This window comes from Prevotella sp. AM23-5 (assembly GCF_003473645.1).
GTDB classification, from domain to species: Bacteria; Bacteroidota; Bacteroidia; order Bacteroidales; family Bacteroidaceae; genus Prevotella; species Prevotella copri_A.
Genome location: NZ_QUCG01000009.1, coordinates 1 through 57671 on the forward strand (window position 1 = coordinate 1; position 57671 = coordinate 57671).

The 57671-nt window shown below is 46.9% G+C and carries 43 protein-coding genes (1 of these 43 running past the window's edge); 31 read left to right on the top strand and 12 right to left on the bottom strand.

What is annotated here, in order from left to right:
- The first annotated feature begins 276 nt into the window (after positions 1 to 276).
- The 13 genes from DW657_RS03590 to pdxT all read left to right on the top strand — a co-directional run bounded on the left by DW657_RS03590 (position 277) and on the right by pdxT (position 19969).
- On the top strand, positions 277 to 1353 hold the full coding sequence (locus DW657_RS03590) for a transposase (RefSeq protein ID WP_220429029.1): 1077 nt from the start codon (positions 277 to 279) through the stop codon (positions 1351 to 1353).
- 42 nt (positions 1354 to 1395) lie between these two features.
- Complete coding sequence (locus DW657_RS03595) at positions 1396 to 4332, top strand: TonB-dependent receptor (protein WP_118311436.1); 2937 nt, start codon at positions 1396 to 1398, stop codon at positions 4330 to 4332.
- 20 nt (positions 4333 to 4352) lie between these two features.
- The gene (locus tag DW657_RS03600) at positions 4353 to 5879 is read left to right on the top strand and encodes a RagB/SusD family nutrient uptake outer membrane protein (RefSeq protein WP_118311437.1); all 1527 of its coding nucleotides are present in this window, start codon (positions 4353 to 4355) and stop codon (positions 5877 to 5879) included.
- A gap of 15 nt (positions 5880 to 5894) precedes the next feature.
- Positions 5895 to 6797 carry a DUF4984 domain-containing protein gene (locus DW657_RS03605; protein WP_118311438.1) on the top strand — a complete coding sequence of 301 codons (903 nt, stop codon included), beginning with the start codon at positions 5895 to 5897 and terminating at the stop codon, positions 6795 to 6797.
- Positions 6798 to 6814: 17 nt separating this feature from the next.
- On the top strand, positions 6815 to 8380 hold the full coding sequence (locus DW657_RS03610; protein ID WP_118311439.1) for a DUF5003 domain-containing protein: 1566 nt from the start codon (positions 6815 to 6817) through the stop codon (positions 8378 to 8380).
- The gene (locus DW657_RS03615; RefSeq protein ID WP_118311440.1) at positions 8380 to 11055 is read left to right on the top strand and encodes a DUF4458 domain-containing protein; all 2676 of its coding nucleotides are present in this window, start codon (positions 8380 to 8382) and stop codon (positions 11053 to 11055) included. Before DW657_RS03610 ends, DW657_RS03615 begins: the two co-directional genes overlap by 1 nt.
- A 21-nt stretch (positions 11056 to 11076) precedes the next feature.
- The gene (locus tag DW657_RS03620) at positions 11077 to 13131 is read left to right on the top strand and encodes a BACON domain-containing protein (protein ID WP_118311441.1); all 2055 of its coding nucleotides are present in this window, start codon (positions 11077 to 11079) and stop codon (positions 13129 to 13131) included.
- 18 nt (positions 13132 to 13149) lie between these two features.
- Positions 13150 to 15237 (top strand): subtilase family N-terminal domain-containing protein, encoded by a 2088-nt coding sequence (locus DW657_RS18300; RefSeq protein WP_118311442.1) that lies wholly within the window; start codon positions 13150 to 13152, stop codon positions 15235 to 15237.
- A 52-nt stretch (positions 15238 to 15289) separates the two neighbouring features.
- Positions 15290 to 16063 (top strand): DUF1573 domain-containing protein, encoded by a 774-nt coding sequence (locus DW657_RS03630; protein WP_233546600.1) that lies wholly within the window; start codon positions 15290 to 15292, stop codon positions 16061 to 16063.
- 34 nt (positions 16064 to 16097) lie between these two features.
- Positions 16098 to 16589 (top strand): lipocalin family protein, encoded by a 492-nt coding sequence (locus DW657_RS03635; protein ID WP_118311443.1) that lies wholly within the window; start codon positions 16098 to 16100, stop codon positions 16587 to 16589.
- Positions 16590 to 16861: 272 nt separating this feature from the next.
- On the top strand, positions 16862 to 17821 hold the full coding sequence (locus DW657_RS03640) for a hydroxymethylpyrimidine/phosphomethylpyrimidine kinase (protein WP_118311444.1): 960 nt from the start codon (positions 16862 to 16864) through the stop codon (positions 17819 to 17821).
- 633 nt (positions 17822 to 18454) lie between these two features.
- Positions 18455 to 19330 carry a pyridoxal 5'-phosphate synthase lyase subunit PdxS gene (pdxS, locus tag DW657_RS03645; RefSeq protein WP_117587530.1) on the top strand — a complete coding sequence of 292 codons (876 nt, stop codon included), beginning with the start codon at positions 18455 to 18457 and terminating at the stop codon, positions 19328 to 19330.
- 69 nt (positions 19331 to 19399) lie between these two features.
- Positions 19400 to 19969, top strand: a complete 570-nt coding sequence (pdxT, locus tag DW657_RS03650; protein ID WP_118311445.1) for a pyridoxal 5'-phosphate synthase glutaminase subunit PdxT — start codon at positions 19400 to 19402, stop codon at positions 19967 to 19969.
- A 209-nt stretch (positions 19970 to 20178) separates the two neighbouring features.
- Here pdxT and murF read toward each other — a convergent pair whose 3' ends face one another.
- On the bottom strand, positions 20179 to 21480 hold the full coding sequence (murF, locus tag DW657_RS03655; RefSeq protein ID WP_118311446.1) for a UDP-N-acetylmuramoyl-tripeptide--D-alanyl-D-alanine ligase: 1302 nt from the start codon (positions 21478 to 21480) through the stop codon (positions 20179 to 20181).
- Positions 21481 to 21552: 72 nt separating this feature from the next.
- Between murF and DW657_RS03660 the strand changes: the two genes are divergently transcribed.
- From DW657_RS03660 to DW657_RS03685, 6 genes are all read left to right on the top strand, one after another.
- Positions 21553 to 21843 carry a hypothetical protein gene (locus tag DW657_RS03660; protein WP_147381875.1) on the top strand — a complete coding sequence of 97 codons (291 nt, stop codon included), beginning with the start codon at positions 21553 to 21555 and terminating at the stop codon, positions 21841 to 21843.
- A 219-nt stretch (positions 21844 to 22062) separates the two neighbouring features.
- Complete coding sequence (gene folP / locus DW657_RS03665) at positions 22063 to 22908, top strand: dihydropteroate synthase (protein ID WP_118311447.1); 846 nt, start codon at positions 22063 to 22065, stop codon at positions 22906 to 22908.
- On the top strand, positions 22905 to 23675 hold the full coding sequence (cdaA, locus tag DW657_RS03670) for a diadenylate cyclase CdaA (RefSeq protein WP_089544488.1): 771 nt from the start codon (positions 22905 to 22907) through the stop codon (positions 23673 to 23675). The genes folP and cdaA overlap by 4 nt, the downstream gene beginning before the upstream one ends.
- 262 nt (positions 23676 to 23937) lie before the next feature.
- The gene (pta, locus tag DW657_RS03675; RefSeq protein WP_118311448.1) at positions 23938 to 24984 is read left to right on the top strand and encodes a phosphate acetyltransferase; all 1047 of its coding nucleotides are present in this window, start codon (positions 23938 to 23940) and stop codon (positions 24982 to 24984) included.
- Between the two features lie 38 nt (positions 24985 to 25022).
- On the top strand, positions 25023 to 26225 hold the full coding sequence (locus DW657_RS03680; protein WP_118311449.1) for an acetate kinase: 1203 nt from the start codon (positions 25023 to 25025) through the stop codon (positions 26223 to 26225).
- Positions 26226 to 26368: 143 nt separating this feature from the next.
- Positions 26369 to 27415, top strand: a complete 1047-nt coding sequence (locus DW657_RS03685) for a sugar kinase (RefSeq protein WP_117662168.1) — start codon at positions 26369 to 26371, stop codon at positions 27413 to 27415.
- A 98-nt stretch (positions 27416 to 27513) separates the two neighbouring features.
- Here DW657_RS03685 and DW657_RS03690 read toward each other — a convergent pair whose 3' ends face one another.
- The 5 genes from DW657_RS03690 to efp all read right to left on the bottom strand — a co-directional run bounded on the left by DW657_RS03690 (position 27514) and on the right by efp (position 31145).
- Positions 27514 to 28278, bottom strand: coding sequence for a UDP-2,3-diacylglucosamine diphosphatase (locus DW657_RS03690; RefSeq protein WP_117662169.1), 765 nt, complete (start codon positions 28276 to 28278; stop codon positions 27514 to 27516).
- Between the two features lie 59 nt (positions 28279 to 28337).
- Positions 28338 to 28658, bottom strand: a complete 321-nt coding sequence (locus DW657_RS03695) for a metal-sulfur cluster assembly factor (protein WP_089544483.1) — start codon at positions 28656 to 28658, stop codon at positions 28338 to 28340.
- 102 nt (positions 28659 to 28760) lie between these two features.
- Positions 28761 to 29450 carry a DNA repair protein RadC gene (radC, locus tag DW657_RS03700; RefSeq protein WP_117662170.1) on the bottom strand — a complete coding sequence of 230 codons (690 nt, stop codon included), beginning with the start codon at positions 29448 to 29450 and terminating at the stop codon, positions 28761 to 28763.
- Between the two features lie 6 nt (positions 29451 to 29456).
- Positions 29457 to 30515 (bottom strand): glycosyltransferase family 2 protein, encoded by a 1059-nt coding sequence (locus DW657_RS03705; RefSeq protein ID WP_118311450.1) that lies wholly within the window; start codon positions 30513 to 30515, stop codon positions 29457 to 29459.
- 63 nt (positions 30516 to 30578) lie between these two features.
- Entirely contained in the window at positions 30579 to 31145 is a 567-nt protein-coding gene (efp, locus tag DW657_RS03710; RefSeq protein WP_089544480.1) for an elongation factor P, read from the bottom strand.
- A 220-nt stretch (positions 31146 to 31365) separates the two neighbouring features.
- Here efp and rpmH point away from each other — a divergent pair, with 220 nt between their 5' ends.
- The 11 genes from rpmH (at position 31366) to DW657_RS03765 (ending at position 47102) form a co-directional block, all read left to right on the top strand.
- Entirely contained in the window at positions 31366 to 31521 is a 156-nt protein-coding gene (gene rpmH / locus DW657_RS03715; RefSeq protein WP_004351099.1) for a 50S ribosomal protein L34, read from the top strand.
- Positions 31522 to 31692: 171 nt separating this feature from the next.
- Entirely contained in the window at positions 31693 to 32427 is a 735-nt protein-coding gene (locus DW657_RS03720) for a PASTA domain-containing protein (protein WP_118311451.1), read from the top strand.
- A 50-nt stretch (positions 32428 to 32477) separates the two neighbouring features.
- Entirely contained in the window at positions 32478 to 33569 is a 1092-nt protein-coding gene (locus tag DW657_RS03725; protein ID WP_118311452.1) for an RluA family pseudouridine synthase, read from the top strand.
- Positions 33570 to 33574: 5 nt separating this feature from the next.
- Positions 33575 to 34570, top strand: a complete 996-nt coding sequence (locus DW657_RS03730; protein ID WP_089544477.1) for a D-alanine--D-alanine ligase — start codon at positions 33575 to 33577, stop codon at positions 34568 to 34570.
- Positions 34571 to 34652: 82 nt separating this feature from the next.
- Positions 34653 to 35801, top strand: a complete 1149-nt coding sequence (locus DW657_RS03735) for a 1-acyl-sn-glycerol-3-phosphate acyltransferase (protein ID WP_118311453.1) — start codon at positions 34653 to 34655, stop codon at positions 35799 to 35801.
- A 451-nt stretch (positions 35802 to 36252) separates the two neighbouring features.
- Positions 36253 to 39495 carry a TonB-dependent receptor gene (locus DW657_RS03740; protein ID WP_118311454.1) on the top strand — a complete coding sequence of 1081 codons (3243 nt, stop codon included), beginning with the start codon at positions 36253 to 36255 and terminating at the stop codon, positions 39493 to 39495.
- Positions 39496 to 39513: 18 nt separating this feature from the next.
- Positions 39514 to 41271, top strand: coding sequence for a RagB/SusD family nutrient uptake outer membrane protein (locus tag DW657_RS03745; RefSeq protein WP_118311455.1), 1758 nt, complete (start codon positions 39514 to 39516; stop codon positions 41269 to 41271).
- A gap of 32 nt (positions 41272 to 41303) precedes the next feature.
- A complete protein-coding gene (locus tag DW657_RS03750; protein ID WP_147381876.1) occupies positions 41304 to 42542 on the top strand; it encodes a hypothetical protein in 1239 nt (412 codons plus the stop codon).
- Between the two features lie 426 nt (positions 42543 to 42968).
- Entirely contained in the window at positions 42969 to 43628 is a 660-nt protein-coding gene (locus DW657_RS03755) for an HU family DNA-binding protein (RefSeq protein ID WP_118311457.1), read from the top strand.
- A 62-nt stretch (positions 43629 to 43690) separates the two neighbouring features.
- Entirely contained in the window at positions 43691 to 45526 is a 1836-nt protein-coding gene (locus DW657_RS03760; protein WP_118311458.1) for a DUF6057 family protein, read from the top strand.
- A 118-nt stretch (positions 45527 to 45644) separates the two neighbouring features.
- A complete protein-coding gene (locus tag DW657_RS03765) occupies positions 45645 to 47102 on the top strand; it encodes a TolB family protein (RefSeq protein ID WP_369973462.1) in 1458 nt (485 codons plus the stop codon).
- 18 nt (positions 47103 to 47120) lie between these two features.
- Here the strand turns inward: DW657_RS03765 and DW657_RS03770 are convergent, their stop codons facing one another.
- From DW657_RS03770 to DW657_RS03790, 5 genes are all read right to left on the bottom strand, one after another.
- The gene (locus DW657_RS03770) at positions 47121 to 48188 is read right to left on the bottom strand and encodes a Rid family hydrolase (protein ID WP_118311459.1); all 1068 of its coding nucleotides are present in this window, start codon (positions 48186 to 48188) and stop codon (positions 47121 to 47123) included.
- 180 nt (positions 48189 to 48368) lie between these two features.
- Complete coding sequence (locus DW657_RS03775; protein ID WP_117694653.1) at positions 48369 to 49331, bottom strand: acetylornithine carbamoyltransferase; 963 nt, start codon at positions 49329 to 49331, stop codon at positions 48369 to 48371.
- A 160-nt stretch (positions 49332 to 49491) separates the two neighbouring features.
- Positions 49492 to 50778 carry a glutamate-5-semialdehyde dehydrogenase gene (locus tag DW657_RS03780; RefSeq protein WP_118311460.1) on the bottom strand — a complete coding sequence of 429 codons (1287 nt, stop codon included), beginning with the start codon at positions 50776 to 50778 and terminating at the stop codon, positions 49492 to 49494.
- A gap of 927 nt (positions 50779 to 51705) precedes the next feature.
- Positions 51706 to 53124, bottom strand: a complete 1419-nt coding sequence (locus DW657_RS03785; protein WP_118311461.1) for an ATP-binding protein — start codon at positions 53122 to 53124, stop codon at positions 51706 to 51708.
- Positions 53125 to 53578: 454 nt separating this feature from the next.
- Positions 53579 to 54052 carry a lipocalin family protein gene (locus DW657_RS03790; protein WP_118311462.1) on the bottom strand — a complete coding sequence of 158 codons (474 nt, stop codon included), beginning with the start codon at positions 54050 to 54052 and terminating at the stop codon, positions 53579 to 53581.
- Positions 54053 to 54902: 850 nt separating this feature from the next.
- On the opposite strand from DW657_RS03790, the gene DW657_RS03795 reads away from it, so the two are divergent.
- Positions 54903 to 56030: a lactonase family protein gene (locus tag DW657_RS03795; RefSeq protein WP_118311463.1), complete on the top strand. Its 1128-nt coding sequence runs from the start codon at positions 54903 to 54905 to the stop codon at positions 56028 to 56030.
- A 33-nt stretch (positions 56031 to 56063) separates the two neighbouring features.
- On the opposite strand, the gene DW657_RS03800 is transcribed toward DW657_RS03795, so the two are convergent.
- On the bottom strand, positions 56064 to 57671 hold the 3' portion of the coding sequence (locus DW657_RS03800) for a DUF6377 domain-containing protein (protein WP_118311464.1). The gene runs 9 nt beyond the window's last position; 1608 of the gene's 1617 nt are visible here — the last part of the coding sequence; its start codon lies beyond the right edge, outside the window — the gene reads right to left on this strand; its stop codon occupies positions 56064 to 56066.

Consider the following 57671-nt stretch of genomic DNA (forward strand, 5'->3'; position numbering starts at 1 on the left):
CAATACTCTGTTAATTCTTATGTAATCGATTGAAAATGAGAGAGTTAATTAACGTAATATAACTAATAAAATTTGGTTAAGTGGCTGATTATCAGTAACTTTATAGTTCTCTAAGCTCAAAGTTATATGACATCAGAACCACTCAACCAATATACGGAAATATGCAGAGATGCTATCAAAAGTTCATCTGCAAAGTTAAGCAAAACTTTCGAGAGTCTACTCTTGGAAATACTTTTATTGTACATGACGATACAAAGAAAGATAAATTTCACTCAAATGGAGCGTTACGGCACCCATTGTGAGCAGACCTACAGAACGAACTTCAACCGTGGTCGTGCTAAATGCATAGACTGGGTGAAGTTCAACCTTGCCCTATGCCGACGTTACTTGAATATGGATGGTCTATTGGCTATAGCCATCGATCCGAGCTACATCAGCAAGTCGGGTAAGAAGACTCCGCATATCGGTACTTTCTGGTCCGGTTGTGCAAGTTCCATGAAGCATGGGCTTGAAATCATGGGGCTTGCACTTGTCGATGTCCATGCCAACAGTTGCATGATGCTGCGCGCCCATCAGACTCCATCTACTGGAGAATTGAAAATGCGTAACATGACTCTCGTGCAACATTACATAGCGGTCATCAAGCGTTATAAGAAGGATTTGTTGAAGGTCACCGATATTGTTGTCGCTGACGCTTTCTTCTCTATCCGTCCGTTTGTGGACGGAATCAAAGAGTGCGGTTTCCATCTTGTCAGCCGCTTCAGGGATACTGCGAGCCTATATTATGTGTATACGGGACCTCGTTCCAATAAGCCTGGACGTCCCAAGACACTTGACGGAAAAATCAACTACAAGAAACTTGACCTCACACGTATGGCAGAGTTGCATATTGAAGGACTTGAAGGCACAGCCTACACACTCATAGCCTATTCAAAGGCATTGAAGCAGAAAGTGCGCCTTGTCATTTGGGTTATGCCGAACGGAAAACACAAGCTTTTCTTCTCAACAAAGACATCCATGTCGGGTGAGGAAGTGTTGCGCACATACCGCTCAAGATTCCAAATAGAGTTTTGTTTTCGCGATGCAAAGCAATATACTGGTCTTACGCATTGCCAAGCAAGACACAAGAACCAGTTGGACTTTTCCTATAATGCATCATTCGCATCACAGAATGTTGCGAAAGTGATGATGAAGGAAAATGAATTGCCGTATTCCATGGCTTCTTTCAAGGAGATTATGGCAAGCACATACATCGCTAAATTAATTTTCAACAAGTGTCGGAGAATACCGAACCGAAAGTTAATTAGTCATACTATCAAAGAACTCTTTGGCTGGCAACGTAAAGCTGCTTAGCCATTATCTCAAATTTTAACGAACTATTGTTAAGAAACAAGGATGAGAAGATTAACTCTTTTACTTGTCTCTCTTGTATTGTTGTCTATCCAATCCGTATTGGCGCAGAGTTTCCGCGTCAAAGGTACCGTTGTGTCTGCTGAGGACAACGAACCGATGATTGGTGTGACGATTAAGCAAGAGGGTACATCAAATGGTGTGGTCACCGATATTGACGGTAACTATACCATCGAAATTAAAGGGGCTTCGAAAGCTACACTGGCATATTCGTATGTCGGATGTCTGACCCAGAAGCATGTAGTCAAAGAGCAGACAAACACGCTCAACATCACCCTTGCTCCTGATTCAAAGATGATGGACGAGGTTGTCGTTGTGGCGTATGGTGTGCGAAAGAAGGGAACCATTGCGGGTTCCGTGTCTGCTGTGAAGGCAGAAAAGATTGAGAATGTTCCAGCTGCCAGCTTCGATCAGGCTTTGCAGGGACAGAGTACAGGTTTGCAGGTCATCGCCTCTTCGGGTGAGCCAAGCAAGGCTGCCACTTTCCAGATCCGTGGTACCAACTCCATCAACTCTGGTAAGGCTCCGCTCTTTATTCTGGACGGTGTGCCTATCTCCAGCTCCGATTTCAATACCTTGAGTCCTAACGACATCGAGAGTATCTCGGTATTGAAAGACGCCTCTTCTACCTCTATCTATGGTGCCCGTGCGGCAAATGGTGTGGTGGTGATTACATCTAAGAGAGGTTTGGCGATGGATAAGGCGAAGATCACGCTCCGCGCACAGTATGGTTTTTCTGAATTGGCTCAGAACAACTGGAAGATGATGAACACCGACGAGCGTATCCAGTTTGAAAAGGAAGTTGGCTTGGATGCCGGTAAGGATTACAACCTCCTTTCAAAGGTGAATGTCAACTGGCTGGATGAGGTGTTCAACGACCGCGCTCCTCTGCAGAGCTACGAACTCTCTATCAACCGTGCTACCGACCGTTTGAATTATTATGTTTCGGGTGGTTTCTACGACCAGGATGGTATTGCGCAGAATTCAACCTTCCGCCGTTACAACATCCGCACCAATGCTGATGTCAAGGCTAGCAAGTGGTTGAAGGTAGGTACCAACACCATGGCTGCTTACGAGGAAGCTCAGCAGGCTGATGATGGTAGCTATACCACCGTGACTCCTATTTCTGCATGCCGCTTCATGTTGCCTTACTGGAATCCGTATGCCAAGGATGGCAGTCTGGCTTCGCTTGCAGCAGGCAACTGGGCTGGAACCAGTGAGAACCCTATCGTCTATATGGGCAAGAATCCTATCAGAAACAAGAAGTACAAGGTGCTCTCTACCATGTATGCCGAGGTTTATCCGATAGAGAATCTGACTATCCGTACTCAGTTTGGTGCCGATTTCACCCATTCTACAGCGTTCCTCCAGTCATTCCCTAGTCTCTCTTCCAACAATGGTCAGGGTACTGCGGCACGACAGAGCAGCGATGCCATCAACCTGACAGAGACTACCACCGCCAACTATCGCTTCAGTCTGAACGATATCCATGCGTTCAACGTGATGTTGGGTCAGGAGGCAGTAAGCTATCATTCAGAGGGATTCCAGGTATATTCCAAGGGTCAGACCAGTGATCTCCTGACCAACGTATCTTCTGGTACACGTGCCAGCCGTTGGGCAGATTCATCTTCTGATTACTCTTACCTATCGTTCTTCATGCGTGGCGAGTACAACTACAAGGAGCTTTACTACGCCGACTTCTCTCTGCGTAGCGATGCTTCTTCACGTTTCGGTAAGGATCATCGCTGGGGTACCTTCTGGTCACTCGGTTTCATGTACAATGTGAAATCTACCGATTGGCTGAAGGATGTAAAGTGGCTCAGCTCTGCTCAGCTTGCCGTAAGTACAGGTACATCGGGTAACTCTGAGATTCCAAACTATTATCACCTGGCTTTGGTTTCTGGTGGTGCCAACTACGATGATACTGCCGGCTTCTATCCATCACAGAGTGGTAACGAGGAATTGGGTTGGGAGTCAACATGGGCAAACAACTTCGCCCTCCGCTTGGGCTTCCTCGATAGAATCAACTTCAGCTTCGAGGCTTACTACAAGCGTACTTCCAATATGCTGATGCGCGTTCCTGAGTCTTATACCGTTACCGGCGAGGGCTATCGCTGGAAGAACGTAGGTGTGATGGCTAACAAGGGTATCGAGTTGAGTGCTGACGGTGATGTAATCCGTACCCGCGACTTCACCTGGAATGTAAGCGCTAACGTATCTTACAATCAGAACCGATTGAAGGAACTTTATAATGGTGTAACCGAGTATGTAAACTCAACCACCGGTTTGAAGTATGTGGTAGGTCACTCAGTAAGCGAGTTCTTCCTGAACCGTTATGCCGGTGTGAACCCTGCGAATGGTGAGCAGCTCTGGTATGATAAGGACGGCAACGTAACCAACGAGTTCCGTGAGAGCGACAAGGTGATGACAGGCAAGACATACGATGCACCTTGGATGGGTGGTTTCGGTACAAGCTTCCGTTGGAAAGGCTTGCAGCTTTCTGCCCAGTTCAGTTGGATTGGTACACGCTACGTCATCAACAACGACCGCTTCTTCGAGGAGAGTGGTGTAACCTTCGGAACAGCTTACAACCAGTCAAACCGTCTGTTGTACGACCGTTGGAAGCAGCCGGGCGATATTACCGACATCCCACGTTGGGGTGAGGTAACCCAACTCGACGACCGCTTCCTGGAGAACGCATCGTTCCTCCGAATGAAGAATCTCAGTCTGTCGTATTCGTTGCCACAGAGCTTGTTGCGCAAGACTAACTTCTTCTCTATGGTTCGCATCTACGGACAGGCACAGAACCTCTTCACCATTACCGGTTTCAACGGCTTGGACCCAGAGGTTTCATCCAATATTTACCAGGCGCAGTATCCAGCTTCACGCCAGTTTACCCTGGGTGTGGAACTGCAATTCTAAGCTAGAAAGGAGAAAACAAAATGAATATCAGAAATATAAAGACATACATCCTGTCGGGTATCCTGACCCTCTCGCTGTCTTCCTGTCTTGATAAATATCCAGAGGATTCCATCCGCATGGATGAGGCTATCAACAAGGTGGAAGATGTGGATAAGCTGGTGATCGGTATCTACGACAGTTTCAAGAGCAGCGCCTTGTATTCGGGCAATCTGACAATCCTGCCAGATTTGCAGGCAGACTTCGTGTTCTGTGTAAAGGGCTACTCTAATGCCTATGGCGATATCTATCGCTGGAAAGACATCAAGGCAACCAATACCGACATCGAATCGGTTTATGCCGACCTTTATGATGTAATCAACCGATGCAATTTCCTGCTCGACAATATTGAAAAGGTTAAGGCAGCAACCAATGATGACAAGCAGCTTGACAAGCTGGAGCAGTATGAGGGTGAAGCTTACTTTGCTCGTGCCCTGGCTTACTCAGAACTGATCAAGTGCTTCTGCAAGGCTTACGATAGCGATGAGCAGGCAGAGAAGGAACTCGGCGTAGTACTTACAGAGCACTACAAGGGTAATGAGGTTCAGAAGCGAGCTACCCTGAAGGAATCATACGAATTCGTATTGAGTGACCTCGATAAGGCTACTGAATATCTGAAGGTAGGTGATGACTTCACCGGAAGTCTCTACAACGAGATTTACTTCAATGAATATACCTGCCATGCCTTGCGTGCGCGCGTATCCTTATATATGCACAAGTACGACGATGCTATCAAGTATGCATCCAAGGTAATCGGCAGCAAGTTCTATACCCTGGAGAAGGCTTCTTCCAACACCTATTCCAGCCAGGTGAAGGATTACAAGTACATCTGGGCCTACGGTGATTCACGCGAGGCTATCTGGAAGGTTGGTTTCACGGTGAACAGTTATGGTGGTGCCCTGGGTACCATCTTCGATAACTACAACTACGTAACTTATCGTCCAGACTATGTGCCTGAAACTTGGGTTATCAATTCATTCGACAGCAACGACCTTCGTGCCGCAGCCATCTTCACTACTCGTGTAACAGGTTATGAGCACGGCTTGCAGTGGCCTCTGTTGAGCAAGTATTTCGGTGATGCCACTTTCTTGAGCAACAACATCCTTCACGTTCACCAGCCAATGGTATTCCGCCTTGCCGAGCAGTATCTGATCCGTGCCGAGGCTTATGCGATGAAGAAGGACTACACCAAGGCAGGTAAGGATATCTCAACCCTGCGCACCGCCCGCTACTCTTCTTATGGTGGTAACACCTCTTTGAGCGAGAGCAATGCCTTGACCGTTATCGAGTCGGAGCGAGTAAAGGAACTCTATATGGAAGGCTTCCGCCTGAACGACCTCAAGCGCTGGCACAAGGGGTTCGCCCGCAAGGTGAGCGACCAGCCTGCAGCCAACTTCGTACAGAGCAGCCTGAAGGTAGAAAAGGACGACCCACTCTTCGTATGGCCTATCCCACAGCATGAGCTGGAGGCACCGGGTTCGGAGATTGAGCCTAATGAAAGTAACAAATAAAATAAGGAGACGATCATGAAGAAAATAATGATGGGATGTTTGGCAGCCGTGGCTGTACTCATCGCTCTTGCGAGCTGTTCGCAGGATTATACCACCTATTCGGGTCCAAGTCATATCATGTTCTCTGATACGCTCTATCAGTATGCCGTGCAGGAAACCAACGAGGTTTTCAATGTTCCTGTTTCGGCTACCGAGAAGGTTGATTACGACCGCACCTTCGGCGTGGAGGTTGTAGATAAGCAGAGCAATGCCATCGAGGGACAGCACTATCGCATCCTCAACAACACCGTTACGATCAAGGCGGGAGAGATGGTAGGAAACGTGCAGGTGCAGGGTATCTATGAGAATATCGGAAAGACCGACTCTCTGGGCTTCACCCTGAAGCTGGTGATTCCGGAGAAGTATAACTGGACAGAGCTTTACAAGGACTACACCCACGTGGTGATGCAGAAGTCTTGTCCTTTCGATATCCACAACTTCTCTGGCTGGTGCATGGTAACATCTACCTTCTACAACCAGTACTTGAACAACATAACCAACCGTCTGATCAAGACCGAGGTAGTGGAAGGCGAGGAGAATACCGTGCTGCTGAAGGATGTTTACTACAAGGGCTACAACCTGAAGTTGAAGTTCAATACCAATAACATCCTGGAGCCAAAGGTAGAGATGGACGACCAGATAGCTGGTGAGACCGGTGAGGCGTTCGGCACCATCTATGGAGATGGCAAGTTGCGCATCAGCCAGCCATCTTTCTACACCTCTTATTATAATACCTGCCAGAACTATGTATTGCAGTATGTCACCATGAGTGTTGACAACAAGGATGGTTCATCCTTCGGCACCGTGGGCACCTTCATCACCATGTATGAATGGATCAGCGATGCAGAGGCAGAGAAATTAAAAGAACAAGGATATTAAAAACAGAATAAAGTAAAATGAAAACATTGATTTCAAAATATTGGCTCGTACTCATGGCGCTGGTTTCAGTGACCCTGTTCACCGCTTGTTCCAGCGATGACGACGATGCCGTAAACCCTGTGTTCCCACAGGTACAGACTATCGCAGGTGCAGCTGGCGACGAGTTGGACTTCACCTTCGATGCCAACGAGAACTGGAGCCTCGCTTCTTCTGCCATCTGGTGTAAGCTGGCGCAGGGCGAGAATGCTGATGCCTTCGTGCTCAATGGTACAGCAGGCAAGCAGACCATTAAGGTAAAGATTACGGCAGATGATGCCAGCAAGGATATGAGCGTGGCTCAGCTCTTCCTGACCATGGGTGGTCAGAAGGTTGCCATTGCTGAGGTAAAGCGTTCGGCTGCCGGCTATGAGCTCAAGGTTTACGATGAGTTGGGCAACGATATCACCGAGACAGGTATTACCGTTGGTTACAAGGATATCGCAGGTCAGCCTATCTACAACAAGTTCTCTGTCAAGGCAAACTATCGTTTTGCTGTTACCAACACTCCTGCCTGGGTAGAGTTGGAGGGCGGCTTCCTGGTAGGTACACCTAACAAGCCAGCCGTAGGCGGTGCTGCCTTCAAGGAGAACCAGGGCGTGAGCGCCAAGTATGCCATTGCCAAGGATGCCAACTACACCGTTACCTTCTCTTCAGAGGATGGCAAGGCTGCCGTTACCGTACCGGTTATCTATAATGGTATGACCACCAATACTATGGATGTTACATATCCTACCGCTTCACAGTGGGCAGTATGGAATGTATCTCTGGATGGCAAGGTATTCACCCAGAACGGTTCAAGCCTGAATGGCGAGACCACCAATGCGTTTACTTTCCACAACTTCGTTCCTTTCACCCTCAAGACCTTTGGTGATGCTTATCAGCTGGTAGTCTTCGAGAACAAGGAGAATGGTTTGTTCGAGGATGCTTCCGGCGCTGTTAAGTTGCTGGGCGAGAAGGGTGATGTGAAGCTCACAGTCGCTCCATTGGGCAGCGGAAGCCGTGAGTTCCTGGTCTATGCATTGCCACAGAGCGTATTCGAGAGTCTGGAGAATGGACTCGACGGAATGCTGGAGGATGACTTCATGACCGTGAAGAGTGATTACGACCGTTACTTCCTGATGGACATCGTACAGAAGGAGGACAAGAAGGGTGAGTCTGCAGTTACTGCTCCTATCGTAACCAGCATGGGTATGGAGGCAGATTGCGCCTTGACAAGCAATGAAGACTATAAGATGTATGCCGAGGGCTTCTTCAACTATACTGGCAACGAGGTATTCGAGTCAACTGTTTATGGTGGCTATGTAGCCATCTATCCACAGATCGACGGATGGGATCCTACAGCTGGAGCAAAAGTAGTCATTTACGATGGTACAGGAAACTCTGTTGAAAACTATGAGCCAGGACAGGACGAGAAGGGCATCTATGTAGGAATGAACGTAGATGGACTCAAGTTCCCTATCTTCGCAGGATTCAACGATGCCCAGGGCGCTTGCAAGCGTGTAGTCTTTATCAATAATATGGGATTTAGAAGCAAGAGAAAGTAATGAAGAAATTCAAAAGATATAGCAAGGCATTCCTGTTGCTCCTGGTTACAATGATGACCCTGGTAGTGACAAGCTGCTCCGACGATAACACCGAGGGCTGGGACGGCACATACGGTTATGTGCAGTTCATGCTCTCCAAGAAGGTTTCGTCGAGAGCCACCCGTGCTGCTGCCATCGATAAGCTTGAGAAGCTCGGCGATGCCAAGAAGATCAAGGTGGTGATGGAGCATGACGGTACAACCGTATCGCAGACATTGTCGCTCAATGCCTACAATGCCGAGAATGCGGAGTATGGATTGAGAAGTGATAAGCTGCAGCTGGCATCAGGTTCTTACACCATCATCGGTTTCTATCTCTATGATGCCGTAGATGAGGAGCTGCTTGCCTCTTCTGCAGGCGAGACCTTCACCGTTGTGGGAGGCGGCTTGACCAAGCAGGACCTGATGGTGGAGACCGTAGAGCGTGGTAAGGTGCAGTTCGACCTCATCAAGCAGTGGGAGAAGACCCGTGCCGGAAAACAGGAGTATCTCTTCTCCAGCATCCGCATGATTGATGTGAGCGTAACCAACCTCTTCACCCGTGAAACCTTCACCTTCGCCAACCTGAAGGTGAAATACAAGGAGGGAAGCAAGGAGAATCAGAATCCGGACAACGAAGACGATAAGTATATGGATGTGGCTACTGCCCATTGCGATTCTACCGTATGGCTCCCGGCAGGTACCTATCAGGTTACCTCTTATACTACATACGGCAAGACCGGCGCGGTGAAGACTACCTACGAGACTCAGCCGGTAAAGGGCGAGGCTTTCGTGGTTACCGACAACAAGCTTACCGACAATGCACAGGTGCCTATCCTCCTCTCAGAGACCAAGGAATACATCAAGGACTACAAGGCATTGAAGGCTATCTGGGAATCTCTGCAGGGCAAGGACTGGAGTTTCTATGGTGATGCTACCTTCCACGGTGCTAACTGGAACTTCAACAAGGAACTCGATATGTGGGGTGAGCAGCCTGGCGTTACGCTTAACAGCAATGGCCGCATCATCGGTCTGGTCATCGCTGGCTTCGGTGCCAAGGGTATCGTGCCTGATGCCATCGGTCAGCTGACAGAACTCCAGGTGTTGAACTTCGGTTCGCACGACGAGAAGATTGGTGCCAACCTCTTCTCCGCCTACGATGCCAGCAAGTTGAGTGCCGCTCATAAGATGGCAATGCGTCATGATTATGAGAATAAGTTTCTGAAGTATGACCCACGTGCCCACATGTCGGAGATGATCGTGGAGAGTTTCAACTCTGATAGCAAGAATGCCAAGAACTTCATCAAGAAGGATTCCAGAATCCAGCTGAAGGATGCCCAGATTGGTTTGACCACCAATAAGATTACAGGTATTTCGAAGGCAATCTATCGTCTGACCAAGATGCAGCAGTTCTATATTGGTAACTCACCAATCACTGCGGATGAGGTTTGTACCAAGTTCTACGATGATGAGAATTCTGAGTACCATCGCTTTGCCGAGGAATATACCGAGGAGGCATGGGACAAGATGACCACTCTCACCGACCTGGAGCTTTACAACTGTCCTAAGCTGACCCGCCTGCCGGATGTGTACTACAATCTGCCGAATATCCAGGCGTTCAATCTGGCACGTAACAAGGGTATCAAGGCAGCTCAGCTGCGTGACGACTGGGAACAGATGGCAACCAGCAAGATAGGTAAGACCCTGCAGATTCTCTATCTGAGCTATAACAACCTGGAAGAGTTCCCTGCCACATGGGCACTCCGCAACATGGTGAAGCTGGGCTTGCTCGACCTTGCCAACAACAATATCAAGAAGGTACATCCATTCACCAGGGAGGTTATGCTTTCATCACTCTATCTCAACAATAACCAGATAGAGGAGATTCCTGCCAACCTGTGCGGTTTCTCAGAGAATACCGAGAGTCTGAACTTCTCTTATAACAAGTTGAAGAAGATCCCGAACATCTTTGATGCAAGCTCTGTACACGTGATGGGTTCTGTAGATTTCTCCAACAATGAGATTTCTGGTGTGGATGACGCAGGCGGTTACAAGGGTATCAATGCCTCAACCGTATCGCTTGCCAACAACAAGTTCAGCAAGTTCCCTTCAGAGCTGATTGCTGCCGGTTCGCCAATCATCACCCTCGATCTGAGCGGCAACCAGATGACCAGTATCCCTAAGGGTTCTATCAAGGGTAAGTATGCTTATCTCTTGCAGGTGATGGACTTCCGCTTCAACAAGTTGACAGCTCTCTCTAACGACTTCTTGAGCGATAACATGCCATATATCACCAACATCGACCTGAGCTACAACTGCTTCAGCGAGGTTCCTACCCAGCCATTGAACAGTGCCAACCTGCGTGCGTTCGGTATCAACCATCAGCGCGATGCCCAGGGCAACCGTCCTCTCCGCACATGGCCAACAGGTATCACCAAGTGCCCAAGCCTGATTCAGTTCCAGATTGGTTCCAACGATATCCGTAAGGTGGATGAGACATTGACCTCTCACATGTATATCCTGAACATCTCAGACAACCCTAACATCTCTATTGATGTAACCAGTGTCTGCGCATACATCAAGGCAGGTTTGTACAAGTTGTTCTATGACAAGACCCAGGACATTCGTGGCTGCGATGCATTGGATCTCGAAAATTAAACTATAAGGAAGTAAGATAATATGAAATATATTAAGAAACTTACATGGCTTCTCGTTCTCGGTGCCGGTCTGATGACCGCATCCTGCAGCGACAATGATGATGTGGAAATCCCTGGTGGACTCGCCATCGACAAGGAGCAGATAGAAATAGGAGCTGAGGGCGGAAGCGAACAGCTCGCCATTGCTGCCTCTCAGAACTGGGTGGGCAGCGTGGTTGAGCCTTGGCTGATGCTGACTCCTGCCAACGGTGTGGGTTCTACCACTGCTACGGTAATCGTAGATTCTACCTTGACCAATGGCCGCCGTACCACCGACATCGCCTTCATCGGCGATAACGGTCAGCGCCGTACCATCTCGGTCGTACAGTTTGGTTATGGCAAGCAGATAGACATCAAGGACCCTGTTGTGGAAATCGGTAACTCCGGCTCATACGATGAGCGTGCTTTCGAAAGTCTGATTTCTGCCAATGTGGAATGCAAGATCGGAAGCATCGAGTATTCCTTCGAGGGCGATATGACGGATGCCGAGAAGGCGGAGAACGAAAGTGAGCGTGAAGGATGGCTCCTGAACGCCAAGAACGAGGATAAGCTGACCGGTACCAACCTGGGTATCGTGCTCGACCGCAAGGCGCGTCCTCGCAGCGTGAAGTTCAAGTTCCGTTGGAATATGAACATCGTTCCTGCTGTGCGTGTGGCTAAGGTTCATCTCGTTCCTGTGAATGCAGATGATGAGCTGGTGGATGCTGACGGCAACAAGACGGATGATGTGATCCTTACCGTTCGCCAGGCTGCGGCTCCGAAGATAGAGGATACCCGTGCCGGTGACTCTCTCTCGGTCATCATGATCAACCAGAAGCTCAACAGTATGGCTACTTACGATACAAGCGACAACATGCGCAACTGGAGCAGCGTAACCCTCTGGGAGGCTACCGATGCCTTCGTGAAGCAGCACCCTGAGGCTGTGGGGCGTGTGCGCAGCGTGAAGTTCAGCATGCTGAATCTCAAGCCGGGCGAGACGCTTCCTAAGGAGGTGAAGAACCTGAAGTACCTGGAGAGCTTCTCTGTGGCAAGTAATGACAACAACCAGATTCGCGAGATGCAACTCGGCGAGGACATCTGCGAGCTGGCTTATCTCAAGCATCTTACCGTACAGGCGTTCGGACTGGTTAAGTTGCCTGCGGGCTTCAAGAAGTTGGGTAAGTCACTGGAGAGTCTCAATCTGGTAAGTAACAACTTCAACAGATTGTCGGATATCACCAAGGTGGTGAATGCCCAGAACTTCCCTCACCTCACAGAGCTGATTCTCTATGCCCAGCGCCGTTCCGATGTCTGCATCAATATGAGCGGCTTGAACAAGAATAGCGACGGCAACTATATCTACAATACTTATCCTATCGGTATGTATGGTAATATCAGCAGCGAATATTCTGAGCGCCAGGCATTCCTCTCGCTTCTTACCTGGGACAACCTGAGAGCCCTAGAGCTTTCTTACTGTTTCCTGGAGGGTGAACTTCCTACCGATGAGGAGATGGACGAGGCCTTGGAGGCTGCCGGAAAGCCTACACGCTATACGGCTGCCGACTTCTCTACCAACAAGGCAGAATGGCAGGATAAGCTGGTGGGTGATACCTGCAAGTGGTTGCTCTCTAAGTGGAACAACCCTGTAACCTGCAAGCAGAAGGATGGCACCATCGTTTACAAGGATGTCTATCCGATGTCTGTGCCACGCGTGTTGCCTAAGTGTCGCTCTTTGGCACTCAACCTCAACTTCTTCACGGGTGCGGTGCCTAAGTGGATTCTGTTCCACCCTCGCATGGTGCTGTGGAGCCCTGCCACCATGGTATTCAACCAGACGGAGCGTGGTTTCAACACAGAAGGTAAGGCTGCCGGATTCTCCAATATGGCAGAGGATACCTATAGCGCAGCGTACTACTATGGATCTAAGGATCCAGGTTCCAAGTGGGAAGTGAAAGGCGTAGCTTATCCATTGTACTACCGTGCCTACGTGGCTGCCGGAGATGAATCTGGCGAAGAGGCACTTGCCAAGTACAAGAGAAGTAGAAAAGTAAGTAGATAATTAATATAGAAGCAAACAATGAAGAAAAAGTTTTTCTATATAGCAATGGTCGCTTTGGCATTGACAGGCTGTTCTGACAGCCTGTCAACCATCGACTCTTCTGAGGGCAAGGCAGACATCACCATCCCTTCTGATGCAGAGGCTGGTGAGTTGCTCATCAAGTTTGCCCCAGAGATGAGCAGCATTCTCGACCAGGCGCAAATGAGCAAGACTCGTTCTGGCAAGGCTACCCGTTCGGGTATTCCTTCTACCGACGAGGTGCTCGACATCCTGGGAAGCTACAGCTTCGAGCGTGTCTTCCCTGTTGATGCAAACACCGAGGCTAGAACCCGTGAGGCGGGACTCCACCTCTGGTACACCGTGAAGTTTGACAAGAGCACCGACCTGAAGGCTGCCGCTGAGCGCCTGAAGCAGTTGGGCGAAGTTACCAAGGTGCAGACCAATGGTCGCATCAAGCGTGCCTACAATACCGATAGCAAGCGCATCTATCTCAGCGACAAGGCGCTTCAGCAGAAGGCAACCCGTGCGGCTGCATCTGGTGAGCCTAACGACCCAGGCTTCGCTTATCAGTGGCACTATCGCAATCTGGGCGCCGGCAACTATGGCTTCGAGAATCTCAACGATAATCAGGCTGGTGCTGAGGCTGGATGTGATGTGAATGCCGTTGAGGCTTGGAAAACCTGCGTAGGCGATCCTTCCATCATCGTGGCTGTGCTCGACGAGGGCGTGATGTACACTCACCCTGACTTGGCGCCTAACATGTGGTGCAACCCGGGAGAAACTTCCCAGGGTGCGAAGGCTGATGGCGACGGAAATGGTTATGAGGGCGACCTTCACGGATATAACTTCGTAGAGGAGAGCGGAAACATCACCTGGTCGGATGCCAATGATTCTGGTCATGGTACCCACGTAGCTGGAACCATCGCTGCTGCCAACAACAATGGTATCGGCGTGAGCGGTGTGGCTGGTGGTGACGGTACTCCAAACTCCGGTGTCAAGATTATGTCTTGCCAGATCTTCTCCGGTCAGAACAGTGTTACCTTGGCAGGCGAGGCGAGAGCCATCAAGTATGCTGCCGATAATGGTGCAGTCATCCTGCAGTGCAGCTGGGGTTACAACTCTTCTGAGAGTAGCGAGCTGAGTGGTTACACTCCTGGACCTGCTACCGAGAAGGAATGGGCTGAGACCTATCCGCTGGAGAAGGAAGCACTGGATTACTTCATCAACAATGCAGGTTCGCCAAATGGTGTAATCGATGGCGGTATTGCTGTCTTTGCTGCCGGTAACGAGTATGCGGGCAATCCTGCATTCCCTGGTGCTTACTCCAAGTGTGTGAGTGTAGCGTCGCTGGCTGCCGATTATACTCCTGCCTGCTATACCGACTTCGGTTCGCTCGTAACCTTGAGTGCTCCGGGCGGTGACCTGGAATACTATGGTAAGATTGGTGAGACTGAGGATGAATATTGGGCTGAGACTGGTGAACAGAAGGGTGCCGTGCTCTCTACTTTGGTAAAGAACGGTCAGCCTGCATACGGTTATATGGAGGGAACCTCTATGGCTTGTCCTCACGTATCGGGTGTGGCTGCCTTGGGTCTATCCTATGCTGTCAAGCAGAACCGACACTATCGTGCTGCCGACTTCATCTCCCTGATGAAGAAATCGGTGAAGGATCTGGATAGCCATTATCAGAATGGTGCTACCAAGACTTATTACATGAACCATACCACCGTGGGTGCTTCGCCTGAGACCATCGAGCTTTCCAAGTATATCGGCAAGATGGGTGCGGGTCTGATTGATGCGGCTCAGCTCTTGAACGGCATCCAGAACAAGGAACTCAGTTCGGAGATGAAGCTGCCTAATATGTATGTGGGTATCGAGAAGACTACTTCTCTCAACCTTGCTGCTTATTTCGCAGGTCAGACCGAGGGCTACTCCTGCTCGGTTGCCAATACCAGCGTGGCTTCTGCTACCGTAGATGGCAAGATGCTCACTGTGAAGGGTCTCGCTGCGGGTAGTACATCGCTCACCGTAACTGCTGCCGACGGTACCAGCCAGACTGTGACAGTAACTGTTCGTAAGAGCGCCGGTAACAACGGTTGGATGTAATCGGAGAGAGAGTTTGATAAAAAGGATTACTATATAATAAGGTATAAAGGATATGAAGAAATTTGCTTTCATGATGTCGCTGTTTCAGGCTTCGGTTCAGACTGTGCTGATGGCTTTTCTTTTGGCTTTGCCAACAGTGGCGAATGCCCAGAAGGAATTGCTGAAGTTTGAACATCCGCTTATCGATGCTGGTACGATGACCGAGGACGATGCACCTCGCACCTTTACCTTCGTGGGTAAGAATGTGAGCAAGAAGATACTGCACCTCACACAGGTGAGAACCACCTGTGGATGTACCAGTTCTTATGTGAAGGGCGATGTGATGAAGCCAGGTGATACCTGTCAGGTACAGATTACTTTCACCCCGAATCGCTATCCGGGCACTATCAATACGGGGGCTTTCCTCTATCTGAAAGAGGTGGAGGGCCAGCCTGTGGTGAAGCTTGCCTTGACGGGCAGGGTGCTGCCGGGAGCCGATATGTGGGCTCGCTATCCGCATAAGATGGGAACGCTGCGGCTGAAGCAGGCGAAGGCAAGTATCACGGAGGTGAAGCCAGGCACGCAGCCATCGGCTCGCATCCTCTGCGGCAACAGTGGCGAGAAGGCGCTTCGCATCTCCAGTTTGCTTCTTCCTCCATACGCCCGGCTAACTACCGAGCCGGAGGTGCTGGAGCCGGGTGATGAGGCAGACCTCGTTATCACCATCCTTGCGGATAAGATTCCTGCAACGATGCCTGAAACCTTCACCTTTCCTGTTATTCTGGAGGGGCTGGATGCCCGTCCGTCCGACAGGACCATACAGGTAAGTGTATCTCGTTTAAAGTAATCCATTCATTCATAAACAAGAAAAGATAAAGACAATGAAATATTTAAAGAAACTCTTCACCCTCTTGGTGATTGCCTTGTTTGCCTGCGGCTTTGCAGCCTGCAGCAGCGATGATGAGGAACCGGAGGAGCCTGCACTGGAGGTGACTCCTGCCAATCTTCATGGCACATGGAAGTTGGTGGAGTGGAACAATGGTGAGCAGGTGCCTGAGGGTACTTACTGCTACATCGTGTTCAACCGCAAGGAGCAGACTTTCGAGATGTATCAGAAGTTTGACAGTATGTATGGCCGCCACATTACGGGTTCGTTTGCCATCAAGAACGATCCTTACCAGGGCTACATCATCAGCGGAAGCTATGATTACGGCATGGGCGACTGGAACCAGAGCTATCTCGTAACCCGCCTTCTGGCTTCGGGTTCGATGATCTGGACCGGCAAGGATGATGCCACCGATGTCTGCCGTTACGAGCGTTGCAGCGAGGTGCCAGCCGAGGTTATCAAAGAATCGAAAGACCTTACAGAATAAAGCCTGTCTGGTGCTCCGGGGGAATCTATCATAAATTCTTCCCCAAGCGCCCTGAAAGGGCAGAAGCTCTTAGCCCAGGGCAGCGCCCTGGGGAACAAGCACTCGGCAAAGTCGCCCTGTAAGGGCAAAAGCATAATTCAAAGAGCGAATAATCAGCAAACCATGCTGATTATTCGCTCTTTTTTTGTATCTTTGCCCTCGAACTTTTCTTCACTCTCAAATGTAGAGGATAGGTTCGAGGAATAAAGTATAAGGATTAAAGTTCAAACGATATGTTGCCAATATTAACGATTACAGGTTCCGACAGCACCGGTGGCTCTGGTGTGCAGGCGGATATCAAGACGATATTCGAATTGGGAGGTTATGCCGTTTCGGCGATAACCAGCATCACCGTGCAGAATACCCTGGGTATCCAGGAGTTCTTCGATATTCCTGCCGAGATTGTTTCCGGACAGATAGAGGCAATCATGAACGATATGCAACCCAACATCGTGAAGGTGGGAATGATACGCAAGGTTGAGACGCTGAATGTGCTCATCGATGCCTTGACCAAGTATCGTCCCGAACACATCATCTATGCACCTTCCATCTGGTCGAGCCAGGGCGATGCGCTGATGACCGAGGATGTGGTGAGCCAGATCAAATACCGTCTGCTGCCGCTCTGCTCGGTAGTTGTGGCGAGAAAGAAGGAGAGCGATATCATTCTTCAGAACTCCCGACTTCTGGAGCTTGCCGAGAAGCAGGGGCTCAGGATTTACCGGCTCGATAATGCCAATTCGCATGGTCTCATCAACCGCTTCTCTTCTGCCCTTGCCATCTATCTGAATCAGGGCAAGAAGATGGAGGAAGCGTTGGCGATGGCGCAGGATTTCATCAATATAGAACTGGCTAGGGAGAGTAATCTGCAGGGTAGGAGTTCCGAACTTTACAATCAGTTTATCTCGCAGGTGAATAACTTCTGCCGCACCTATAGCGATGTGCATTTCTATGCCGACCAGCTGAATGTGAGTGGCCGCTATCTGGCGCAGGTTACCCGCCGCATCTCCGGCAAGACGCCGAAGGCAATCATCGATGAATACATCGTGAAGGAGATAGAGCGCGAGCTTTCTACCACCACGCATACGGTGCAGGAGATAGCCAATACCTTCGGCTTCTCATCGCAGGCTCATCTCACCAAGTTCTTCAAGAAGATGAAAGGGGTCACTCCTTCTGCTTTCAGGCAGAAAGGCTGAAAACAGGTGGCTTTTGACCAAAAAGTTAAAATAATTAAGTTAAATGAGGAATACGGACAAATTGAATTTGTCCGGCTCTTTTGTCCAGGTGCTTGTAAATGGTTAAATATTAGTAATTTATAAGCTACCGGACAATTTGCCCGGACAAATTCAATTTGTCCGTGTTATTTTTTCTTTGCTTTTTAACTCTATGTTTTTCTTCTCGGAACTCATAGACTTAGGAGCCATAAAACTATGAGTTGTTTTTGTTCAAAACTGCGAATGAAAGCTATTGAGCCAAGTTTAAGCGGATTTTCCATAATCGAATTTTTTCGTAACGAAACTTTTCGCAAAGATATGAAAAAATAAAGATGCTCAGATGATAAAACCCTTAAATTATTATTGTTTAATAGTTTTCGGATAGAAAGTCAAGGTTTTACCTATTTATATAAGTTTTAAAGGAAAGCTTCCTGTAGATTGCTCTTTGCCGCTCAATCTGTGTAGAGCTTTGCATATTTAGGAATATGGCTTATACTTTTGCGTATCTCTCTTTATACAAAATGACTCAATGTTTGTAGAAAATGGAACTTTTTTCTGCTGTTTCGACGAAAAGTGTTTCCTTTGCAGTCATAAATAGATAAAATTAAAAGAATTATGGCAGAAAATAGACAAGAATTGAACCGCAACTTGGCTCAGATGCTCAAGGGTGGTGTGATCATGGACGTAACAACTCCTGAACAGGCAAGAATCGCAGAGGCAGCAGGTGCATGCGCAGTAATGGCTTTGGAACGTATTCCAGCTGATATCCGTGCAGCAGGTGGTGTTTCACGTATGAGCGACCCTAAGATGATCAAGGGTATTCAGGAGGCTGTTTCTATCCCTGTAATGGCTAAGTGCCGCATCGGTCACTTCGCTGAGGCTCAGATTCTTCAGGCTATCGAAATCGACTATATCGACGAGAGCGAGGTGCTCTCTCCAGCAGATAACGTTTATCACATTGACAAGACTCAGTTTGACGTGCCATTCGTTTGTGGTGCCAAGAACCTGGGCGAGGCGCTCCGCCGTATCGCTGAGGGTGCTACCATGATCCGTACCAAGGGTGAGCCTGGAACAGGTGATGTGGTTCAGGCTGTTACCCACATGCGTATGATGCAGAGCGAAATCCGCCGCCTGGTTTCTATGAGCGAGGATGAACTTTATGAGGCTGCCAAGCAGTTGCAGGCTCCTTACGACCTGGTGAAGTATGTTCACGAGAACGGTAAGTTGCCAGTGGTTAACTTCGCTGCCGGTGGTGTGGCTACTCCAGCTGATGCTGCCCTGATGATGCAGCTCGGTGCCGAGGGTGTATTCGTAGGCTCTGGTATCTTCAAGAGCGGTAACCCTGCTAAGCGTGCACAGGCTATCGTGAAGGCTGTTACCAACTACAACGACCCTAAGATGCTGGCTGAGTTGAGCGAGGACCTCGGTGAGGCTATGGTTGGTATCAACGAGCAGGAGATTGCCTTGTTGATGGCAGAAAGAGGTAAGTAATAATAAATAAGATAACGGATAAAGGCCCCTCCTGAACAAGAAGGGGCTTTTATATTAGATAAGTATGTTATGAGAATAGCAGTTTTAGCTTTACAAGGCGCTTTTGCTGAGCACAGACAGAAGTTGGCTCAGCTGGGCGTGGATAGTTTCGAGGTTCGCCAATTGAAGGACTGGGACCAGCCGAAGGATGGCTTGATTATTCCGGGTGGTGAGAGTACCACCCAGGCGAAGCTCTTGAATGAACTGGGATTGATGGAGCCAGTGAAGGAGGCGATTGCTGCCGGTTTGCCAGTTTATGGTACTTGTGCCGGCTTGATTCTTCTTGCCAAGAAGATTGAGGGTGAGCCTAGTCAGCGCATTGCTTCGATGGACATCACGGCTTTGAGAAATGCCTACGGTCGCCAGTTGGGCAGTTTCTACATTGAGGCTCCGATGAAGGGCATCAAGGGCAACATCCCAATGACTTTCATTCGTGCCCCATATATTAAAGAGGTGTGGGGAGATGCCGAGGTCTTGGCGGAAGTAGATGGTAAGATTGTGGCTGCCCGCCAGGGTAACCAGCTGGTTACAGCCTTTCATCCGGAATTAAACGAAAGTCTGGAAATTCATAAGTATTTCCTGGAGATGTGCAGGAAATAAGAGTAGGGCATAGTTCAGTACCGACACGTCCTGAACAAAAACTTTTCCCAGCACACCCTGAAAGGGCAAAAGCTTCATATATACAAAGCTTTTGCCCTTTCAGGGCGACTTCTTGTATCTATCATATACCCAGGGCGTTGCCCTGGGCTAAGAGCTTTTGCCCTTTCAGGGCGTGCCGGGCAAGTTTTGCTTCAGGATATACCTAAAAACTATAACAACTCAGGGAGCTGGAAGAGCTTCACACTGTTGCTGCCCTTGATGAGGATGTAATGGTCGTGAGGCTGGTTCGCCTTGAGCGCTTCCTTCACTTCCTCTACATTCTGGAACTTGCGGTAGCTGCATGGAATATCCTTGAACTCATCGCCTACCAACCATACATTCTCCAGACCGGCTGCCTGCAACTGATCTACTACCTTCTGGTGCTCCTCGTGGCTCACTTCGCCGAGCTCGCCCATCTGTCCGAGAATCGCCATCTTGTGAGGCACATCCATCACGCGGAAGTTCTCGATGGCGGCTGCCATGCTCGATGGGTTGGCATTGTAGGCATCTACCACCAGCTTGTTGTGCGCCGTCTCTTCCAACTGTGAACGATTGTTGCTTGGGATGTAATTCTCCAGAGCGTGATCTATCTGCTGAGGCTTCACGTCGAAATGAAGACCGATGGTGATGGCGGCAAGCATATTGTCGATGTTGTAGGAGCCGATGAGATGAGTCTGAACCTCATGCCAGTCGAAACTTTCTGTGCGCCAGCGGAACTTCAGGAATGGAGCGCAGGAGATGACTTCTCCCCATACATCGCAGTTTTCGTCCTTGCCGTAGGTGATGAGGCGGTTGATGTTGCGCTGCTCTGCCATCTGCATCAGGTGCTCGTTATCTGCATTGATGAAGACGAGGGCATCGTTGGTAGCGAGGTAATCATAGAGTTCTCCCTTGGTCTTCTTCACGCCTTCGAAGCTTCCGAATCCCTGTAGGTGGGCACGGCCCACATTGGTAATCATACCGCAGGTTGGCTCCACGTATTCCACGAGTTTCCGGATGTCGCCTGGATGGGAAGCACCCATTTCTACAACGGCAATCTCATTCTCTGGTGCCAGACGGAAGAGCGTCTTTGGTACGCCTACATCATTATTGAAGTTACCCTGGGTGAACATCACGTTGAACTTCTCGCCGAGAACGGCAGAGACGAGTTCCTTGGTGGTGGTCTTGCCGTTGGTTCCGGTGATTCCCACTACGGGAATCTCGAAGTGCCGGCGATGCTCACGGGCGAGTTCCTTGAAGGTGGTGAGGCAGTCCTCTACGAGGATGTAGCGCTCGTCGCCCTCCTTGGCATACTCTTTTTCATCTACAATCACATAGGCACAGCCTTTCTCCAAAGCCATGTCGGCAAACTTGTTGCCATCAAACGATGCGCCCTTCAAAGCCAGGAAGATGCTGCCCTCTGGGCAGTCGCGGCTATCAGTGGTAATCACTGGGTGCGCTTGGTAAATCTGATAGAGTTCTGAAATATCCATAGTCTATAACTGTTGTTTTGAGTGCAAAAGTACATTAAATCGTGGACATGGCAAACATTTTTTCAAAAAAATGTGGTTTTCTCGATTATTCTTTCTATTTTTGCAGAAATATTCGATGAATCTTTAGAAAGTGAGGGCGGAATGGGCGCAAACATAGAAAGAGATAAATTAAAAACGAGGAAAGACAAGCTAGCTGGTTATTTCTTCGATATCTCCAAACTAAGTTTTGGAGCGATGGTTTTGGGTGGGCTTACGCCAATGATAACAGGAGAATTCGATTATATGAATCTTCTGTATGTTTTATTTGGTGTGTGCATGACAATTTTGTTTGCAATAGTAGGTAATCGAATTTTAAAATATTAAGAAAATGGAAACAATGATTTTGATATTTGGAATAGGCACTTTAATAGGTGGTGGTATTTTGCTTTGGACATATACTGAATCAGGGAAGAAATGGCTAAAAAGTTTATAGTATGAGTTATTTAGCATTATTTTTTCTGATTTGCTGTATTGTTGGTGGAAGTTTTTTAGCTTGGTTATATACAAAGCCAGGCGAAAAATGGCTTAAAGAGTTATAATCCGATGGAATATACAATTAATATCAAGGGGCACTTGATGGATTTGAGTACCCCTCAGGTGATGGGCATCCTGAACGTTACGCCCGACAGTTTCTACTCAGGCAGTAGAAAGCAGACAGAAATGGAGATAGCTCAGAGAGCTAATCAGATTATAGAAGAAGGTGGAAGCATCATTGATGTGGGCGCATTCTCCACCCGTCCCGGTGCCGATGAAGTATCGGAAGAGGAGGAGGGAAGACGCCTGAAGTTCGCTCTCGACATCGTTCGCAGGGAGCAACCGGATGCTGCCGTCTCCGTAGATACCTATCGCCCTACCTTGGCACGCAAGTGTATCGAGGAGTGGGGAGCCGATATCATCAACGATGTATCAGAAGGTGGAATCACAGGTATCGCCAATGTGCCGCTGGAGCAGAGACAGGAGGAATATCCTGAAATGTTCCGGGTGGTAGGCGAACTGAAGGTACCTTATATATTAATGTCAGTGCAGCCAACGCTTGCTACGATGATGAAGGGCTTTGCCAGAGAGGTACAGCAGTTGCGTGACCTGGGAGCCAAGGATATCATCCTCGACCCGGGCTTCGGCTTCGGCAAGAATCTCATCCAGAATTATCAGATTTATAATGAGATGGAGAAGTTGAACGTACTGGAACTTCCAATGCTCGTAGGTATCTCACGCAAGAGCATGATTTACAAGCTGCTGGGTGGCGATGCCACTACATCGCTCAATGGAACCGCAGTGCTTGATGCCATTGCCCTGATGAAGGGAGCCAGCATCCTTCGTGTTCACGATGTGAAGGAAGCTGCTGAGGCTGTGAAAATCGTAGAAGCCATGAAGGAGGGCAGAGTATGATAGAGTTTGGAATCAAAGATGCTTTAGATGTACTTCTGGTAGCCTCGCTGCTCTTCTACGTCTATCGCCTGATGAAGGAATCCCGCTCGCTGAACATCTTCGTGGGCATCATGCTTTTTGTACTGATCTGGCTTTTCGTAAGCCAGGTACTCGAAATGCGCCTGCTGGGTTCTATCCTGGATAAATTGGTGAGTGTGGGAGTCATCGCCCTTATCGTCATCTTCCAGGAAGACATCCGCCGATTCCTTTATGAGATTGGTTCGCAGAAAAGTATGCGCCGGCTGGTGCGCTTCTTCCACTCCAGCAAGGAAAGTCAGAAGGAGGCAAACAAGGAGACGATCATGCCTATCGTGCTTGCCTGCATGAGCATGGCTAAGAAATATGTGGGTGCCCTCATCGTGATAGAGCGAGGTGTGCCTTTGAAGGATATCATGGATACTGGCGAGGAGATAGATGCCAAAATCAACCAGCGCTTGATAGAGAACATCTTCTTCAAAAATTCGCCTCTTCACGATGGAGCCATGGTGGTAAGTAACAAGCGAATCATGGCTGCAGGCTGTATCCTTCCCGTGAGTCACAACCTGGATATTCCCAAGGAACTGGGACTCCGCCACCGTGCTGCCCTTGGTATCTCGCAGAGCAGTGATGCCATTGCCGTTATCGTTTCTGAAGAGACGGGACGAATCAGCGTAGCCATCAAAGGCGAATTCAAGCTCCGACTCTCTGCCGAGGAACTGGAAAGCATCCTCACTCAGGAAATGTTATAAGAGCGAAGAGTGAAGAAGGAAAGCACATGAATTCTTCACTCTTCACTCTTAATTCTTTACTTTTCCTACTACGTAAACCTTTACGATAATGATTATCTCCCGTTTTAGCTTTTTTTACACATATTAATGGGCGTTATTTCAAAATAAATATGTACTTTTGCAAAGTCGATATGGCAAAACGGCAAAAAACAAGCCGTAGCTCTTTATTAGATTGACAAATCTACTATCGAAGATAACAAAATTATATAAATAAAGAAATAAAATGGATTTATTACAGCAAATCGTAGCTCGCGCTAAAGCTGACAAGCAGCGCATCGTGCTCCCTGAAGCAGAAGAGGAGCGTACATTGAAAGCAGCCGATAAAGTTCTGGCTGATGATCTCGCAGACATCATCCTCATCGGTAACCCTGCCAACATTAAGAATCTCGCTGCACAGTGGGGTCTTAACAACATCGACAAGGCTACTATCGTTGATCCACAAAACAACCCTAAGACTGAGGAGTATGCTGAGAAGCTCGCTGAACTTCGCAAGAAGAAGGGCATGACCATAGAGCAGGCTCGTGAACTCGTAACTAAGAATAACCTCTACCTCGGTTGCATGATTATCAAGACAGAGGGTGCTGATGGTCAGATTTCTGGTGCATTGAGCACAACTGGCGATACTCTTCGTCCAGCTCTCCAGATTATCAAGTGTACTCCAGGTATCACTTGTGTAAGTGGTGCTATGTTGCTCATCTCAGACCAGAAGCAGTATGGTCAGGATGGCGTAGTGGTAATGGGTGACGTTGCTGTAACTCCAAACCCTACAGCAGACCAGCTTGCTCAGATTGCCTATACAACAGCTCATACAGCTCAGTCAGTAGCTGGTATTGCTGATCCTCAGATTGCCATGCTGAGCTTCTCAACAATGGGTAGTGCCAAGGATGCTATCAACAAGGAGACAGGCAAGAGCGTTTATATCATCGACAAGGTAAAGGATGCTGTGGCTATCGCTAAGGAGAAGTTCCCAGAGCTTCATCTCGACGGTGAGCTTCAGGCTGATGCTGCCCTCGTTCCTGAGGTAGCTGCCAAGAAGGCTCCAAATTCTGAGGTAGCTGGTAAGGCTAACGTATTGGTAGTTCCAAACCTCGAGGTTGGTAACATTGGCTACAAGCTCGTTCAGCGCCTGGGTGGTGCCATCGCTATCGGTCCTATCCTCCAGGGTATCGCTCGTCCTGTTAACGACCTTTCTCGTGGTTGCTCTGTAGATGACATCTACTATATGGTAGCTATCACAGCTTGCCAGGCACAGGATGCAAAGAAGGCTTAATCAACTAACTTTATTTATAACATTACAAACTAAACATTATGAAAGTATTGGTTCTGAACTGTGGTAGTTCATCTATCAAGTACAAGTTATATAATATGGACGATGAGTCTGTATTGGCACAGGGTGGTGTAGAGCGTATCGGTCTTGATAACGCTTTCATCAAGGTTAAATTGCCTAATGGCGAGAAGAAGCAGATCATGCACGACATGCCTGACCACAAGGAAGGTGTGAACTTCGTGTTCAAGTGCCTGCTCGACCCAGAAATCGGCGCCATCAAGGACTTGAAGGAAATCGACGCTGTAGGTCACCGCGTAGTGCAGGGTGGTGACAAGTTCAAGGAGAGTGTCATCGTTGACCAGAGCGTAGAGGATGGTATCGAGGAACTTTGCGACCTCGCTCCTGTTCACAACGCAGGTCACCTGAAGGGTATCCGTGCCGTAGATTCATTGATGCCTGGCACTCCTCAGGTTTGCGTATTCGACAACGCATTCCACAGCACAATGCCAGACTATGCTTATCTCTATGCAATTCCTTACGAGTTGTACGAGAAGTATCACGTACGCCGTTATGGTTTCCACGGAACATCTCACCGCTATGTTTCTAAGCGTGTTTGCGAGATTCTCGGTCTCGACCAGAACAACTCTAAGATCATCACTTGCCACATCGGTAACGGTGGCTCTGTAGCTGCTGTATTGAATGGTAAGGTATTGGATACTTCAATGGGCTTGACTCCATTGGCTGGTTTGATGATGGGTTCACGTTGTGGTGACATCGATGCTTCTGCTGTTACTTATCTGATGGATAAGTTGAACATGAAGCCACAGGAGATGGCTGACTTCCTGAACAAGAAGAGTGGTGTGCTCGGTATCACTGGTATTTCTTCTGATATGCGCGACATCGAGAACGCTGCCAACGAGGGTAACGAGAAGGCTCAGCTGGCTCTCCGCATGTACGAGTACCGCATCAAGAAGTACATCGGTGCTTACACAGCAGCTATGGGTGGCGTTGACGCTATCGTATTCACAGCTGGTGTTGGTGAGAACCAGACCGATCTCCGTGAGGAAGCTTGCAAGAACCTGGAGTATCTTGGCATCAAGATCAATAAGGAGGTTAACGACAAGGTTCGTGGTGAGGAAGCTATCATCTCTACCGATGACAGCAAGGTGAAGGTAGTTGTAGTTCCTACCGATGAGGAGATTGTTATCGCTCGCGATACAATGGAATTGGTTTCCAAGAAGTAATTCCACACAATACTATATAATATAAGGTGAAGACTAAAGACAGCAATGGATGGTCTTCACCTTATTTATTTCTTTCTTATCATTATTACATGATGAGGCTCCTGCCTGATGAGGATGGAAGCATCACTTAAATTTTGAGAATTATGAAAACAAAGATTGTAACTTTCGGAGAAATATTGCTTAGAATATCTAAGCCTGGTTATCAACGGTTATTCCAAGGTCACCGTATGTTCGGCAACTATGGTGGCAGCGAGGCAAATGCAGCCATCTCTCTGGCTCATTTGGGCGATAACGTGGAGTATGTAACCCGATTGCCATACGGCGAGATGGGTGAAGCTGCGCTGATGCATCTCAGGGAGTTTGGTTTGAATGTTTCTCATGTGGTGCGTGGTGGTGACCGTCTTGGTACCTATTACTTCGAGGAAGCTGTGGCGATGCGCAACTCCCGTGTAGTCTATGACCGCAAGAACTCTTCTTTCTATTCCTTGAAGCGTGGTATGGTGAAATGGAATCAGGTACTGGCAGATGCTGCCGTATTCCATTGCTCAGGTATTACCTGCGCCATCAGCCGTGATGCGATGGAATCAACCATGGATGCCATCAAGCTGGCGGTTGCTGATGGGCTGACCATCGCCTGCGATATCAACTATCGCAAGAATCTCTGGGGATACGGTCTGGAACCTCACGATGTGCTCTTCCAGATGATGCAGTATAGCGACATCATCTTCGGTGATCAGAATGAGTGGGAGATAGCCAGTGGAGTGCCTCATATTCCTTTCGAGGCTTTGGATGAAAACTATGTAATAGACTGGGAGGCTTATCTGTCGTATTTCCGCAAGATGCACCGTCTCTTCCCTAAGTGCAAGAAGATGGTGATGGCTGTAAGAAACCAGATAGCCAGCAGCCATCATACCTTGAGTGGTCTGCTCTATGATGCAGTAGAGGATCAGCTCTATACAACGAGAATCTACGACATACAGCCTATCGTTGATCCGATGGGTGTAGGCGATGCCTTCATTGCAGCCTATATCCACGCTCACCAGAAGTGGGGCGATGAGAACCAGTATTGCCTGGATTTCTCTCTCTCGGCCAGTGCCATCAAGAATACGATTCCGGGCGATCAGAATCTGGTATCTGAAGAAGAAATCATCAGCAATATGACTTCTTCGGGAGGAAGAATCCAGCGATAGGAATAAAACAAGATTACAATAGAACTATAAGATTCGTGTGATAAGAATAAAGGGCAGTCCAAATCGGGCTGCCCTTTATTCTTGTAGCTTATTGATTGTTATGGTTGGCTTTCGCCTTCCACATATTCTTCCATAAACATGTGTTCGCCATCGAATACGGCATAGGTGAACTGCCATATCCAGTCGCCCAGGATCATCAGGCGGGTCTTCTTGCTCAGCATCAGGTCTAGCTCTATGTGGCGGTGTCCGAACATGAAGTAATCTATATCCTTGTGACTTTGCATATACTGTTTGGCAAAGCGTACCAGGAATTCCTTCTTTTCGCCCATATAAGGCTCCTCCTTGCCATCGGCACGTTTCAGGCGGCTATGCTTCGCCCAGTTCAGTCCCAACGACAATCCCCAGCGAGGATGTATGGCATTCAGCAGACGTTGGCAGGTGCGGTTGTGGAACATAGCCTTCAGAAACTTGAACTTCTTGTCCGGGTCACCCAGGCCGTCACCATGGGCAAGGAAGAACACCTTGTCGTAAATTTCCACGGTCTGTGGTTTATGGTGAACGATCAGTCCGCACTCTTCTTCCAGGTAGCCGTATGTCCATAAGTCGTGGTTGCCGGTGAAGAAATGTACTTCCACTCCCATATCCGTCAACTCCGAGAGCTTACCCAGGAATCGGGTGTAGCCTTTCGGTACCACATATCTATACTCGTTCCAGAAATCAAACATATCGCCCAGCAGATAGATGGCTGCAGCCTTGTGCTTGATGCTGTCGAGGAAACGTACGAGTCTGCGTTCCTGCATTCTGCCGTGTGGAATTGCCCACGAGCCGAGATGCGCATCAGAGAGGAAATATACATTTTTCATAAGCGATTCTTTTTAAGTGAAGAGTGAAGAATGAAGAGTGAATAATTCAACGGTTTTGTCTATTCGAAACCGAGTTCTACACGAGCTTCCTCGCTCATCATACTCTGATCCCAGGCTGGTTCGAATACGAGGTTTACATTGGCAGACTTGACACCCTCTACGCTATCCACCTTGGTGCGCACATCCTCAAGGATGAAGTCGGCTGCAGGGCAGGATGGGGCAGTAAAGGTCATGTCAAGATCTACGGTAGCATCGTCTTTTACGTCTATCTTGTAAATCATACCCAGATCCCAGATATTCACAGGTATTTCAGGGTCGTAAACGGTCTTGAGTACATCTACGATCTTTTCTTCTATCTTTGTTTTTTCTTCTTGTGTCATAATAATCTTTGTTTTTGCCTACAAAGATACTGCAAAATGGGGACAATACAAAAAGAAAAGACACTTTTTTCTTCGTGCCTGCTTAATAATACCGGAAAAAGTCTATAATTTGCCTTTATCGTGATAGGAATAAAAGGCTCCATCGGTGATGATGACATGGTCCATGAAGAAGATGCGCATGATTTCGCAGGCTTTCTGAATCTGAAGGGTAAGCTGGTCGTCTGCCTTGCTGGGGAGCGGACTGTTGCTCGGATGGTTGTGACAGAAGGCGATGATGGTGGCGTTGTTGAGTACGGCTTCCTTGATGAGCAGTCGGATATCCACGGCTGTTTCCGTAATGCCTCCGTGCGAGATACAGGAAGCCTTGATGAGTTTGAAATTCTGGTTCATCATCAATACCCATGCTTCTTCGGTATTGAGATCCTGCATCTTGGGGAGCATATAGTTGTAGATGGCGAGAGAAGAACCCAAATCCGGGCGATAGCCTATCTTGTCAAGGGCACGACGCTTACCCAGCTCACAGGCTGCAAGCACGGTAATCGCTTTCGCGGGGCCCATACCTTTGTAGTGGGTAAGTTCCTTGATAGTCATCTTGCCGAGAGTATTGAGATTGTTGTCGCAGTCTTTCATGATGTGTTTCATCAAATCTACTGCGCTCTCGTCTTGAGAGCCGGAACCTATTAATATGGCTAGTAGTTCGGCATTGGATAGTGCTGATGCTCCTAGTCGCTCCAGTTTTTCACGAGGTTTGTCTTCCTCTGCCCATTGCGAAATAGAAAGCTTCTCACTCATAGTGAATTATTTATAGAATGTCTTGTTGTATGCGCTGAATTCGCTCTGTCCGAGCAGGCATCTCTTCCACCAGGCTGAAAGGAATCCGCAGCCGTAACCCATCAGCTGGGTGAAGGCGGCACGTATGCTCAGCACGCCAATCTTCACACTGTGATTCTCCCTGCTGCTGTCGATGAACAGCGCAATGATATAGAGAATGATGCCAAGTAGGCCGATGCAGCCCAATGCTGCCATCGCATTGCCCAGGGTTGGGAATACGTGGACGGTGCCCAGCATATACGGCAGGAATCCGAAGAAGAGCAGAAGGAGCGTACCTGTCACGCCCACGGTGAAGACCATCGGCAGGAGATGTACGAGCTTGAGGCTCTCGGGATATTTCTTGTAGAGGTTGATGCGGGCGATGCCGCTGTTATATACTTGTCGCCAGAATTTGCGGAAGTCGGTGCGGCGCTTATGCCATACCCATGCTTCAGGGAACAGACGGCAACGGCAACCTGCCTTGAAGATACGGATGGAGAAATCGATGTCCTCACCAAAACGCATGTTGGAAAAGCCATTCAACTTGAGATAAACGTCCCTGCGGATGCCCATGTTGAATGAACGAGGGTAGAACTTATCCATCTTCTTTTTTCCGCCACGGATACCACCGGTGGTGAAGAAAGAAGTCATGGAATAAGAAATGGCTTTCTGAGTATCTGTAAATGATGAGTGTGCCTTGTCGGGACCGCCGAATGCATCGGCAGGTTCGCGGCTCAACTCATCACTTACAGCTTTCAGATAGCCCTCTGGCAAGACCACGTCGCTGTCGAGTATCAGCAGATACTCGCCCTTGGCACGCTCGGCACCATAGTTGCGACTCTGACCCGGACCAGAGTTCTCCTTATAGTAATAATGTATATCCATCAGGTTTTCGTATCGCTTGCACACTTCCTTGCAGGGAGTCTGTGAGCCATCCTCTACGATGACAACCTCGAAGTCCTTCTCCGTCTGATGGGTAAGGCTCTCTAACAGTTCGTCCACTTCGTCAGGACGGTTGAATACTGGTACTATGATGGAATATTTCATTCTTCTTACTATTAAGGGTTAAGTTTGCTCGATAAGAGCGTAATCTTCTTGTTGAAAGACGGATTACTCGCTTACACGACCGAGGTAGCTACCGTCACGAGTATCAACCTGGATGGTCTCGCCCTCGTTAACGAACAGAGGAACACGAACCTCAGCACCAGTCTCGAGAGTTGCTGGCTTGGTAGCGTTGGTAGCAGTGTTACCCTTTACACCTGGCTCAGAGTGGGTAATCTTCAGGGTAGTCTTTGCTGGCATTTCAGCCAAGAGGATAGTACCGTCTGTAGTATCAGTAACAACCTCAACTACGTCACCCTCCTTCATGTACTGACCACCGGTAACGTTCTCCTTAGCGATAGGCACCTGCTCGAAAGTCTCCTGGTTCATGAAGATGCAACCAGTAGCGTCCTCGTAGAGGTACTGATAAGGGCGACGCTCAACGCGAACATCCTCCAATTTGAAACCAACCTGGAATGTACGCTCCAGCACGCGGCCGTCAGCAACATTCTTCAACTTAGTGTTCATTACGGTGTTACCTTTACCTGGCTTTCTGTGCTGAAAGTCGATGCAAACCCATACTTTGCCATCCATACGGATGCAAGTTCCAATCTTAATTTCCTGTGAATTAATCATTTCTTGTTTTATCTTGAATGTTATTATTATTCTCGTAATCGGGTGCAAAGTTACGGCAAAATGATGAAAAAACAAAGGGAAAATCGAAAAAAACATAAATATTTAAGCTAAATTTGGTAGTTTTCTTGGTTATTTGAGAAATTATGCGTAATTTTGCAGCCCAAAAAGGGCTTATTTTGCTCTTTTGTGAAGAATATTAATTAAAAAATAAATAAGAAAAATGAAAAGAACATTTCAGCCTCACAATCGTCGTCGCGTGAACAAGCATGGTTTCCGTGAGCGTATGGCAACAAAGAATGGTCGTCGCGTATTGGCTTCTCGCCGTGCTCATGGCCGCAAGAAGTTAACTGTTTCTGACGAGCACCACGGAAAGTAATTTCCGATAGGGAAATTCGTCTATCGACGATGACATTAAAAGCAGCAAGGAGAGATTCTTTGCTGCTTTTTGTGTTTTTATGACTTTTTATATTGTGATGAAACGCAAAAACTTGGCGTTTTATTTTGTATTGTCTTCGATTATTCCTATCTTTGCACCAAAAAAGAAAGAATGACTTCATCTGAGTTTATAAATAAGTTTAAGAGTAAGTATCTCTGGGGCAACCTGGGCGCCATGTTCCTGGTGCTGGTTTTGCTCTGCGTCGGTGTCAAGTTCGGCATCGATATCTACACCCATCATGGTGAGGCCATCCGTGTGCCGGATATCAGATACAAGAATATCAATGATGCCACCCGCATCCTCGATGATGCCGGATTGGAAATAGTGGTTTCGGATACCGGATATGTCCGTTCGCTCCCTGCCGACTGTATCCTGGAGCAGACGCCGGTGTTCGGAGAGGTGGTAAAGTCGGGACATATCATCTATGTCACGATTAACTCCAACCATTCTCCTCGCATCACCATTCCTGATGTCATCGACAACAGTTCTCTGAGAGAGGCGATGGCTAAGTTGACCGCCATGGGATTCAAGCTGGGCTCACCGGAATACATACCTGGCGAGGAAGACTGGGTTTACGGTATTCTCGTTAAGGGCAGGCATGTGGTGGCTGGCGATAAGGTTTCTATCGATGATGTGCTCATCATTCAGGTAGGTAATGGTCAGCGAGACACTACCGACTCCTTCGATATGGTGGATCCTGTCTATCACGAAAACGATGATGTGATGGAGGGAGAAGGTGATGGTACTGAAAGCACCGAAGATAACTTCGAGGTGGTTCCGGGAACTGAATCTACGGAAACTGCACCTACCTCACACGAACACCAGCAGAAAGAGGTGGTGGAGTAGGAGAAGTGAAGAGTGAAGAACGATGAGTGAAGAATTCAATAGTAATACGAATGATATTTTTAGATTATATATATAATAAGGTATATGCTCCTGTAGAGGATAACTTCGGTTTTGATGGCGACGACCTCTATGAGCACTGGAAGGTGCAGGTGGATGCCAACCAGGATCCTGTCCGCATAGACAAGTATCTGGCTGATAAGATGGCTTACCAGAGCCGCAACCGCATTCAGCAGGCAGCTGATGCCGGATTTATTCATGTAAACGGTAAACCGGTGAAGAGCAATTACAAGGTGCGCCCGAACGACATCGTTACGCTGATGCTCGACCGCCCTCGTCATGAAACAAGCATCAAGCCGGAAGAAATCGACATCAATGTGGTATATGAAGACGACCAGTTGATGGTGGTTAACAAAGAGGCAGGAATGGTGGTTCATCCGGGAGCCGGCAACTTCCATGGCACCCTGATTCAGGCTGTGGCCTGGCACCTGCGCGATATGCCGGAGTTTGATGCCAATGACCCGGAAGTGGGTCTGGTCCATCGCATCGACAAGGATACCAGCGGATTGCTCGTAGTAGCCAAGACTCCTACTGCCAAGACGGCATTGGGCAAGCAGTTCTTCAACAAGACTACCCATCGCAGCTACAACGCCCTGGTATGGGGAAACATCGTGGAGGATGAGGGACGCATCGAGGGCAATATCGGTCGTGATCCCAAGAACCGTCTCCGCATGAAGGTCTTCGATCCGGATAGCGGTATTGGCAAGAGTGCGGTTACTCATTATAAGGTTTTGGAGCGCTTCGGCTATACCACCTTGGTACAGTGCATCCTGGAAACGGGCCGTACCCATCAGATTCGTGCCCACATGAAGCAGATCGGTCATCCGCTCTTCATGGATGAGACCTATGGTGGTGCCGAGATCCTGAGAGGTCAGCGCAGCAGTGGTTACAAGGCTTTCATACAGAATTGCTTCAAGCTCTGCCCACGTCAGGCTCTCCATGCCAAGACCCTCGGCTTCGTGCATCCTGTTACCAAGCAGCAGATGGACTTCGACAGCGAGTGGCCGGAAGATTTTAGACAATTAATAGAAAAGTGGCGCGGCTTCATCGCAGGCACCACAAAAGATACATTCAAAAATATTTAGAGATTATGGAAAATAGCAAGAGAACGATAGCCATCGTATGTGGTGGTGATTCTTCTGAGCACGATGTTTCTTTGCGCTCAGGTCAGGGTTTGTACTCATTCTTCGACAAGGAGCGTTATCATATCTATCTCGTCGATGTAAAGGGCACCGACTGGCACGTGGCTTTAGATAACGGTGAGACTATTGATATTGACAAGAACGACTTCTCGTTTGTGAAAGACGGCAAGCATATCTATTTCGATTATGCTTATATCACTATCCACGGACAGCCTGGCGAGAATGGTGTGATGCAGGGCTACTTCGACCTCATCCACTTGCCATATTCTACAAGCGGTGTGCTGGTAGAGGCTATGACATTCGACAAGTATGTGCTCAACAACTACCTGCGTGGTTTCGGTGTGAACGTGGCTGACAGTATCTTGCTCCGTCGTGGCGAACAGTATGATGAGGACGAGATTGCCGAGCGCATCGGTATGCCTTGTTTCGTAAAGCCTGCTGCCGACGGTAGTAGCTTCGGTGTGAGCAAGGTGAAGAATGCTGACCAGTTGGCTCCAGCTCTCCGTGTAGCTTTCATGGAGAGCAACGAGGTGATGATTGAAGGGTTCCTCGATGGTACTGAGATTTCTCAGGGCATCTACAAGACAGCCGAGAAGACCGTTGTCTTGCCAGCTACAGAGGTGGTAACCAGCAATGAGTTCTTCGATTATGATGCCAAGTACAATGGTCAGGTACAGGAAATCACTCCAGCCCGTCTCTCTCCTGAGACTGCAGAAGAGGTGGCAAAGACCACATCCCGCATCTACGATATCCTCCATGCCAATGGTATCATCCGCATCGACTATATCATCTCTAAGGATAAGGACGGTAAGGACAAGGTGAACATGCTGGAGATCAATACCACTCCAGGTATGACCGTTACCAGCTTCATTCCTCAGCAGGTGCGCGCTGCAGGCCTTGACATCAAGGACGTGCTCAGCGACATCGTGGAGAATCAGTTCTAGAATTTATAAATCACATATATGGTTCTGCGACTTTCTCGCAGAGCCATATATATTAAAAGGTATATATTAAAAGGTATATATTATGAAGATCCCTCAAGAATTTGATGCCATTCGACCTTGGGAGCCAGAAGACCTTCCTGAGGTGTTCGACCGTTTGCTTTCAAACGATCAGTTCAAGCAAGTACTTGCTTATCTTTATCCACAAGTTCCTTTTGAGATGATTGCCCAGAAGTTGAAGGCTTGCAAGACCAATCTCGACTTCCAGTTGGCTTTCGCCTACGATTTTGTTCAAGGCATCCTGAAGAAGGCTGCAACGGGTTGTGAGATGGATTGCGCAGCCATCGATAATACCCGCAACTATACCTTCATCAGTAATCATCGTGATATCGTGCTCGATTCAGCTATCCTCGATGTAATGCTTATCGACAATGGCTTCAAGACCACCTGCGAGATTGCTATCGGAGATAACCTTCTGTCTCTTCCTTGGGTCAAGGACCTGGTACGTGTCAACAAGGCGTTTATCGTGGAGCGTGCCCTGAGCATGCGCCAGATGCTGATGTCAAGCAAACGTCTTTCCGATTACATGCATTTCGCCATCAAGGAGAAGAACGAGAATATCTGGATTGCCCAGCGAGAGGGTAGAGCCAAGGATAGCGATGACCGTACCCAGAAGAGCATCCTCCAGATGATGGTGATGGGCGGTGAAGGTAGTATTATCGAACGATTGAAGCAGCTCCATCTCGTTCCGCTGTCTATCAGCTATGAGTACGATCCTTGCGACTTCCTCAAGGCTAAGGAGTATCAGCAGAAGCGTGATGTGGAAGGATGGAAGAAGGGACCTATGGATGATCTCGTAAGCATGCAGACCGGTATCTTCGGTTACAAGGGACATGTGCATTATCATGCAGCCCCATGTATCGATGAGTATCTGGATACCCTCGACCCTGAGATGCCGAAGCAGGAACTCTTCAATACCATTGCTGCCCATATCGACCACGAGATACATAGTCACTACCGTCTCTATCCAGGCAATTATGTGGCGCTCGATCTCTTGGAGAATACCGAGGCTCATGCTTCAGAATATACACCGGAAGATAAGGCTCGCTTCGAGAAATATATCGCAGGACAGTTGGCAAAGATTGAACTTCCTGACAAGGATGAAGCCTTCCTGAAAGAGAAGATTTTAACGATGTATGCCAATCCTGTGCGCAATTTCCTTGCAGCAAAGTAGGTGGAGGGCGCAAAATAATGATACTTTATTGCTTTATGTGCAAAAATGTACCATTAATACTGTTAAAATGTTAAGTGTACGATAAACACGAAAGTTGATAAATCTTTCGTGTTTATCGACTTTTTATTAAAAAAATAACCTTTCTTACGAAAAATACACAAATTGAGCAAAAAAGTATCACCCTTTTTCGAAAAAGTATTGTACTTTTGCAGCGGTGATACGAATGTGAACGATACCACTAAAAGATACCTCACATCGTTTTGCCGGAAATACAACTAAAATAACAAAACTAACAAAATAAAAAGTAATGACCTATGAGTATCAATTCAGCTTAAAATGAAAGAAGGATTGTTTCCGTGCAGCTGGTAGTTACAGGGAGACAAGAGTGTGTGGCTATTTGCTAGTCAATTAAGTAATGTTTATTCTATTCAAACCTAGAAAGTACATAAGTATGAATCTAAACTTAAGAAAATCAGTGCTGCTTGTTGGAGCGTTGGCATCCTTAGGCTTGAGTTACACAACTGAAGCTTTGGCAACATCTCCAAATTTTGCTGTTAACTCAGTACAGCAGTCTAAGAAGGTTACCGGTAATGTAAGTGACGCAGAAGGTCCTATCATCGGTGCAAGTGTAGTAGAGAAAGGTAATGCCGGAAATGGTACAGTTACCGACTTGGATGGTAACTTCGCATTGAACGTGAAGCCTGGTGCTACTATTGTTATTACTTATATCGGTTACCAAAAGCAGGAAATCGTTGTAGGTAATCAGTCTAATTTAAACGTCACAATGAAGACAGACGACAAGACTCTCGAAGAAGTTGTTGTCGTAGGTTATGGTGTTCAGAAGAAGAAGCTCGTTACCGGTTCTACCATCGAGGTGAAGGGTGATGATATTCAGAAGATGAATACCACTCAGGTGTTGGGCGCCTTGCAGAGCCAGACTCCTGGTGTAAACATTCAGGCGGCTTCCGGTCAGCCTGGTGATGGCTTTAAGATTTCTATCCGTGGTGCCGGTACCAACGGCAACACAGCTCCTCTTTATATTATTGATGGTGTAGCAGGTGATATCAACAACTTGAACCCTGCCGACATCGAGCGTATCGACGTTTTGAAGGATGCTGCATCCTGTGCCATCTACGGTTCTGCCGCAGCCAATGGTGTTATCCTTGTTACTACCAAGCAGGGTAAGCAGGGCAAGATCCAGGTATCTTACGATGGCAACGTTGGTTGGTCTAATGTATATCGCATGCCAAAGATGCTGAATGCCAAGCAGTATATGGAGGTAATGGATCAGGTGCGTTTCAACAGTGGTGAAAGTGGCTACGATTGGAAGAGCATTATGGGCGAGGACCTCTACAACTCTTATATGGATGGTTCTAACGAAGGAACCAACTGGGTAGAGGCTATCCGCAACAAGAATGCCGTTACAACAAGTCATTCCCTGAACGTTACTGGTGGTTCCGACCGTTCTACCTTCTCTATGGGTGCCGGTTATCAGTATCAGGATGGTGTGTTTGGCAATGTTGTTAAGTCAGATTACCGCCGTTTCACCTTCCGTATCAATTCAGAGCATGTCATCTATCGCAATGACAAGGGTATGGATGTAGTGAAGATTGGTGAGAATATCTACTATCAGCACAAGCAGAACCAGGGTATCCAGATTGGTAACCAGTATAGCAATGAGCTTTCCAATATGCTTCGTTCCAATCCTACTATCCCTATGTATAATGCAGATGGAAGCTATACCAAGGCTGAGGACTTGAAGAACTGGATTGATAACTACAACTCTTATTCTGTAAACCCAATCTATAAGATGTTGAATCAGCAGTCTGGTCACAATAAGAGTATCAACCAGAATCTGCATGCTACAGGTTATTTGGAGATCCAGCCAATCAAGAATCTGGTTTACCGTGGACAGTTGAATTACAATCAGAATACTTGGACATGGCGTACATTCCTCCCTATATTCGAGGCCAACAGAACCAATGCGGATTATTTCCGAACAGAGGATAAGGCAACAAACCAGATTGGAACAAGTTGGGGATGGAGTACAACAAATACCTTGAGTTATAAGTTTGACTTGCAGAAGAAGCACAACTTCGACATCCTGGTAGGTACTGAGTATGGTGAGAGCCGTCCTGACTTCGGTTTCTCCTTGAATGCTACATCTTCTAATTCGGTGTTTGGCGATATGACTCATGCTTACATGACCTATATGAAGAATAATAATGCTGCTGCCGTTACTGGTACTCCTTGTGATGATTCTCGCAGTATGTCTTACTTCGGTCGTGTCAACTACAACTTCAATGAGAAGTATATGCTTTCAGCCATCATGCGTGCCGATGGTAACTCTAAATTCGCTCCAGGTAAGCGTTGGGGTTATTTCCCATCTGTATCTGCCGGTTGGGTTATCTCTAACGAGAAGTTCATGGCAAAGACTGTATCATGGCTCGACTTCCTGAAGCTTCGTGCTGGTTGGGGTCAGAATGGTAATGCGCAGACCATTAACAACTTCCAGTGGCAGGGTGCTTTCGCATTTAATACAAGTAGCTATTATACCTTCAATGGTAATCCTGACCAGTATGTTTCCGGTGCAGCTCCTTCCCGTCTGTCTAACGAGGATTTGACTTGGGAGACTTCAGAGCAGTTGAACATCGGTTTGGATGCTCGCTTCCTGAGTGGACGCTTGGGCTTCACCTTGGATTGGTATAACAAGAAGACCAAGGACTTGCTGGTTGCAGTTCCTGTAGATCCAACAACTGGTTTCTCTACCCAGATGAAGAATGCTGGTACTGTTGAGAACAAGGGTATTGAGCTTTCTCTCTCTTGGAACGATAAGATTGGCAAGGACTTCCAGTACAACGTAGGTTGGAACATGGCTTACAATCACAATGAGGTAACAGAGGTGAAGTCTAACCAGAAGTACAACAATGGTGGTAAGGACCTCTTGGCTCAGAATACCGGTTATATGGCTCGTTTCGAGGAAGGTCATCCTATCGGCTACTTCTGGGGCTACAAGACCGAAGGTGTGATGCAGAATGAGGCAGATGTTCAGGCTTATCTTGATAAGAACTGTAAGGGTAATGCCGCTAACTCTAAGCAGGGTACCGGTATCAAGCCAGGTGACTTGAAGTTTGTGGATGTAAATGGCGATGGTGTTGTCAATGATGACGATAAGACAGAACTTGGCGATCCACATCCAGATGTAACCATGGGTATCACTCTCGGTGCATCTTACAAGGGCTTCGACCTTTCTGTAACAGGCTTTGGAGCATTCGGTCAGCAGGTGGCTCGTTCATTCCGCAAGTTCACCGATGGTGAGTACGAGAACTTCACTACAGAGGTGTATGACTACTGGCATGGTGAGGGAACTTCCAACAAGTATCCTTTGCTTGCCCACATGAATGCAGGTCCAAACTGGCAGACCATTTCTGATATTTACATTGAGGATGCCAGCTACTTCCGTCTTCAGAATCTGACCGTGGGTTACGATTTCACCAAGATCTGGAAGAACAGCCCATTCCAGCAGCTCCGTCTCTATTTCGCAGCCCAGAACCTCTTTACCATTACCGGTTATAAGGGTATGGATCCAGAGAATGGTACTTCTATCGGCTCAGACTCATGGGTAACAGGTGTTGATGTAGGTAACTATCCTCAGCCTCGTACCTATATGGTTGGTGTAAATGTAAAGTTCTAATCTAAAATTGAATTCACAATGAAAAAGTTAAATATATTTTTGGCTTCAGCCATGGCGGTGCTTAGCTTGGCATCCTGCGACATCAATGATGTGCAGAATGTAGGCGAGTTATCTACCAGTACCTTCCCTGTTTCCAAGGAGGATGGTGAGGCTGTATTGGCTGGTGTTTACCAGAATTTGAACCAGGTTTGTGCAGACCCTCAGATGAGTTTCCTTTACTATGCCCAGTTGGCTAGTGATGATATGCTCGGTGGTGGTGGTGTCAACGATAAGTTGATGCAGGCAGATGATTTGCTCTGTAACTACAATGCCGATATGACCAACGTGTTCTATGAGGCTCGTTACAAGGGTATTAACCGCGCCAATACCCTGATAGAGGCTCTTCCTAATACCTCTATGAATGAGGATACCAAAAACTCAATGATGGGACAGGCTAAGTTCCTGCGTGCCTTCTATTATTATGAGTTGGCTTCTATGTACGGAAATGTACCTATGCGTCTGAAGCCAGGTTCTGAGGCTATCACCCAAGGTAATATTGAAGACCCTTGGAAGCAGATTCTGATGGATCTTCGTGATGCTGTCGCTCTCTTGCCTGCTGTAAAGAGCACTGATGGCCATATTGATAAGTATGCTGCTGAGGCTCTGCTGGGTCGTGCATGGTTGTTCTATTCTGGTTTCTTTGGCAATGGTTCTACATTGGCTGATCTGACCAGCACTACTTACAATCCTCTGACTTCTGTGGAACTTCCTGATGGAACTACCCTGTCTAAGGAGAATGTCATTGCAGCCATCGATGACTGTGTGGCTAACTCTGGCCGCAAGTTGGTGGATAAGTATCAGAATCTCTGGGCTTATACCAACAGATGCACTGTAGAGGATTATGATTATACCAAGGGTCAGGGCTTCAAGTGGGTTGAGGATGATGCTTCTCAGAATCCCGAGACTTTGTTCTCTATCAAGTTTAACAAGTACGCAGACTGGGGTACAACGATTGGCTATGCCAATGCTTACGCTCTTCACTTTGGTGTTCGTGGTGGTCAGGCTTATGGCAACACCTTCCCATTCGGTCAGGGTTGGGGCGCTGGTCCTGTAGCTCCAAACCTGGTAAAGGATTGGGCTGCTGCCGAGCCTAATGATGCACGCCGTGATGCTTCTATCCAGGACTGGTCTAAGGTAGCAACCTATAAGAAAGGTGGTTGGTCTGACTTCGTTCAGGAAACTGATTACTATGCCAAGAAGTGGGCTCCTGTTACTTGTAAGAATGATCAGCTGAAGGATGGCTATTCTTGTACTTTCGAGAATGTGATGTATCCTGGCAACTGGGATGTAGCAGGAAAGGAGAACATGCAGTTAAATAACATCCACGACTTGGTACTCATCCGTTTTGCTGACGTTTTGTTGATGCAGAGTGAGTTGAAGAAGGATGTAGCTGGTATCAATGAGGTGCGCAAGCGTGCTGGCTTGAACCCTATTGCAGCTTATTCTGAGGAAGCTTTGAGAAACGAGCGCCGTTGGGAGTTGGCTTGCGAGGGTACCCGCTGGAACGACCTCCGTCGTTGGCATATTGCCGCAGCTGCTCTTGAGAAGCAGAATGGTGTTGCTATCTACTATTGCGGACAGCCAGATACAAATACTCCACACAATGGAGGTTATACTGCCCGTTACAATGCTACAGCCGGTTTCCAGAAGATGCCTGAGACTCAGGTAGCTTTGGGTACCGTAAAGCAGAATGAAGGTTGGACTGGTGCTGATTCAGAATATCAGGGCTGGAAGTAATCAATTCTTTAATCTTTTAAATGAATAAGTATATGAAAAAGATATTTTTTGCATTGTCTATGCTGACATTGCTTTATACTTCTTGTGATCCTTCTACCGATTCTGGCAGCACAGGATTCTCTGAGAATGTAACAGCTGAGAGCGTAGAGGCGAAGGTAACACCTGTTCAGGTGAATGGTAAGAATAGCAACCGTATCATCATCGAGAATCATTCTCCTATCACAAGCCAGTGGTCGGTTGACCAGTTGGTAGAAGGTGCGGTAACTTCTTCCAAGGCATACGATACCATCTATGTTACCAAGGTAGGTGCCAATACCGTTACTATGCACTGCAAGAACGTGGCTGTTGACTTTACCAAGGACTTCACGGTGAACGTGGATGAGATTACTTATCTCTCTGCAGAACTTCAGAAGCGTCTCTGCGTAACTGGTTCTGAGGGTAATTATACTTCTACTGTAGGCGAGTTCGCTGGTCAGCCTGTACAGTTCGGTACTGCTTTTGATGCAGGCAAGGTAAAGGTTATTCAGGAGGTCAAGGAAGGCAAGAAGGGTAATGTCTTCAATGTAGAGAATGGTAACGGCGTGCTTTCTGACTGGGCTATTACCAAGGAAGGTACTGAGGAGGCTGCTGGTACAGCTACTCTGAATGGCGATCAGCTGATGGTTGTTGAGGAAGGTAAGTTTAATATTACCTTGACTTATACCAAGGCTGATGGCACTCAGGAGACTTACAATGCAGGTTCTTTCGATGTTGAGTCTTTGACTACCAAGCCAGAGCTTCTTGAGTATCTCGCTGGTGGCGAAGATGGTGATGGTACTACAACATGGGAATGGAACGATAAGGCTTCTGGTGTTTGGGGTAATGGTTCTTTCGGTAGCGGTAATGGTCCTCAGTGGTGGACTGTATCATATACAGACATTGAAGGCCAAGGTAGTAGCAAAGCTGGCGGTGTAAAGCGTAGCGGTACTCATGCTTACTTTACCATTGATACCAATTCCAAGACAGCAACTAATGGTGATGGTACAACGCTTCCTATCAAGGTGAATGTGCTTGAGCACAAGGATGCTTCTTGGGATAAGGGAACTATCTCATTCCCAACAGTAACAAATGATAAGTTTGTTATTCCTATGGGTGTAAATGTTAATGAAGGTGATGCTGCTTTCCAAAAGTATTATGTCTTGGTAGCATCTAATGACGAGCTTGTTTTAGCAGCTTGTCAATCTGATGGTAGTACCGGATGGTACTATGTCTTCAAGAAAAAGGCTAAATAGGTATGTGATAAATCGTTGTGATTAAAACATAAAATTAGGCTAAGCCTCGGCTGTAGTGATACAGTCGGGGCTTTTTCTTACCTTTTAGTAAACAGAAATTGACTTTTTTTGCTTTTCTTCCGTACTTTCTTGTATAATTGCTGAAAAGATTTGGTGTTTACGAGTTTTTATTGTACTTTTGTATGCAGTAAGACAAGTAGGTTTAGCAGGGTATGTTTGTACAACTGAGAGCTTATAACAGCTTAACTTTGCGACTCACACCGAACGGTGTGAGTGCGTGCATCGAACGATGTAAGAGCGTGCGGCGTTCGATGTGAGCACGTGCATCGTTCGACGCACGTCGAAAAGTCCTGGAACTTCAAGCTTATATCATTAGTACTTAGTACCTTATAACATACTTGTGATAACAGCTAATAATACTAAACTATGGCAATAAAGTATGAAATCCATTCCATCCATAACTCGAAGGGCGAAGGTGGAGAACAGAAATTTGTCCGGTTGCGTGACCACGAACCGATGACCAGTAAGCAGATAGAGCAGCATATAGAGCAAGCATGTTCGCTTACCAGGGGTGATGTGCAGGCTGTAATGACATCGCTGCACGATCTCATCGTGACCGAGCTCTCTCAGGGTGCCCGTTTCTATCTTCCACAAGTGGGCTATCTCTCGCTGTCTGTTACAACGGAGTTGCCGGAAGGTAAATCCATGGATAAGGTGACAGGTAATAATATCCGCTTGCGTAATATCAACTTCAAGCCTACTGCCGAATTACTGAACGAGGTGGGTAGAAATGTAAGGTTCGAACGCTCCAAATACACCACGAAGTCTCGCAGATACACCGAAGAACAGTTGTGGGATAAGATTGTGGCTTTCATAAAAGAGCATGACTATATTTGCCGACGCGACATGGAATACCATTTCTCCCTGCGCCAGCAGACAGCCTTGAAATGGTTGAAGCATTTTACCGAGAAAGGGTTTCTGGTAAAGGAGGGGGCAATAAATGCTCCTCTCTATTTCCTGGCAAAAGACAATAAAGGCAATAAAGACAATGGAATCTCCCTTCACACTAAACGTCTTGAGCCATAGAAGTTTAGCGTAGCTGTGAAAGGAGAAATGAAAATGGAAATTAAAATTAATACCTGATAAAAATGAATAATTTGATCACTAAAACTTGGAAACCGCTGCTGTCGTTGCTCTTCGGCGTGGCAGTGATGCTGTTCTGGGCTGTGCCTTATATGGCAGGACTCTGCTTTCAGGAACAGTATCAGATGTTTCTCTTTGATACCAACTATTTCCTGGAGCGCATTGTGCTGCCAGGAGGATTGGCTGACTATATCAGTGAGTTTCTGGTACAGTTCTACTATATGCCAGTATTGGGTGGTGCCATCATCGGACTGCTCCTGATAGGCATTCAGACTGCCGTATGGGGACTGATGAAGCAATATGGAGCAAGGCATGATTTCCCGGGCTATCTCCTGAGTTTCCTTCCAAGCATCGCCCTGTGGTGCGCTATGGGCGACCAGAACATCCTGCTTTCTTTTGTGGTTGCACTTTTCGGAGCTCTGCTGATGGGATGGATTCACAACCGATTCCACAACCGGTTGGTAAAGGTGGTGTTCGAACTGGTAAGCACGGCATTGGTTTATTGGTTCCTGGGTCCGGTGGTGTTCCTTTATGCTGCCCTGATGATAGGTGATACGCTGAAGAATGCGCAACAGAAGGACAGTATCCTTTCCGGAATAGGCTATTCTGCCTGCATCCTTGTGCTTACCATAGCCTGGATCCTACTGAGCACGCAGTCTCTGCAGTATCCGATGTATCGCATCTTAGCCGGACTTAATTATTATCGCTATCCGGGTGCGGTATCTCCGTTGCCTTTTGTTGTGATGGTATGGGCTGTTGTGATTCCTTTCCTGGGGATGATTCCATGCCACCGGAAATCCTTGCAGAAGTTGCAGCAATCCAAAGTGGTCATAGTGTTGAGCTATGTATTGGTGATTGTGGCTTCATGGTTCGGCATCAAGGCATCTTTTGATGAAATGACCTACGACCTGATAGATTATGATTTCCTGGTTCGCACCGAACAATGGGATAAGATCATTGAGAAGGCTGAGAAGAAGCCGGCAACCACACCGCTCAGTGTATCGTGTGTGAATCTTGCCTTGAGCCAGAAAGGTATGCTTGCCGACCGCCTTTTCGAGTTCTATCAGAATGGAGGCGAGGGCTTGTTCCCTACCTTTACCCGTGATATGATTTCGCCGGTATCTACAGCCGAAATTTTCTTCCGTCTGGGTATGGTGAATGATGCCGAAAGATATATGTTCGAGGCACAGGAAGCGATACCGAATTATCGCAAGAGTGCCCGCTTGACCCGCAGGATTATAGAGTGCGAAATCATCAACGGTAATTACAAGGTGGCAGCAAAGCTGCTCCGCCGCCTGCAGAAGACGCTCTTCTATAGCAACTGGGCGAACCAGATGATGGCGCTGCTGGGTAATGAGAAGGCTATCAACCGACATCCCGTTTATGGAAAGTTGAGAAAGTATCGTGAGAAGAAGCAGGACTTCCTCTTCAGCGACCGGGAGATGGACCAAATGCTGGGTTTGCTCTTCCTGAATGATAACCATAACAGGATGGCATACGAATATCTGATGTGCTACGAACTCCTGCAGCGCGATATGGAGAAGTTCATGCAGTATTATCCGCTGGGCAGATTCGTGGGTTACGACCATATTCCACGTTCCTTCCAGGAGATTCTCATCGGCAACTGGATGAAGACGCATAGCGATCCACGTACCATCCCATATAGTGTGGATGCACAGAACGTGAACAATACGCTCAACTTCATTCAGCTCTATATGCAGAATCCGAAGAATCCTCAGCTTGATCAGCAGCCGTATGTATCCAATGCCTGGCACTATGTGATGGTGCAGGGGGCTGATGAGGCTGCCGGAAAGAAGGAGGGAATGAAAGAGGTTTATTGATAATGTTAAATGTTAAGTGTTAAATGTTAAGTTGGCATTCTTGCTGATTGGACATTTGGCATGATTATAATATAGATTAATGATGAATATCAGACAATATTTTATGGGATTATTGCTCATGGGGGGCATGTTGGGACTTGGCTCTTGTATGTCCAAACCGGGAATTCTTGTGCCCACCAATCCCATCCAAGCAAATCAACTTCCAAAGATTTATCCTGATTATATTGGAGTTACTGTGCCCGCAACGATTGCTCCTCTCAACTTCAATGTGGAGGATATAGATGCGGAATCTGTTAATGTCGTAGTAGAAGGATCAAAGATAGGTGAACTTCAAAGTGAAGGCGACTACGCAAATTTCGATATCGATGAATGGCATCATCTGCTTGCTCAAAATAGGGGTGGAGATTTGAAAGTTACTGTTTATGTGGAAAAGAAGGGTAACTGGACGCAGTATAAGGACTTCGATATCCATGTCAGTCCATACGCTCTTGATGACTGGGGCTTGACTTATCGTCGCATCGCTCCTGGTTATGAGGTATATGGCAAGTTGGGCATCTATCAGCGCAACTTGAGTAATTTCGAGGAAACGGCAATCCTTGAGAATACCGCAGCGCCGGGTGCCTGTCTCAACTGTCATACGGCAAACAGAACCAATCCCGATCAGTTTACCTTCCATGTGCGTGGCGACCATGGTGCTACCTTGGTTTCTCAGAACGGAAAGCGGGAGTGGCTGAAGGCTAAGAATGATTCCCTGAAGGGTTCGATGGTTTATCCTTATTGGCATCCATCGGGCAAGTATTGTGCTTATAGCACCAATACAACCCATCAGAGTTTCCATGCCGTGAAGGATGAGCGAATTGAAGTCTTCGACCAGGCATCGGATGTCTTCGTTTATCAGCCTGCAACCCATGAACTGATATTGGATTCGCTCCTGATGACAAAAGACCATTATGAGACTTATCCGGTATTCTCGCCTGATGGAAAGACGCTCTATTTCTGCTCTTCTACAGCAGAGCCTATCCCAAGCGGTTACAAGGATATCAAGTATAATATCTGCAAGATTGGTTTTGATGCGGCTACGGGTAAGTTTGGCAACCAGGTGGATACCATCTTCAATGCCCGTGAACTGGGCAAGAGTGCCACCCATCCACGTCCTTCTTATGATGGTAAGTACATCATGTTTACGATGAGCGACTATGGCTGCTTCCCTATCTGGCATAAGGAAGCGGATAACTGGTTGCTGGATTTGAAGACGGGGCAGGCGCGACCAATGACGGCTGCCAATAGCAGGAATACAGATAGCTGGCACAACTGGAGTAGGGATTCCCATTGGTTTGTCTTCACTTCCCGTCGCGGTGACGGTCTCTATACCCGTCTTTATCTTGCCTGCATCGATGACAAGGGCAATGTAAGCAAGCCGTTCCTCTTGCCTCAGCGCAATCCGAAGAAGTACTACGACGAGTTGCTGGATTCCTATAATACCCCTGATTTCACTTCGAAGCCAGTAGAGCTGGATGCCCGTGCGGCAGGAAATGAAATCATGAGTGATAAGAGGATTCCGACAAAGGTTAGATAACGGAATCTTTATAATTCCTTATTCTGTAGAACATGATTCCTTCTCAGCAATGCATTCCATTTCTATCAACCAGCCTGGTCGGCATACTTTAGCCTCCACGATGATGCGGGGAATCTGGGGATAAAACTGCTGCATCAGTCTGTCAACCGTATGATAGTCGGAGATGTCGCGAAGATAGATGATGAAGTATTGGATATCATTCATCGTGGCATCGCCATCTTTCAGCAGGGCGCCAATGTTCTCAAGCAGTCTGCCGGTCTGGCGCACGATGTCGCCTTCATAGACCACATCTCCATGCTTGTCGATACTGGCTGTACCGGAGATGAAGTATTGTTGCTTGAACTGCTGGCTTCCTTCTGGATGGAGAGTATGGGTAGGTAGCGTAAGCCGGGTTCCTCTTTCGAAGGCTACACCATATTCATGGGTAGGATTCAGATGATCGAGTGCCTGAAGATACTTCTTGTCCTCTTCCTTGATATGGGGGATGGTGAGGAAGTCGATGGCTACAGCTGCGTGGCGTACCGGAGTGGCACCACCGATACCCGTGCTGGCAATGTAGTGGGTGTCGGCAGTCAATCCTTCTTGGTCGAAGATGTCATTGCGGGCTTCTACTACGCCTTGATAGTTTACATCGATGTTGGTGACGTATATCCAGGTGCGAACCAGGTTGCGTTCCATGGTCATATCCGTACCTTCGATAGTCTTCTGATATTTATTGAAGAGAAAATGGGTCTGCTCGTACGAATCCTTTCCCTTTGCTTCCTCTTCTGTAAGGCGAAGGCTGTGGAATAAGATAGGTGTAGCTTCATCCGTAGTCTTGATCAGCAGGCTCACCTTGCTGCCATTCAGTGGAGTCTGTTCCACGATAGTGAGGTTTGCGCCTTTCAGAAACTCCTGATAAAGGAGAGATTCTTCTAACTCTTTTATCTGGTTCTGGGAGTCGCTGAGGAATACCTTACAATATTGCAAGGTACGATTTTCCAGTTTCTCTGTATCGAGAAAGTTACCTAGTTTTAGATACAGAAAGTTAAGGCGATCATTGAATGAACCCTTAGCTTCTGGTGATAGTATTATGTATTTGTCCATCTTGTTTTTCTTTTTTCGTCAGCAAAGGTACGGATAATATCTGAGATATAAGAATATAGATAGGATGAAAAGATAAAAATACCGAGATATGGGGATAGGATCAGGCTGGATAGAACGGAAAAGAGGGAAGTAAAGGCTTGTTTTCCTTTACTTCCCCCTATTTTTTTCTTATTTCCTGCTTTAGAGTGATTCGAGCATGCGCTTGATGACAACCTCGGCTGAAATCTCACGGTTGGCTGCCTCTGGAATCACCAGACTGTTCTTGCTCTCGATGACATCATCGGTAACAATCAGACCGCGGCGAACAGGCAGGCAGTGCATGAAGCAACCGTCATTGGTCCAGCTCATGTGCTCCTCGTCGATGGTCCAGCTCATATCCTTGCTCAGAATCTCACCATATTGTGCTGGGTTTTTCACGCCCGGACAGCTCCAGTTCTTGGCATAAACGAAGTCTGCACCTTCCAGAGCCTTTTTCTGGTCGTACTCCACTTTGGCATTACCTACGAACTTAGGGTCGAGTTCATAGCCCTCAGGATGAGTAACCACGAAATCAACATCGGCTGCGTTCATCCATTGAGCGAATGAGTTTGGCACAGCTTGAGGCAAGGCACGGCAGTGAGGAGCCCAGGTCAGGACTACCTTTGGACGAGCCACCTTCTTGTGCTCCTCGATGGTGATGAGGTCGGCGAATGCCTGGAGAGGGTGAACGGTAGCTGTCTCCATAGCGAAGACTGGGCGACCGCTGTACTTTACAAACTGGTTGACGATGGTCTCGGCATAATCGTAGTCACGGTCTTTCAAACCGGCAAAGCTGCGCACACCGATAAGGTCGCAGAAGCTACCCATTACTGGGATTGCCTCAAGCAGGTGTTCACTCTTGTCGCCATCCATGATAACGCCACGCTCTGTCTCCAGTTTCCATGCACCGGCATTCACGTCGAGCACGATTACATTCATGCCCAGGTTCATCGCAGCCTTCTGTGTACTCAGTCGGGTACGGAGACTGTTATTGAAGAATATCATCAGCAAGGTTTTGTTCTTGCCTAACTCCTGATAACCGAAACGGTTTGCTTTCACTTCCTGTGCCTCGGCGAGTGCTGCTTTCAAGTCGCCAAGGTCTTCAACATTAAAGAATGTCTTCATTGTTATTTCGTTTTTTATTTGTTATTTCTGATATATATTGCTCTTGAATCTTTCTTCTTGAATCTTGATGCTTGCAAAGTTTGCATGCAAACCTTGCAAACATGGCAGAAACTAAGACTTGGTACGGAGAGGGTACGGAGCAGGTACGGAGCGGGTCCTGTTAAGCTCTTGTCTGTCCCTGACCAGTAATCAACCATTTGTAGGTGGTAATCTCTTCTAGCGCCATTGGTCCGCGGGCTCCAAGTTTCTGGGTACTGATGCCAATCTCTGCGCCCAGTCCGAACTGTGCGCCATCGGTAAAGCTGGTAGGGGCGTTTACATAAACGCAGGCTGCATCTACCAATGCCTGGAACTTCTTCTGGGCTGCTTCGTTGTTGGAAATGATGCTCTCGCTGTGTCCGCTTCCGTAAGTGGCGATATGGTCGAGTGCCTCATCTTCTGAAGCGACGGTCTTGATACCCATCTGCATGCTGAGCCATTCGGTGTTCCAGATACTCTTCACGTTAGTATCTGTTTCCATCATCTTCGCTTCGCTTTCTTCTGCCTTATATAATAAGGTATCAGGATAGTGTCCCTTTAAGGCTTCATAAGTCTTGGCATCAGCATGAATTTTGGTCTGTTTCTCGGCGAGTCCTTCACAGAGGGCAGGGAGGTCGCTTAATCTGCTTTCGTGAATCAGCAGACAGTCGAGCGCATTGCATACGCTCACTCTTCTGCATTTGGCATTGGTGATGATGCGCTTACCCATCTCCAGGTCGCCATCCTTGTCGAAGTAACAATGTACCACGCCGGCTCCGGTTTCGATAACCGGAACTTTGGCAGTATCACGGACGAAGTTGATGAGCTTCTTTCCTCCACGAGGAATACAGAGGTCAATATAGCCCACGGCATTCAGCATTTCGCCGGTAGCTTCGTGGGTAGCAGGGAGCAGTGTAACGACATTCGGGTCAATGCCAAAAGTTATCAACACCTTGTGGATAAGTTCGACACCCGCTGAGTTAGAGGCGTTTGCATCCTTTCCTCCTTTCAGTACGCACGCATTTCCGCTCTTGAAACAGAGTGAGAAAACATCGTAAGTCACATTAGGACGGGCTTCATAAATCATACCGATAACTCCGAATGGAACGGCTACTCGCTGCAGATGCAAACCATTTTCGAGTGTTTTGTCTTTGAGAACTCTTCCGAGCGGTGAGGGCAGGGTACTTACGTGTCTCATATCTGAAGCAATATCCTGGAGTCGCTGCTCTGTGAGTTGCAATCGGTCGTAGAGCGGGTTCGCCTTGTCCATCTTCGCCAAGTCCTCCGCATTTGCTTTCAAGAGCGCTGGAGTCTCTGCGATGATGGCATCAGCCACCGCCTGCAGGATTTCATTACGTTGTTCATCAGTTAGCAAACCAAGTGTTTTGCTAGCTGCCTTCACTTTTTGGAAAGTCTCTTTCAGTTCCATTCGCTATTTCCTTTCTTATTTTTATGATAAGATATTTTGTAATGTGTTACGAGTTCCCTCTTAACAACGGCAAAGGTAAGCATAAATATCGGAAATTGCAAACTTTATGCAAGGAAAAGTAATGATTTTATAGATAAATGGATAGTTATACGGAAAATGATATTAAAAAAGGTCAGACAGTGCCTGACCTTTTTGGGGTAGCAAAGAAGATTCAGCAGACAGTGTCTGCTGTTTTTGCTTTTTGAATTCTTCAGACACTGTCTGAAGAATTGTTAACTCTTTGAATTTCAGGTAGAACTTCTTGAAAGATACGATTTTATATCGAAAAAGCAATCTTTCTCTTCACTTTTTTCGATAAAAAGTTGCAGATAATAATTGTATTTCCAGAAGAAAGTAGTATCTCTGCATCAGAGTTTGTAGTTGTACAACTATAGTGTATAAGGTTGTACAACTATGGGGGGTAAAGTTGTACAACTATAAGGTGTAAAGTTGTACAACTATAAGGCGTAAGGTTGTACAACTATAAGGTGTTGTCACTATAGCCAGCAGATGTGCTGACTGCAGTCGGCAGACCTGCTGACTAGGCTCAGCAGAGCTGCTGAGCCTAGTGACAAACTCCGAGAAGCAGCATTCTCTTACCCTAGAAACTGTCTCTGCTACCCCGAGAAACTATCTCCGTTAACCTGAGATTCAGTGTCCGTAAGCTTAAACAATCATATTCTCTTACTTAAGCAACCATATTCTCTGGCTTGTTAAAGCAGTTAGGGAATCTACATATCCATAGTGTAGTTGTGAAGATATTCCCAAGCATCGTTCAAATCACGTAAAGGGAGGCGCTCTTTTACGAGTTTTATCTTTAATGCCTTGCAGAATGCTTTCTGAACAGATTCTGTTGCCATCTCCTCCAACTTAATATAGTTAGGACGCTTAGAGAACAAACAAGTCGTCCATTGTTACTACCGACTGAACATCCCAGGCATAAGGATTGTCGGATAATCCCATGGTCGTAATCATTGTAAGATGCACGGCTTTTTCGGTGCCAGTTTCTTGGATGAAACGCTCTCGCTTGTTTTGTAAACTCGCATCTATCGTATTAGTTATCTGAAATGGAGCCTTGGAGTATTTGATTTCACAGAGATTGATGACATCATCGTTCCTGTCTATCAGCAAGTCGATCTGTGCTCCCGGCTTTTCCTTGCTCCCAGTTACACTCCAAGAATAAACCGTGGTGATAACTCCTTGAATGCCTAGCTTTGCCTTGATTTGCTCCACATGCTGCAGGCATACTCGTTCAAAAGCCAAACCGCACCACGTATTGTACTCGGGTTTGCCGGTAATCTTGGTCCAATATTGTGCATCATTGATATAGCTGTCCTTGATAAACTTATAATAAAATAAGGTGTAATTATCCATTAGCTGGAACAAGGCATTCTTTGCTTTCATTCCGATGCAATTGTATTTTCGGATAAATCCGCAATATTCCAAATTCTCTAAGTATTCCGTCAACTTGCCATTGTCGGTCAATTTGGTTGCTCGTAAGATTTCTGTTCGGGTCATTCCAACTTTCTTGGTGGCCAAAGCATCTACTATCGAGAGATAAGGCTTAGGCTGTTTGAACAAAGAGTCGTATAAGTCATCAAACTCGTGACGAAGATTGCCATCCTCTGAGAAAAACAACTGGTTGATGTTCTGTGCCAGGCTCATTCCTGGTTTCAGTTGAGACCAATAAAACGGAACACCTCCCATAATCATATATCCTTCCAAAACCTGTCGGCGATTAAAGCGCAGTCCCATTTCTTCAGAATAGAGTTCGCATTCCCTTAAGCAAAACGGTTTCAGATGAATACGGACAGACACACGGTTGTGCAATCCACCATGATTTTTAATCACCTTATTGATAATCCATGAGGTAGCACTGCCGCAAACGATGAGGAGAATATCCTTGCGGGCGGAAGCCCATCCATTCCAGAAATGTTCCAAAGCCGAAAGGAAATTGGAGCGTGGAGAATCCATCCATGGCATCTCGTCGATGAACACTACTTTCTTGGGGATAGTAGATTGTGCTAGTAGTTGCCCCAATCTGTCAAAAGCATCATACCAATCTTTTAACTTAGACTGTTTCTGTTTGCTATATGATGCGAGTGAACGGTTGAACTCTGCCAATTGTATGTGATTGGTCTCATTTGCCAATCCTGTATGATAAAAGGCAAAGTCATTGTTGAAGGCCTCCCTTACCAGGAAAGTCTTTCCCACTCGTCTGCGCCCATATATGGCAACAAACTTCGATTCATCAGCAATCAATGCTTGATGAAGTGTCTTCAGTTCTTCTTTTCTACCTATTAACATGATTCAAATAGTTATGTTTCTGGGGCAAATATACGAAAAAATAGTGAAATAACGTGCGGAATCTATCTTTTTTAGATACATTCCGCACGTTTAAAGTATATTTTTAACGTTTGTTGCTATAAAAAGTAAAGAAAAGAGTATGCGGAATAGCCCAAATATGAAGCGATATCTAAGAAAATGTGCTTTAAACGTGCGGAATGTGTCTTTTTTAAGCACATTCCGCACGTTTAAAGCACATTTTCACTGTCGCAGAAATACTCGGGACTTTCATAACCTTGGTAGATGAAAGGATTTGCTAATTTCCTGTTACTTAGTTTCATACGCCATTACATCTTTAGTGTTACAACTTTTATGTAATGGCAAAGGTACAGCTATTTCTTGAATATGCAAAAGAAAATGGCAGAAAGTTGAGGTACATACTCAACTTTCTGCCATTTATGATGCAATCTTTTGATTATTTAATCTTCTTGAATGTGATAGTACTAGGATATGAGGCGTTGCCATCCAGATTGTATTTTAAAACCATAGTTGTCAAATTAATACTCTGTATGGTATAAACATCTAAAACTTTGATGCAATCTTCTTCTTCGTATGTAGTTAATTTGTTGCCTGAGATAGTATAGCCTTCTCCGGAACACTCTATTTTCCATTTGTTTCCAGTCCAAATATACTCATTGAAAGTGCCACCTTGCTTGAATTCGAAAGAGATAGCATCATCAATGTCTATGTCCTGATCTACTTTAGCTGGCTTGTCATTTTCATCCCAGTCATAGCCTGTTACATGTGTAGGTTGCCACATTCCAATGATGTATGTCTGGACATCTTCTGTGGAAGGCGTGTCTTCGTCATCTGAAGAACAAGCAGTGAAGGACACCATTGCAAACAAGGCGAAAAGAATCGCCAAAAGAGAAAAATGTAACTTTTTCATAAAATTTGCCCGTTATGCCGATAGCTAAGCTTTTAATGTTATTAAATTAGTTGACTGGATAGATTGCGAAGCCATCGTTCTACATAACCTACGGATACAAACACGTGGACGAAACTTGTCCAAATTGCAGCCGTAGGAAAAGCTGATTAGAACAACAAGTAACGCCCACGATATAGCGGACGTTCACTATCTGTCGTTTCTAATGCTCTTTTTGAAATTTCCTACGTTCCAATTTGCATGACCGAATAGCAAACGCTAATTTAACCATCAAAAATATGGAAGTCCTCACAATAGTGTGATTCGATTCCAACTGCAAAGATAAGGATAATTCTTGAAATAGCAAAATAAAACCCAGAAATTTTAAAGGAAAAATTTTCTTTTTGCCTTGCTTCTGTTCTTTTTAAGTTTGTCTGCACAGCCCTCTTGCTTATCTTTAAATGTCAAAGGATAGTTCTATGAAGAACGTTCCTTATTCTCTTATATATTGTTGATGATGTTGTATCACAAGAGAATTGTATTCGTACGATTATAGGTGTTGTCACTGTAGTCAGCAGAGGCGCTGACTGCGGTCGGCAGACCTGCTGGCTAGGCTCAGCAGAGCTGCCGAGCCTAGTGACAATCTTCGAGAAACCATATTCTCTTACTCAAGAATCTGTCTCCGCTAACTCAAGAAACTATCTCCGTTAACCCGAGATTCAGTGTCCGTAAGCTTAAGCAACCACATTCTTTTACTTAAGCAACCATATTCTCAATTTTCTGCCATTTCATTTGCTCGTTTCATTTTCTTTTTGTATTTTTGCCCCTCTAAACATTATATATACTATTAACTTGATTAATTGAGATACGGCTTATGAGCAATATAAAGACGATATTGGCAGGCTTGTCCTTGACGATGGCGGTGGGGATGCCGGCAGTGGCGAGTGATGAACTTACAATGGTGGTAGGTACCTATACTGGCCAGAGTACTTCGGATGGAATGTATGTTTATCGTTTCAACCAACGAACGGGGAAATCGCAATTGGTGGGCGATGTGCAGGCTGGCAATCCTTCGTTTCTCATGATGAATCATGATGCAAATCGAGTTTATGCCGTGAGCGAATATGATGATGGGCGACAAGGGCTCGGGGCTTTCATCCTCAATAAGAAGGAGGGAACGATGACTCCGCTTGGGTATCAGAAGTGCGGAACGAAGGCTACTCGACAGGAAAACAAGATGCCAGGTGCAGCACCATGCAATGTGATGCTTTATGGCGGATATGTGGTGACATCCAATTATAATGGGGGTGATATTTCCGTATTCCCAATCAAGGAAGATGGAAGTGTGGCGCCTGAATCTCAGTATTTCGATATGCATCGAGAGGGGAACGGCGTGGTATCGCATATCCATTGCTGCCAGATGACTCCTGATCATCAATATATGCTTGCCAATGATTTGGGGAACGACTGTATCTGGCGCTTCCAGGTAAATGATGGCAAGGAATTTTTATCTAATCCTGTTCTTGCCTATCAGGCACCTAAAGGAACGGGACCACGCCATCTTGTATTCAACTCAAAAGGCAATGTGGCTTACCTGATAGGCGAACTGGATGGCACGGTAACCGTATTGGGATATAACAAGGGTACATTGCAGGAGTTGCAGCGCATACAGGCATCGAAGACCCGTACGCTTGGAAGTGCCGATATTCATCTGTCTCCTGACGGTCGCTTTCTCTATGCATCCCATCGGTTAACCGATGAGGGCATCTCGGTATTTGCTGTAGATAAGAAATCGGGGCTGCTCACAAAGATAGACTTCCAACCCACAGCTGCCCATCCTCGCAATTTCGCCATCACGCCTAACGGACAGTTCATGCTTGTGGCGTGTCGTGACAGTCATGTGATTCAGGTTTTCAAACTCAATAAGAAAACTGGAATGATGGTTGATACGAAGCAGGATATAAAGGTTGGAAAACCTGTCTGCGTGCAGTTTGCCAATTAATACGCTTTGGGGCTTACCAGGCACTTGTTCTGGTTAGCCTATCACATTGCATAGTCGGTTGATGGCTGCATCAAAAGTGGTGAGGTCTTTGGCTCGCTTTCTGATGGCTGTCTTGTAATTATAGATGGTTTGCGTAGAATAGAACAGGAGGGTGGCCAGTTCCTGACCATCTGTAATTCCTAGTCGCATCAGTGCATAGATACGCAGTTCCTTGGTGAGACTGTTAGGGGCAGGGAGAACAATCTGCTTTTCTGGCAACAGCAGTTGGTTGAACTCTTCCACGAAATTCGGATATAAGTCAATGAATGCCTTGTCGAAGCGAATATAGAAGTTGGCAGCCTCTTCTTCTGCCAGCTTGTAGCTGCTGATGGCAGTCAGAAGATCGGCAGTTTGTTTTGCCTTGATTTTGCGGCTTACCAATTTGCGATAATCATCCAGTTTCTTGATATATACGGCACTGATGTCCAGGAATAAATGCATATAGGTCTCTCTTCGCTTATTGGTGTTGATCAGCTTCTGGTTCAGTTCGTCCAAGAGTATATTTTGGCTTTTTATCTCCCGACGGCTCTTGGCTAGACGCTTGTTCATCTTGAATGCAAAGAAAGCCATGGCAAGGAATCCTAGCGACAGGATACTTACGATGACGAGGGATGCTGTTACGATGCGGTTCTTGCGTACTTCTGCTTGATGGTTCGTTTCTGTGATAAGGGGAAGTATGCGTGAAATCTCAACCATGCGGAGACGGTTGTTGTAGAATTGGGCATCCTCCATGGAGCAATAGATGTATTTGGAAGCCCTCTTTGCATAGGAGGCATCCTTATTATATAGATAGGTGGAAAGTTCCTGAAGGGCAAGATTCTCCTTCAGGGGACATATCTGGTCTGAGATGGCTGCTTCTACAATATACTTTTCATATAAATCCTTTTGGTCGATATCATAATAATAGCGGGCAATGCAATATGCCGAAGAGGCATGTACACGGCTGTTCAGGGGACTGGCTGAAAGTGCCTTCATGTAGAACTGAAGCATCTTTTTGCTAGTACGCTGCTTTAGAAATTCAAACTCTCCCGAAAGATAGTAATAAAGAGCGGATTCCTTGTTGCCGATATGCTCAAGAGTCTTGCCTAAATAAAAACGTTTTTTGGCTTCTAATCCTTCTTGAAATTCCGACTTGTTGCAAAAAGTTTCCCAATAGTTATATACCCAAGTCAAGGTATAATAATAGTATTGCAATAACTTAGGTGACATTTTCTCCACATCCATTTCGAGCATTAGGTCTTCTGCCTGGCTGTAGAAACCGCCTGTTGACAGCACTGCCGCACGATTGATTTTATTCAGGTTGATAAAATAATCATCCTGAAGTTGTGCTGCCAGCTGGTAGCCCTTCTTGGCGTAGGTCATGGCAGAGTCGTAACGGTAGGTATAATACTCTCTGTAGATTTGGTTATAGAGACTAAGCTGGCTGCGCTTGTCGGAAGTCATGTATAGTTGCTTTTTGAGTCTTAGCAGTTTCGCTTCTTTTCTTTGGGTAAATTTGCTTCGCTGAGCGATGTAACTGTCTAAACGATGGAACAGCTGTTCCTCGTTTACGGAAGAAGCACTTGCCAGCAATGGCATAAGCATCATTAAGAACCACAATAC

Bases quoted from the DNA above. Each gene is read 5' to 3' on its own strand.
- folP (WP_118311447.1), top strand. From the start codon at position 22,063: ATGGAATATACAATTAATATCAAGGGGCACTTGATGGATTTGAGTACC.
- DW657_RS03745 (WP_118311455.1), top strand. From the start codon at position 39,514: ATGAAAAAGTTAAATATATTTTTGGCTTCAGCCATGGCGGTGCTTAGC.
- cdaA (WP_089544488.1), top strand. From the start codon at position 22,905: ATGATAGAGTTTGGAATCAAAGATGCTTTAGATGTACTTCTGGTAGCC.
- DW657_RS03785 (WP_118311461.1), bottom strand. From the start codon at position 53,124: ATGTTAATAGGTAGAAAAGAAGAACTGAAGACACTTCATCAAGCATTG.
- DW657_RS03795 (WP_118311463.1), top strand. From the start codon at position 54,903: ATGAGCAATATAAAGACGATATTGGCAGGCTTGTCCTTGACGATGGCG.
- DW657_RS03790 (WP_118311462.1), bottom strand. From the start codon at position 54,052: ATGAAAAAGTTACATTTTTCTCTTTTGGCGATTCTTTTCGCCTTGTTT.
- DW657_RS03605 (WP_118311438.1), top strand. From the start codon at position 5,895: ATGAAGAAAATAATGATGGGATGTTTGGCAGCCGTGGCTGTACTCATC.
- radC (WP_117662170.1), bottom strand. From the start codon at position 29,450: ATGAGTGAGAAGCTTTCTATTTCGCAATGGGCAGAGGAAGACAAACCT.
- murF (WP_118311446.1), bottom strand. From the start codon at position 21,480: ATGGATATTTCAGAACTCTATCAGATTTACCAAGCGCACCCAGTGATT.
- DW657_RS03630 (WP_233546600.1), top strand. From the start codon at position 15,290: ATGAAGAAATTTGCTTTCATGATGTCGCTGTTTCAGGCTTCGGTTCAG.
- DW657_RS03705 (WP_118311450.1), bottom strand. From the start codon at position 30,515: ATGAAATATTCCATCATAGTACCAGTATTCAACCGTCCTGACGAAGTG.
- pdxS (WP_117587530.1), top strand. From the start codon at position 18,455: ATGGCAGAAAATAGACAAGAATTGAACCGCAACTTGGCTCAGATGCTC.
- rpmH (WP_004351099.1), top strand. From the start codon at position 31,366: ATGAAAAGAACATTTCAGCCTCACAATCGTCGTCGCGTGAACAAGCAT.
- DW657_RS03765 (WP_369973462.1), top strand. From the start codon at position 45,645: ATGGGGGGCATGTTGGGACTTGGCTCTTGTATGTCCAAACCGGGAATT.
- DW657_RS03770 (WP_118311459.1), bottom strand. From the start codon at position 48,188: ATGGACAAATACATAATACTATCACCAGAAGCTAAGGGTTCATTCAAT.
- DW657_RS03595 (WP_118311436.1), top strand. From the start codon at position 1,396: ATGAGAAGATTAACTCTTTTACTTGTCTCTCTTGTATTGTTGTCTATC.
- pta (WP_118311448.1), top strand. From the start codon at position 23,938: ATGGATTTATTACAGCAAATCGTAGCTCGCGCTAAAGCTGACAAGCAG.
- DW657_RS03725 (WP_118311452.1), top strand. From the start codon at position 32,478: ATGATATTTTTAGATTATATATATAATAAGGTATATGCTCCTGTAGAG.
- DW657_RS03620 (WP_118311441.1), top strand. From the start codon at position 11,077: ATGAAATATATTAAGAAACTTACATGGCTTCTCGTTCTCGGTGCCGGT.
- DW657_RS03690 (WP_117662169.1), bottom strand. From the start codon at position 28,278: ATGAAAAATGTATATTTCCTCTCTGATGCGCATCTCGGCTCGTGGGCA.
- DW657_RS03730 (WP_089544477.1), top strand. From the start codon at position 33,575: ATGGAAAATAGCAAGAGAACGATAGCCATCGTATGTGGTGGTGATTCT.
- DW657_RS03735 (WP_118311453.1), top strand. From the start codon at position 34,653: ATGAAGATCCCTCAAGAATTTGATGCCATTCGACCTTGGGAGCCAGAA.
- DW657_RS03750 (WP_147381876.1), top strand. From the start codon at position 41,304: ATGAAAAAGATATTTTTTGCATTGTCTATGCTGACATTGCTTTATACT.
- DW657_RS18300 (WP_118311442.1), top strand. From the start codon at position 13,150: ATGAAGAAAAAGTTTTTCTATATAGCAATGGTCGCTTTGGCATTGACA.
- DW657_RS03740 (WP_118311454.1), top strand. From the start codon at position 36,253: ATGAATCTAAACTTAAGAAAATCAGTGCTGCTTGTTGGAGCGTTGGCA.
- DW657_RS03760 (WP_118311458.1), top strand. From the start codon at position 43,691: ATGAATAATTTGATCACTAAAACTTGGAAACCGCTGCTGTCGTTGCTC.
- pdxT (WP_118311445.1), top strand. From the start codon at position 19,400: ATGAGAATAGCAGTTTTAGCTTTACAAGGCGCTTTTGCTGAGCACAGA.
- efp (WP_089544480.1), bottom strand. From the start codon at position 31,145: ATGATTAATTCACAGGAAATTAAGATTGGAACTTGCATCCGTATGGAT.
- DW657_RS03615 (WP_118311440.1), top strand. From the start codon at position 8,380: ATGAAGAAATTCAAAAGATATAGCAAGGCATTCCTGTTGCTCCTGGTT.
- DW657_RS03695 (WP_089544483.1), bottom strand. From the start codon at position 28,658: ATGACACAAGAAGAAAAAACAAAGATAGAAGAAAAGATCGTAGATGTA.
- DW657_RS03780 (WP_118311460.1), bottom strand. From the start codon at position 50,778: ATGGAACTGAAAGAGACTTTCCAAAAAGTGAAGGCAGCTAGCAAAACA.
- DW657_RS03600 (WP_118311437.1), top strand. From the start codon at position 4,353: ATGAATATCAGAAATATAAAGACATACATCCTGTCGGGTATCCTGACC.
- DW657_RS03610 (WP_118311439.1), top strand. From the start codon at position 6,815: ATGAAAACATTGATTTCAAAATATTGGCTCGTACTCATGGCGCTGGTT.
- DW657_RS03685 (WP_117662168.1), top strand. From the start codon at position 26,369: ATGAAAACAAAGATTGTAACTTTCGGAGAAATATTGCTTAGAATATCT.
- DW657_RS03635 (WP_118311443.1), top strand. From the start codon at position 16,098: ATGAAATATTTAAAGAAACTCTTCACCCTCTTGGTGATTGCCTTGTTT.
- DW657_RS03755 (WP_118311457.1), top strand. From the start codon at position 42,969: ATGGCAATAAAGTATGAAATCCATTCCATCCATAACTCGAAGGGCGAA.
- DW657_RS03720 (WP_118311451.1), top strand. From the start codon at position 31,693: ATGACTTCATCTGAGTTTATAAATAAGTTTAAGAGTAAGTATCTCTGG.
- DW657_RS03775 (WP_117694653.1), bottom strand. From the start codon at position 49,331: ATGAAGACATTCTTTAATGTTGAAGACCTTGGCGACTTGAAAGCAGCA.
- DW657_RS03680 (WP_118311449.1), top strand. From the start codon at position 25,023: ATGAAAGTATTGGTTCTGAACTGTGGTAGTTCATCTATCAAGTACAAG.
- DW657_RS03590 (WP_220429029.1), top strand. From the start codon at position 277: ATGGAGCGTTACGGCACCCATTGTGAGCAGACCTACAGAACGAACTTC.
- DW657_RS03640 (WP_118311444.1), top strand. From the start codon at position 16,862: ATGTTGCCAATATTAACGATTACAGGTTCCGACAGCACCGGTGGCTCT.